The sequence below is a fragment of the Micrococcus sp. CS26 genome (genome assembly GCF_055522295.1).
The window spans coordinates 1-55,156 of sequence record NZ_JBVFVY010000009.1; the positions used below are offsets into that span (position 1 = coordinate 1).

Below are 55,156 nucleotides of genomic sequence, written 5' to 3' on the forward strand. Positions count from 1 at the left end.
GCCGAGGGACGCCGTCGCCCGGAGGGCCCCGGGCGGTCCGGCGCGACGCCGGCCTTCGAGGAGCGGCACGGGCTGACCTCATGGAGCATCGGCACGGTGCCGAAGACCGTCTCCACCGCGGCCGGGGCGCGCGGCCCCGCCATCACGGGCTACCCGAGCCTGGTGCCCGAGACCACGCCCGACGGCGGCCCCGCGGCCGGCCTGACCGTGGCCCGGTCCGCGGAGGACCAGGCGGCCTGGCACCGGGCCGGGGTGATCCGGCTGCTGCTGGCCACCCTGCCCAGCCCCCAGCGCTACGTGCTGGACCACCTGGACAACAGGGAGAAGCTCACCTTCACCCAGAATCCGCACGGCTCGGTGGACTCCCTCGTCGCGGACTGCACGCAGGCCGCCGTCGACCGTCTCGTCGGGGACGAGCTGCCGTTCGACGAGGCCGCGTTCCGCGCCCTGTTCGACCGGGTGCGGGCCGACCTGATCGACACGGTCTTCGCCGTCACGTCCCTGGTGGAGCAGGTGCTCTCCCGGGCCGCGCAGGTGCGACGCCGGCTCAAGGGCTCGGTCTCGCTCGCCCTCGCGCCGGCGCTGTCGGACGTGAAGGCACACCTCGAGCAGCTCGTGTTCCCCGGCTTCGTGGCCACCACGGGCTGGGAGCGGCTGCAGCACCTGCCGCGCTACCTGCAGGGCATGCTGACGCGCCTGGACCGGTTGGACGCCGGCGGCCACCTGCAGCGCGACGGGCAGCACATGGCGGTGGTGCAGGGGCTCGAGGACGAGTTCGACGCCGCCGTCGCGGCCCACCGCGCCCGGTTCGCGGGCACGCCCGTGCCCGCGGAGCTGGAGCGGGTGCGCTGGCTCATCGAGGAGCTGCGCGTCTCGTTCTTCGCCCAGGAGCTGGGCACGGCGGTCTCGGTCTCCGAGAAGCGGGTGCGTCAGGCGCTCGCCCGGGCCACGCGCGCCTGAGTCGGGCCCGGGCGGCGCGGGCCGTCAGTCCTGCGGGACGACCTCGCCGTGGCCCAGGTCCCGCAGGGCCGCGCGGAGGCGGGCGGCGGCGTCGTCCAGGTCCGCCGGATCGGGGGCGTTGTCCACGCGAGCCAGGTCGAAGTCGGCGAGCGAGGTGGAGGGCCACACATGCACGTGCAGGTGCGGGATCTCATAGCCGGCGATCATGAGCCCGGCCCGGCGGGCGGAGAACGCCGCCACCTGCGCCTTGCCGATCTGCTGGGCGACCGTCGTCAGGTGCGTGACCAGCGCCGGGTCGACCTCCACCCATTCGTCCACCTCCTCACGGGGCACCACGAGCGTGTGCCCCGGCTGGAGCGGCGCGGCGGACAGGAACGCGACGCACGTCGGGTCCTGCCACACGAAGCGGGCGGGCAGCTCGCCGGCGATGATCCTGCTGAAGACGGTGGCCATGGGGGGTCCTCCTGGGGGTCGGCGGGGCGGGGCCCCGGGGCTCGTCAGTCCCGGCCGGACGCGCCGTAGGGCTCGGGGCCGACCGCGACGGCGTTGGACGGGTCCTGGACCCATGCTGACCACGAACCCGGGTAGAGCGCCACTCCGGGTCGCCCCGCGACGGCCAGGGTGAGCACGGCGTGCGCCGCGGTGATGCCCGAGCCGCAGTACACGGCCACGGGAGTGGCGTCGTCCACGCCGACGGCGTCGAACCGCTCCGCCAGCTCTGCGGCGGGCCGCAGGCGGCCGTCCTCGGCGATGCTCTCCGCCGTGGGCACGTTCCGCGCCCCGGGGATGTGCCCGGCCACGGGGTCGAAGGGCTCGACCTCCCCGCGGTAGCGTTCGGCCGCCCGCGCGTCGAGGAGCAGACCGCCGGAGGCCATCGCCTCGGCGCCGGCCGTGTCCACGACGGGCATGCGGCCCCACGACGGCCGGGCGGTGCCGGGCACCGGGATGACCTCACCGGGCTGCAGGGGCAGGCCCGCGGCGCGCCACGCCTCGAGGCCGCCGTCCAGGAGCACGGAGTCCCGCAGCCCCGCGTGGCGCAGCAGCCACCAGGCGCGCGCGGCGGACAGGCCGTGGTCGTCGTCGTAGACCACGATGGTGTCCCCCTCGTCGATCCCCCACATCCGCACGGTCTCCGCGAACTGGCGCGCGTCCGGCAGGGGGTGGCGCCCCGCCGCCGGACCGGCGTGGCCGGCGAGCTGGCTGGGCAGGGAGACGTAGACGGCGCCGGGCAGATGGCCCTGGAGATAGGCGGCGTGGTCCGGCCCGCCCCCCGTGGCCCGGAACCGGACGTCGAGCAGGATCACCCGGTTCGGGCGGCATCGGCCCGGCTGGGCGTAGGCCGGGCCCCCGGGCACCGGCGGCAGGTCCTCGACGGGGGCCAGGCCGAGCCAGCCGGCCAGCACGTCCACCGTCACCAGGGTGGGCGGCTCGGCGGCCTCAGGGTCGACGCCGTCGATGTCCGCGTCCGGGTCGCCGCCGGCGTCATGGGACGAGGACGGGGCCGCCGTGGGCGCCGGGACCACGCGGCCCTGCCCCTCGTCGACGACGATCAGCGGGTCGGGTCGATCGGGGGCGGCGCCGTCGCGGTCCGGGACAGGGGATGGGTCCGGGCTCTCGCTGTGCACCCGGACACCCTACTCCACGCCCCATTCGGCGCCGCTGATAACCTGGAGGATGGCCCGCGCGGACCTGTTCCGGACCGCGCGGAGGAGGCGGCAGCCGCCGCAGAAGGAGTCGTGAGCACCGTGAGCGCCCCCCAGCCCAGCCCCCGGGCCGCCCGTCCCCGGGCGACCCGGCAGAAGGCCGCCGTCGACCGAGCCCTGGACCGCATCCCGGACTTCGTGAGCGCGCAGGAGCTCCATGCCCGCCTCCAGGACCAGGGCGAACGCGTCTCGCTGGCCACCGTGTACCGGACCCTGCAGCAGCAGCTCGACGACGGCCTCGTGGACATGCTCCGCCGCGACGACGGCGAGACCGTGTACCGCCGGTGCGAGGACGAGGGCCACCATCACCACCTGGTGTGCCGGATCTGCTGGACCACCGTCGAGGTCACCGCCCCCCACGTCGAGGCGTGGGCCACCGCCGTCGCCGCGGAGCACGGCTTCACGGACGCGGACCACACGGTGGAGATCACCGGCGTCTGTGCCCGCTGCCGGGCCGAGGGGCGCACCCGCGCGGCCTGACCCCGGGGCCGGGCCCCGGTCAGTGGCGGATGCCGCCCGCGGGGTCGTCCAGGAAGTCCGCCGGGTCCTCGACTGCCTTGGAGGGCCCGTGCAGGGCGCCCCGGCCGTAGGCGATGTCCAGGTTCTCGACCGTGAGCACGTTCCGCGGCGGGCCGGAGGCCACGACACGCCCGCCCATCAGGACCACATGGTCCGCCTCCGCAGCCTCGTCGAGATCGTGGGTCGTGTAGACCACGGACACCCCGCGCGTCGGCTCCTCGTGGAGGAGGTCGTCGATCGTGCGGGCGGAGACGATGTCGAGGCCCGTCATCGGCTCGTCGAGCAGCAGCACGTCGTGGTCCTGGGCGAGGCCCTGGGCCACGTAGGCGCGCTGGCGCTGGCCGCCGGAGAGCTGGTCGAGGTGCCGCCGCGCCAGGTCCGCGACCTGCATGCGCTCCATGGCGGCCCGCACGATGTCCCGGTCCTGCTTCCGGAACGGGCGGAACCACCCGAGCGTGGGGTACCGGCCCATCCCGACGACGTCGCGCACCGTCACCGGCACTCCCTGGGGCACGCCGATGGACTGCATCACGAAGGAGGTGCGCTGCGAGCGCCGCCGCGGGTTCTCGCCGAGCACCTCCAGCGCACCGGAGGCCGGGTCGCTCAGGCCCGCCAGGGCGGTCAGCAGCGTGGACTTGCCGGAGCCGTTGGGCCCGATCACCGCGATCAGCCGCCGGGCCGGCAGGGTGAAGTCGGAGGGCCGGACGGCCACGTGCGAGCCGTGGCGCAGTTCGAGCGCCCGGGCGACCGCGAGGGGAGGCGTGGCCGCCGCGGCGCCCGCGGGGAAGGACGCGTTCATCGGGCGACCTCCGCTCCGGGCAGGGCCACGACCGGCGTCTCCTGCTCACGCTGCGCGCGCGAGCGCACGTGCCGGCCCAGGAGCGCCAGCACGGCGGCGCGGACGGCGAGCACGACGAAGAACAGCAGGATCGGCATGAGCGCCATGGTGGCCGAACCCGCCGTGCCCAGCCGGTAGCTGAGGGTGAGCCCGGTGACGACGCACGCCGCGCCGATCACGACGGAGACGAGCATCATCTGGGGGACGCTGCGCGTCAGCAGCGCCGCCGTCGCGGGCGGTCCCACGAGGAGGCCGAACACGAGCACCGTGCCCACCGCCTGGAACGAACCGATCACGGCCGCGCCGATCATCACCAGCAGCAGCGTGTGCGTCAGCCCCGGTCGCATGCCCAGCGAGCGCGCCTTGACCTCGGAGAAGCTCAGTGCCAGCAGGGGCCGGTAGAGCAGCAGGGCCAGGGCGATCACCACGACGGCGATGACCGCCTGGGTCACGATGCCGTCCACGCTGACCCCCAGCACATCGCCGAACAGGATCGACGTGAGCGATCCCGTGTAGGAGTCCGACTTGGAGATGATCACCACGCCCAGGGCCATCATCCCCACGAAGAGCAGGCCGATGGCGGTGTCCTCCTTGAGGGTGGTGGCCCGGTGCACCAGCGAGATGCCCGCCATCATGACGACGGCGGCCACCGCCGCACCGAGGTGGGGGCTGCCACCGGTGACGACCGCCAGGGCGATGCCCGGCAGGACACCGTGCACGAACGCGTCCCCGAAGAAGCTCATCCCGCGCAGCACCAGCCACGTGCCCACGACCGAGCACATCACCACGGCGATGAGTCCGCCGACGAGGGCGCGCTGCTGGAATCCCATCTGGAAGGACTCGAGCAGCCAGTCCATCCTCAGCCCTCCAGCGCGTCGGCGAGGGTGCGGGCGTTGAGGAGCATGGCCTCGGCGTAGTCCGCCTCCGGGGTGTCCTTCGGGCCGACGCCGCCCTCGTAGACCTCGATGACCGGCAGGTCGCCGGCCTCCTCGGCCACGGTGTCCACGAGGCTGTTGCGCGCGCCCACGGACGTGATCACGGCGTCTGCGCCGCCGTCGCGGATGGACCGGGCGAGCTCGGCGATCTCCTGGGAGGAGGGCTCGCCGTCGGTGGAGCCGCCCGGGACGACGACGCCGGACACGGTGAAGTCGTAGGCCTCGCTGAAGTAGCCGTAGGCGTCGTGGTCCGTGACCAGCGTGCGGCGGTCCTCCGGGACCCCGGCGAGGATCTCCCGGACCTGCGTGTCCGTCTGCTCGAGCTCCCCGCGCACGGTCGCGCCGCACTCGGCGAACCTCTCGTCACCCCGCTCCTGGGCGAGCGTGTCGCCCATCAGCTCGGCGGCCCTCGCCATGCGGGCGACGTCCATCCAGACGTGCGGGTCCTCGGACCCGTGGTCATGGCCCTCGTGGCCCGCCCCCTCCTCGGCGTGGTCATGGCCGCCGAAGGGCAGCGGATCCAGCTGGGGCGCCACCTCGACGACGGTCGCGCCGTCCGCCTCGGCGTTGGCGAGGGCGGACTCCATGCCGCCCTCGAGGCCGAGGCCGTTGGAGAACACGAGGCCGGAGGAGACCATGTCCTTCACCTGCGCGGACGAGGCGGAGAAGTCGTGCGGATCATCCCCCGGGCCCATCACCGTGACGCTGCGGGCGTCGGCGCACGCGACCACGCGGTCGAGCACGGAGCCGAGCTGCGTCGTCGTGGCGACGGCCACGGGCGCGCCCGCGGCCGAGCCGGACCCGGCGGCAGCAGAGGCGCCCGCGGCCTGCTCGCCCGCGGAGTCGCCGCTGGTCCCGCCGCACGCGGCGAGGCTCAGGGTGAGCGCGGTGAGGGCCCCGGTCAGGGCGGGCAGACGACGGCGGCGGAGCATGGGGCGACCTCGTTCGTGTCGGGAGGATGTGTGAAATCGGTTCTCAACAGTAGCACCGCGCCGCCCGCGCGACGCTCACGCGGGCCGGAACCGACGTGGCGACTGCGTCACGTCGTTGATCTCCCCGACGAGCTCCTCGAGCACGTCCTCGAGGAAGAGGATGCCCGCGGTCTCGCCCTCGGGCGTGATGACCCGGGCGAGGTGGGAGCCCGTGCGCTGCATGAGCGCGAGTGCGTCCTCGACCTCGTCCTCGAGCCGCACGTTGGCCAGCGAGCGCACGCGCGTGAGCGGGATCGGCTCGTCGTGTCCCGACGGGCCCACGGTGAGGACGTCCTTCAGGTGCAGGTAGCCGGTGTAGCCGCCGTCGGGGTCCTCGACCACGAACCGGGAGAAGCCCACGCGGCCCACGGTCCACTCGAAGTCGTGCGGCGTGATCCCCTCGGGGACGGTGACGACCCGCTCGAGCGGCACCATCACGTCCCCGGCCCGGTGGTCCGAGAACTCGAGGGCCGAGTGCAGCACGCCGGACTCGTCCTCCAGGGTGCCCGAGCGGGTGGACTCGGCCACGATCGACTGCACCTCCTCGAGCGTGTAGGAGGAGGCCACCTCGTCCTTCGGCTCGATGCGCAGGGCGTGCAGCACGAGGTTGGCCGTCCAGTTCAGCGCGGCCACGACGGGATGCAGCAGCTTCGAGAGCCACACGAGCGGCTGGGCCAGCAGCATCACGGCGCGGTCCGCGAACGAGACGGCGGCGTTCTTGGGCACCATCTCGCCCAGGGTCACGTGCAGGAAGGTGACCACCAGCAGCGCGAGCACGAAGGCGGTCACGTCCGCCGCCGCGGACGGGACCCCGAGGGCGGCCATCGGGACGACGAGCAGGTGGTGCAGCGCCGGCTCGGACACGTTGAGGATGAGCAGGGAGCACACCGTGATGCCGAGCTGGCAGACGGCCAGCATCTGGGAGACGTGCTCCATCGCGTAGAGCGCCACCTGGGCCTGGCGGGAGCCGGCCTCGGCCCGCGGCTCGATCTGCGCCCGGCGGGCGCCCATGACGGCGAACTCGCCCGCCACGAAGAAGGCGTTGGCGGCCAACAGGACCACCAGCCACAGCAGTCCGACGACGTCCCCGTTCATGCGCGCGTCTCCTCGTCCTCAGCGGCCGGGTCGAAGCGCACGCGCTCGATGCGGCGGCCGTCCATCCGCTCGACCGTCAGGGTGCCGCCGTCCACGTCCACCACGTCCCCGACCTCCGCCAGGCGCCCCAGTCGGGCCAGGATGTACCCGCCGACGGTCTCGTAGGCCCCGTCCTCCGGCACCACGAGGGCCGGGATCTGGGTCCGCACCTCGTCGGGCCGCAGCTCCGCCGGGAAGTACCAGCGGCCGGAGGCCGTCTGGAGGACCCCCGGGGTGACGCGGTCGTGCTCGTCCGCGACCTCGCCGACGATCTCCTCCACCACGTCCTCGAGCGTGACCACCCCTGCGGTGCCCCCGTACTCGTCCACGACGACGGCCATCTGCAGGTTCGCGTCGCGCAGCTCGGCCAGCAGCTGGTCCAGGTGCACGGTCTCCGGCACGCGGATGACCTCCGTCATCAGTGCACCGGCCTCGAGGTCGGCGCGGCGCTCCCGCGGCACGGCCACGACCTTCTTCACGTGCACCACGCCGCGGATGTCGTCCGAGGAGTCGCCGATCACGGGGAACCGCGAGTAGCCGGTGCTGCGGGCCAGGTCCAGGACCTCGGGCAGAGCCTGGTCCTCCCTCACCGTCTCCACGCGGATGCGCGGGGTCATCACGTCCGCGGCGGTGCGGTCCGCGAAGCGCAGCGTCCGGTCCAGGAACGTGGCGGTCTGCGCGTCGAGCGTGCCCAGCTGGGCCGAGCGGCGGACCAGCGAGGAGAGCTCCTCGGGGCTGCGGGCGCCGGAGATCTCCTCCTTGGCCTCGATGCCCACGCGGGCCAGCACGCCGTTGGAGAACCCGTTCAGGACCAGGATCGCCGGCTTGAACACGGTGCTGAACACGAGCTGGGGCCGGGCGAGTGCGCGGCCGATCGCCATGGGCTCGGCGATGGACATGTTCTTGGGGATCAGCTCGCCGAGGAGCATCGAGAGCAGGGTCGCCACGACCATCGCGACGACGAGCGAGACGGTGCCCACCACGCCGGCCGGCAGCCCCACCTGGAGCAGCAGCGGGTCGATGAGCCGGCTGATCGCCGGGTCCATCACGTAGCCGGTGAGCAGTGTGGTCAGAGTGATGCCCAGCTGGCACGCGGAGAGCTGGGTCGAGAGTGACTTGAGACAGCGCAGCAGGGGCTCGGCGCCGCGGTCACCCGCGTCCACCATGCGCTGCACGGTGGGCACGTCGATCGCGATCATGGCGAACTCGACGGCCACGAAGAACCCGGTGCCCACGATCAGGGCCAGGCCGAGGATCAGCAGGAGCCACTCCACCCGACCTCACCCCCTCGACGGCGGGCCGGGCGGCGGTGCGGGGCACCGGGACTGGAAGGCTCCGATCCGGCCGCGTCCGCGTGGGCGGACGAGCGGTCTGGCACACAGGTGTCAGGGTGATCCATAGTCCGCCCAGTATAGGGGCGTCAGGCCCCGGCGGAACGAGCAGGGGCATGCGGCCGCCTCACCACGACGAGGCGACCGGCCGGCCCTCCTCGTAGCCCGCCGCGGACTGCAGGCCGACGACGGCGCGCTCACGGAACTCCGCCAGGTCGTGGGCGCCGGCGTAGGTCAGCGACGAGCGCACACCGGACGTGATGGTGTCCAGCAGGTCCTCCACCGAGGGGCGGCGCGGGTCCACGTACATGCGCGAGGAGGAGATGCCCTCCTCGAACATCGCCTTGCGGGCCTTGGTGAAGGCGTCCTCGTGGCGGGTGCGGTGCTGGACCGCGCGGGCCGAGGCCATGCCGAAGCTCTCCTTGTACCGCCGACCGTCCGGACCGTGCACGAGGTCGCCCGGAGACTCGAGCGTCCCCGCGAACCACGAGCCGATCATCACCGAGCTGGCTCCGGCGGCCAGCGCGAGCGCCACGTCCCGCGGGTGCTTCACCCCGCCGTCCGCCCACACGCGTGCCCCGAGCTCGCGGGCCGCGGCGGCGCACTCCAGGACCGCCGAGAACTGGGGCCGGCCCACCGCGGTCTGCATGCGCGTGGTGCACATCGCGCCCGGTCCCACGCCCACCTTGACGATGTCCGCGCCGGCCGCGACCAGGTCCCGGACGCCGTCGCCGGAGACGACGTTGCCGGCCACCACGGGCACGCCGGGGTCGAGGGCCCGCACGGCGGCGAGCGCGTCCAGCATGGTCCGCTGATGACCGTGCGCGGTGTCCACGACGAGCACGTCGACGCCGGCCTCGACCAGGACGGCGGCCTTCTCCCCCACCGCCCCGTTGATGCCGACGGCGGCGCCGACGCGGAGCCGTCCGTCGTCGTCGAGACCGGGCGTGAACAAGGACGAGCGCAGCAGGCCCGCCGCGGTGACGACCCCGCGCAGCACGGGGGCGGCGGTGCCCACCGCCGGGTCCACGACGGGGGCCATCTCCTGGTGCGCGGCGTGCAGGCGCTCGAAGGCCGCCCGCAGCGCGTCCTTGCTCGGGGCCCCGTCCGTGCCGCCGAGCTCGGCGAGCGTGAGGGTCACCACCGGAGGGTGCATGACGGAGGCGGCCGAGGTGAAGCGGTCCACGTCCTCGCAGTCCTGGGGGCGGACCACGCCGAGCAGCCCGCCGTGCGCGTCCACCACGCAGACGGCCCCGTGGTTGCGGCGGTCCACGAGGTGGAGCAGGTCCAGCACCGTGTCCTGCGGGCCGACGGTCAGGGCGGTGTCCGCCACGGGGTGGGCCGCCTTCACCCGACGCACGACGTCCCGGATCACGTCCGCCGGGATGTCCTGCGGCAGGATCCCGAGACCGCCGCGCCGGGCCATGGTCTCGACCATCCGGCGCCCGGTGACGGCGGTCATGTTGGCGGAGACCAGGGGGATGGTGGCGCCCGTGCCGTCATCCGGGGCGATGTCCACGTCCATGCGACTGGCGACGTCCGAGTGTGAGGGCACGAGGAAGACGTCGTTGTACGTCAGGTCGACGGCCGGGTCGGTGAGGAAGCGCATGGCGTCAGTCTCCCAGACGAGGCGGACGCCGTGAGGCCCCCGCGCGTCCGCCGGGAGCGGAGTCGAGCCGAGGCCGCGGCATTCCGACCGGGGGCGTCGAAGAACTATGATGTCTCGAGGCGTTCCCGGCCCCACGCGCGCCGCGCGGGTGGCCCGGCGCAGCACATCGCATCCCAAGGCTCAGGAAGAGGCGTTACACAGTGCCAGAACTCACGTCGGACCGGCTCGCACAGGAGTTCCCGGGGAACGAACGGCTGGTGGCCGAGATCTACCGGAAGTACCGCGAGGACTCCGGTTCCGTGGACCGGCAGTGGGCACAGATCTTCGCCCGTCTCGAGGCCAGCGCCCCCGCCGCCGAGGCCGAGCCGAAGGCCGCCGCCAAGACCGAGCCGAAGACCGCCGCCAAGGCCGAGCCGAAGGCCACCGCCAAGGTGACCGAGCCGAAGGCGGCGACCGCCCCGGCCCGGGGTGCGCAGCCCAAGGAGACCTCGGTCAGCACCGGCCCCAAGCCCAAGAAGACCCCGGCGGCCCAGGCCGTGCCCTCCGAGCCCGCCGACACCGCCACCACCACCGCGGACGAGAAGCAGGAGAAGGCCACCGTCCTCAAGGGCATGGCCAAGGCCGTGGCCACGAACATGGACGCCTCCCTATCCGTGCCCACCGCCACCACCGTGCGCGACCTGCCGGCCAAGGTGCTGATCGACAACCGCGTGGTCATCAACAGCCACCTGGCCCGCACCCGCGGCGGCAAGGTCTCCTTCACCCACCTCATCGGCTACGCCGTGGTCCGCGCGCTCGCGGCCATGCCCTCGATGAACGTGACCTACGAGGAGCGCGACGGCAAGCCCACCATGGTGGAGCCGGCCCACGTGAACTTCGGCCTGGCCATCGACCTGCCCCGCCCGGACGGCACCCGCGCGCTCGTGGTCCCCAACGTCAAGGCCGCCGAGACCCTCGACTTCCGCGGCTTCTGGAAGGCGTACGACGACCTCGTCCAGCGCGCCCGCAAGAACAAGCTGACGATGGACGACTACGCCGGCACCACGGTCTCCCTGACCAACCCGGGCGGTATCGGCACCGTGCACTCGGTGCCCCGCCTGTCCCAGGGCCAGGCCGCCATCATCGGCGTCGGCGCGCTGACCTATCCGGCCGCCTTCCAGGGCGCCGCCGAGTCCACGCTGCACGACCTGGCGATCTCCAAGACGATCACGCTGACCTCCACGTACGACCACCGCGTGATCCAGGGCGCCGGCTCCGGCGAGTTCCTGAAGATCGTGCACGGCCTCCTGCTGGGCGAGGACGGCTTCTACGACGAGGTCTTCCACTCCCTGCGCATCCCCTACGAGCCCGTCCGCTGGGCCCAGGACGTGCAGGTGAACCCGGAGGAGCAGATCGGCAAGGTCGCCCGCATCCAGCAGCTCATCCACGCGTACCGGGACCGCGGCCACCTGCTGGCCAACGTGGACCCGCTCGAGTACTCGATGGCCTACCACCCGGACCTCGACATCCGCGAGCACGGGCTCACCCTGTGGGACCTGGACCGCGAGTGGCCCACCGGCGGCTTCGGCGGGGCGGGCAGCCTGACGCTGCGCAAGATCCTCGGCGTGCTGCGTGACGCGTACTGCCGCACCATCGGCGTCGAGTACATGCACATCCAGGACCCGGCCGAGCGCGCCTGGTTCCAGGAGAAGCTCGAGCAGCCGTACGCCAAGCCCACCCGCGAGGAGCAGCTGCGCATCCTGGGCCGCCTCAACGCCGCGGAGGCGTTCGAGACGTTCCTGCAGACCAAGTACATCGGCCAGAAGCGCTTCTCCCTGGAGGGCGGCGAGTCCCTCATCCCGCTGCTGGACGGCATCCTCGGCGACGCCGCCGACGCCGGGCTGGACGAGGTCGCCATCGGCATGGCGCACCGCGGTCGCCTGAACGTGCTGACCAACATCGCCGGCAAGACCTACAGCCAGGTCTTCCGCGAGTTCGAGGGGGCCACCCCGGGCGGCGCCTCGGGCTCGGGCGACGTGAAGTACCACATGGGCACCGAGGGCACCTTCGTGTCCGACGCCGGCAACAGCACCCGCGTGTACCTCGCCGCCAACCCCTCGCACCTGGAGGCCGTGAACCCGGTCCTCGAGGGCGTCGTGCGTGCCAAGCAGGACCGCCTCGATCTGGGCGGCCAGCGCCCGGACTCCTTCTCCGTTCTGCCGATCCTGGTGCACGGCGACGCGGCCTTCGCCGGCCAGGGCGTCGTGACCGAGGTCCTGCAGCTCTCGCAGCTGCCCGGCTACCGCACCGGCGGCACGATCCACGTGATCGTGAACAACCAGGTGGGCTTCACCACGCCGCCGACCCAGGCGCGCTCCGCGGTGTACTCCACCGACGTGGCCAAGACCATCCAGGCCCCGATCTTCCACGTCAACGGCGACGAGCCGGAGTCCGTGGTGCACGTGGCCCAGCTCGCCTTCGAGTACCGCCAGCGGTTCAACAAGGACGTCGTCATCGACCTCGTCTGCTACCGCCGCCGCGGCCACAACGAGGGCGACGACCCGTCGATGACGCAGCCGCGCATGTACAACCTCATCGAGCAGAAGCGCTCCACCCGCAAGCTGTACGTCGAGTCCCTCGTGGGCCGCGGCGACATCACGCAGGAGGAGGCGGACAGCGCCCTGAAGGACTACCAGCAGCAGCTGGAGCGGGTCTTCGCGGAGACCCACGAGGACGCGCCCGCCTCCGGCGGGGAGGGCCTCCGCCCGGCCGAGGACCGGGACGCGGCCCCGGAGGCGCCGGCGTCCACGGCCATCTCGGCCGAGACGCTGCGGGCCATCGGGCAGGCGCACATCGACGTGCCCGAGGGCTTCACGGTCCACCCCAAGCTCGCGGCCCTGCTCGAGCGCCGCGCCAAGATGGCCGTCGACGGCGGCATCGACTGGGGCTTCGCCGAGCTGGCGGCCTTCGGCTCGCTGCTCATGGAGGGCGTGCCGGTCCGCCTGGCGGGCCAGGACTCCCAGCGCGGCACCTTCACGCAGCGCCACTCGGTGTTCCACGACCGGATCACCGGCGACACGTGGGCGCCGCTGAGGCACCTCTCCGAGGACCAGGCGAAGTTCTGGGTCTACAACTCGCTGCTGTCCGAGTACGCCGCCCTCGGCTTCGAGTACGGCTACTCCGTGGAGCGCTCCGACGCCCTCGTGCTGTGGGAGGCCCAGTTCGGCGACTTCGTGAACGGCGCGCAGACGATCATCGACGAGTTCATCTCCTCGGCCGATCAGAAGTGGTCGCAGACCTCGTCCGTGGTCCTGCTCCTCCCCCACGGCTACGAGGGACAGGGGCCGGACCACTCCTCCGCCCGCATCGAGCGCTTCCTGCAGATGTGCGCCGAGGACAACATGCGCGTGGTCAACCCCTCCACGGGCGCGAACCACTTCCACCTGCTGCGCGAGCACGCCTACGCCCGCCCGCGTCGGCCCCTCATCGTGTTCACCCCGAAGCAGCTGCTGCGCCTCAAGGCCGCCGCGAACTCGGTGGAGGACTTCACCGAGGGCGGCTTCCAGCCGGTCATCCCGGACGCCGGGGTGGACGCCAAGGACGTCACGCGCGTGGTGCTGGTCTCCGGCCGGCTGTACTACGACCTGCTCGCCCGCCGCGAGAAGTCCGGTGACACGTCCACCGCGATCGTGCGGGTGGAGCAGCTCTACCCGCTGCCGCTCGACGAGATCCGCAAGGCGCTCCGCGCCTACCCGGTCGCCGACGTCACCTGGGTGCAGGACGAGCCCGCGAACCAGGGCCCGTGGCCGTTCATGGCACTGAACCTCGTGCCGCAGCTCGACGGCCCCGTGACCCTCGTGTCCCGCCCGGCCTCGGCCGCGACCTCCGCGGGCACCAAGGGCCGCCACGACCAGGAGCTCAGCACGCTGCTGGACGCCGCCTTCGGCCGCTGACCCGGACCGACCCTGCGCCGCCGCCGCACCCTCCGGTGCGGCGGCGGCGCCGGATCGGCCGACGAAAGGACACACTGTGCACAACCGCCGGATCCGGATCGCCGCCGTCGGCGACCAGCTGCTGGCCGGTGCGGGCGACGCCCGCGCCATCGGCTGGTGGGGCCGCGTGCTCGCCCGCACCCAGGCCCCCGACGTGGAGCTGGAGAACTACGTGCTGGCCGTGCCGCACGAGACCACCGAGGACCTCAACGAGCGCTGGTGGGGCGAGGCCTCGCGGCGCTTCTCCGAGGAGACGGAGAACCGCCTCGTCGTGGCCCTGTCCGACGCGGACCTGGACCTGGAGGCCACCTCGACCGCCCGTTCGCGGCTGAACCTGGCCAACGTCCTGGACACCGCCTCGCAGCGGAACATCCCGGTGCTCGTGGTGGGCCCCACGCCCACCCTGGACGAGCAGCGCAATGCCCGGCTCGCCGAGCTCAACGCCGCCTACCTGGATGTGGCCGACCGGCGCAACCACGTGTACGTGGACACGTTCACCCCGCTGGTGGGCCACGAGCAGTGGCGCTCGGACCTCGCCTCCGGCCAGGGCCGCCCGGGGCAGGCGGGCCACGGGCTCATCGCGTGGCTCGTGCTGCACCGGGGCTGGTACCAGTGGCTCGGTCTGCCTGAGCCCACGGCCTGATGTGACAGAATGGACCACCGACCGACTCGTTGAAGGGAGACGTCATGAGCAAGCGTGCACGCAAGCGTCGCGACCGCCGCAGGAACGGCGCCAACCACGGCAAGCGTCCCAACGCCTGATCCGCTGATCGGCGTCGCGGACCGGCCGGGTGCCACCCGGCGACCGCAGACCACGAAGGGCCGTCCCCTCAGGGGACGGCCCTTCGTCATCGTCGGGGCGCCCGATCGGGTGCCCACGGGTCCGCATGTCGCGGTGTCAGCCCCAGGTGACGGTCGTCGTCGAGATCTGGGTGATGCGGGTCATGATGGTGGCCCGCAGCTGCGCGGGCGCCTTCTCCTGGCAGCACCGACGCACCGCCGAGCGGATGAGCTCTTCGAGCTCCTTCTGGTGCCGGCAGTCCGGACACTCCGCCACGTGGGCGCGCACCTGCTCGATGTCCTCGGGCGTCAGGGCGCCGTCCAGGTACTGGTACAGCCGCTCCAGGGAGGCGTCCTGGGCGTCGCGGCACTCATGGCCGTGCTGGTCCGCGGTCATCGCGTGGCCTCCTTCGTGCTCGTCTCGGTCTGCTTCGTGCCGCCGCGCCCGGTCTTCTTCTTCGGCTGGGCCTTGATGCCGCGCGCGGCCGCGTAGTCCGCGAGGCGCTCGCGCAGCTGCTTGCGGCCGCGGTGCAGCCGCGACATGACGGTGCCGATCGGCACGTCGAGGATCTCGGCGATCTCCTTGTAGGCGAAGCCCTCCACGTCCGCGAAGTAGACGGCGAGCCGGAACTCCTCCGGGATCGCCTGCAGGGCGTCCTTCACCTGGGAGTCGGGCAGCCGGTCGAGGGCCTCCGTCTCGGCCGAGCGCAGGCCACCGGAGGTGTGCTCGGCGGCCCGGGCCATCTGCCAGTCCTCCACCTCAGGGTTGTCCGCCTCGAGGGGCTGGCGCTGCCGCTTGCGGTAGAGGTTGATGTACGTGTTCGTGAGGATCCGGTAGAGCCAGGCCTTGAGGTTGGTGCCGGGCCGGTACTGGTGGAACGAGGAGTAGGCCTTCGTGTACGCCTCCTGGACCAGGTCCTCGGCGTCCTGCGGGTTGCGCGTCATGCGCAGCGCAGCGGAGTACAACTGGTCCACGAACTCGAGGGCGTCACGCTCGAACCGGGCACGGCGCTGCTGTTCGGACTCGGCGGCGACGTCGATGTCGGCGCGGTCGTGCTCGGGGGCGTCCTCGGGCCGGGCGAATTCCGGCCGGCTGTTGTCAGTGCTCATCGCGGGCCAGTCTACGGTCCGGGAGGGATGCGTCAGCAGGGCGGCGCTCATGCGGGGCTCCTCTCCGGCTGCGGTCCGCGGCGAGCGGGACCGGTGCGCCGACACGGGTACGGGGTCGTCCAGTGGAGCGCCAGGAGCGTTCCAGGTATTCCCCCGCGACAGGCCGACCCCGGCCGACAGCCGCCGGATAGGCTGGTCCGGTGACCCGCCCCACGCGTGCCGCCGCGCACTCCCCCGCCCCCCGTCCCGACGCCGCCGAGACCTGGCCCGCGCCCGTGGCGCGCGGCCCGGTGCGCGGAGAGGTGCGGCTGCCGGGATCGAAGTCGCTGACGAACCGGCATCTCGTGCTCGCCGCGCTCGCCGACGGTCCGTGCGTCCTGCACGGCGTCCTCGAGTCGCGGGACACGGCATTGATGCGCACGGCGCTCACAGCGCTCGGGGCCCGGTTCGAGCCCCTGTCCGACGGCGGACTGCGGGTGCATCCGATGCCGGTCGGCGAGCCGCTGGCCGGGGATGTCGCCGTGGACTGCGGACTGGCGGGGACGGTCATGCGCTTCGTCCCGTTCGTCGCCGCGCTGCGGCCCGGCCGGGTCCGCTTCGACGGCGACGCCGGCGCGCGCCTGCGCCCGATGGCCCCGGTCCTGGACGCGCTGCGCCAGCTCGGGGTGGCCGTCAACGAGGAGGGCGAGCCCGGTCGCCTGCCCTTCACGATGACGACCCGCGCGGACGCGGCCACGGTGGCCCCCGACGGCGACGTGCCGGAGGTCGCGGTCGACGCCTCCGGCTCCTCCCAGTTCCTGTCCGCCGCGCTGCTGGCGGCCGCGGGGATGCCGCGCGGCCTCCGGCTGCGGCACACCGGGCAGACCGTGCCGAGTCCGGAGCACGTCGCGATGACCGTCGGGGTGCTGCGCGCGCTCGAGGTGGACGTCGCCGAGACGGGTCCCGGGGCGTGGACCGTGGCCCCGGGGCGCATCCCGGCACACGAGGCGACCGTCGAGCCGGACCTGTCCAACGCAGGCCCCTTCCTGGCCGCCGCCGTGGCCACGGGCGGCTCCGTGACGGTGCCGGACTGGCCCACCCGCACGACGCAGATCGGCGACCGCTGGCGGCGGATCCTGCCGCAGTTCGGGGCGAGCGTGGCCCTCACGGTCGACCGCACGGACCGCTCCCGCGGCCGGCTCACGGTGACGGGGGCGGTCCACGACGACGGCGCGCCCCGCATCACCGGCGCCGGTGAGATCGCGGACACGGCCGAGCTCGCCCCCACCGCGGCCGCGCTCGCCCTGCTGGCCTCCGGGCCCACCCGCCTGACGGGGATCGGCCATCTGCGGGGCCATGAGACGGACCGGCTCGCCGCGCTCACCGCCGAGGCCGCCCGCCTGGGGATCACCGTGGACGAGGACGAGACGTCGCTCGGCTTCCCGGGGACGGACGCGTCGGGGCCGCTGTCGCCCGCCGCCCTCGAGACCTACCACGACCACCGGATGGCGACCTTCGCCGCCGTCGTCGGCCTGCGCGTGCCGGGGACCGGCATCGTGGACGTGGCGACCACCGCGAAGACGATGCCGGACTTCCCCGCACTGTGGACCGCGCTCGTGGCACCCGGCGATGCGGCCGAGGAGGCCCGCTGATGGCCCGGCGCCTCGATCCCTCCGCGTGGGACGAGTCCGATGTCCGGGTGCGCCCGTCCAAACGCGGCACCCGCCCGCGCACCAAGGAGCGGCCCAAGCACGAGGATGCGCAGGTCGGCATGGTCACCACGGTGGACCGCGGCCGGTACGCCGTGGTGCTGCCGGATCGCCTGGACGAGCGGATCACGGCGATGCGCGCCCGCGAGCTGCGCCGCACGCCGATCGCCACGGGCGACCGGGTGGCCGTCGTCGGGGACCTCTCCGGGGACGAGGGCACGCTCGCACGCATCGTCCGTGTCGAGGAGCGCAGCACGGTCCTGCGCCGGTCGGCGGACGACTCGGACGAGGTCGAGCGGGTGGTGGTGGCCAACGCCGACCTGCTGGTGATCATGGTGGCCGCGGCCAATCCGGAGCCCCGGACCGGCTTCATCGACCGCGCCCTCGTCGCCTGCTACGACGCGGGCATCCACCCGGTGCTCCTCATCACGAAGACCGACCTGCGTGATCCGGCCGAGCTGGTGGCGCACTACGAGGCCCTGGACCTGGAGGTGATGACCTCCGGTGCGGCGACCTTCGAGGCCGAGACCGGGGACACCGCCCTGGACGCCTCGCTCGTGGCCCGGGTGGCCGAGCGGCTGATCGGGCACACCAGCGCGTTCGTGGGGCCCTCCGGCGTCGGCAAGTCCACGCTCCTGAACGCGCTCACCGGCGCGGAACGGGCCACCGGCCACGTCAACGCCGTCACCGGCCGGGGCCGGCACACCTCCTCGTCCGCGCTCGCACTGCCGCTGACGGGCGACGACGGCGCCCCCCTGCCGGACACCTGGGTGGTGGACACCCCCGGCATCCGGTCCTTCGGGCTGGGCTGGGTCGAGCCGGACCGCGTGGTGGAGGCGTTCGACGACCTCGCCGGCGGGCTGGCGGACTGCCCGCGCGGCTGCACCCACACCGCCGACTCCCCCGGCTGCGGCCTGGACGCATGGGTGGCCGCGGGCCACGCCGGCCCCTCGGGAGCGGCACGCCTGGCCTCGCTGCGGCGTCTGCTCGGCAACCGGCTGGCCCCCTCGGGGGCGGAGGACGCGGCGTCGTCCGAGGACTGAGGCGGCCCGCGCGGTATAGCGTGGGCGGCATGGAGCGACCTGAGAACCCTGCGACCCGCGGCCGCGACCTCACGGAGGACCTGCGGCTGGCCCACATGCTGGCGGACAACGTGGACTCGATCACGATGTCCCGGTTCAAGGCCCAGGACCTCGAGGTCAGCACCAAGCCGGATCTCACCCCTGTCACGGATGCGGACCGCGCCGCCGAGGAGTCCATCCGCTCGACCCTGTCCCGTGCCCGGGCGCGCGACGGCATCGTGGGTGAGGAGTTCGGCGGATCTCTGAGCCGCTCCGGCCGGCAGTGGGTGGTCGACCCCATCGACGGCACCAAGAACTTCGTGCGCGGCGTGCCCGTGTGGGCCACCCTCATCGCGCTGCTGATCGACGGCGAGCCCGTCGTCGGCGTCGTCTCCGCCCCCGCCCTGCACCGTCGCTGGTGGGCCGCGGCCGGCCAGGGCGCCTTCGCGGGCACCTCGCTCACGCGTGCTCAGCGGATCACCGTGTCCGGCGTGGACCGGGTCGAGGACGCGTCGCTGTCCTTCTCCTCGATCGAGGGCTGGCGCGAACGCGGCTCGATCCGCGCGTTCCTGCAGCTCACCTCGGACGTGTGGCGCGTGCGCGGCTTCGGCGACTTCTGGTCCTACATGCTCGTCGCCGAGGGCGCCGTGGACATCGCGGCCGAGCCCGAGCTCGAGCTGCATGACATGGCCGCTCTGGTGCCGATCGTGCGCGAGGCCGGCGGCCGCTTCACCTCGCTGGACGGCGAGGACGGCCCGTTCGGCGGGCACGCGCTGGCCACGAACGGCCTGCTCCACGACGACGTCCTCGCCCGCCTCCGCGCGGGTGACGAGACCGAGGGCGGCGCCTGATAGCAGTGCGGGGGGAGACGACGGCCGACCGGAGGGGCGGGCGCGGGACAGATCGCCGGCCCGGCACTGCGGGTGCGGTGGCCCTCGGCGGTGCCGCGGGCGTGCTGTGCGGTGCGGGGGTGATGAACGCGGTGACCGCGCTGGCCGGGGCGCCCAACTTCCGCGGCACGTTCGGCGCCGCGTTCGGGGCGGTCGACGTGCTGGTCCAGGCCCTGCCGCTGTTCGTGGTGAACGTGCTCGGCTCGTTCCTGCTCGGCCTGCTGTGGGCGGCCTCGCGACGCCGCGGGCCGGACTGGCGTCCACGCCTGGTGGCGGGGCTGGGAACCGGCTTCCTCGGTGCGTTCACCACCATCTCCAGCGCCGTCGCCCTGGTGCTGTGGCCGGTGCGGCTGGGCGCCGCGGCGTCCGGGGCGGGTGGCGTCCTCGCCGCGGCGGTAGCGGTGCTGCTGGTGCTCGCGCTGATGGCTGCACTCTCGACGGCGGCGGCCGTGCTCGGCCTGCGCGCCGGTGGCGCCCCGGGGTCGCGCGCGGTCGGGACGGATCGTTCGGCGGAGGACGCATGAGCGGCGCGGGATACGAGGTCTTCGCTCTCCTCCAGGTGGCCCTCCTGGCCTGCCTCGCGGCGGGCGGGGCGCTCGGCGCCCTGGTGCGCCGGCGCCTGACCGACCGGCTCGGCCCCCGGGGTCTGCTCACCGCCAACACGACGGCGGCCCTGCTCCTCGGCGTCACCGTCGGCCTGGCCGTGCCGGAGCTGGTGTACGCCTCCGAGAGCTGGGGCGACGGGCAGGGGCTCGTGCTCGTCGCGGCGGTGTCCGCCGTGGTGTCCGGGTTCTGCCTCGCCCTGGGGACGTGGTCCACCGTGGCCGCTGAGGCGGCTGACGCCGCGCTCGCCCGTCGATGGGGCACAGCCGCCCGCCTGTGGACCGCGCATCTGGGGCTGGGGCTGGTGGCCGTCGTCGTCGGCTGGGGCGCCGGCCTGGGCCTGCACGCCGTCCTGGCCGGCTGAGGGGCGGGCCGCCGCACACCGGCATGGACACGACGAAGGCCCCGGAATCGGGGGGATTCCGGGGCCTTCCCGTGGTGGTGAGTGGAGCCGGCGGGAATTGAACCCGCGTCCGATGAGGTGTTGCCAGGTCTTCTCCGGGCGCAGTCTGCTGTGGGTGTTGCTCGGTCCTGGCCGTCCCGCAGACGGGCGGCCAACCCGGACCCAGCCGGATTGATGTCGGCGTCACGACCCCCGGCGAGGGTGACGCCCAGTGGCTATCTAGCTGACGCCACGATCCGAGGCGACAGCGACCTCGGGGTGACGGACTCGATCACTGATCAGGCAGCGAGAGCGAAGTCAGTGCGCTTGGATTCGGCACTTATTGGTTTGCAGAGAGCGTTTGACGAGATGACTCTGCATCCTCGGCCCGCTTCTCCCGACGCGACACACACCGTCGAAACCGATCGGCCCCATGGGGGCGACTCCTCTATGAGGTTGTCAATCACCACTGCAGGCGGAGGGCGCGAGGCCCGCCGGTCCTGAAACCGGCCCTGCGAGAGATACAACGTAGCACGCCCCCGAGGCATTCCCAAGGGGTCCACCGCGCTCAGGCCACGCCGGCGCGCCGGTTGCGCATCCGCATGGCCCGCTGGGCCTCGCGGTTGTCCTGCTGCTCGCGCAGCTTGTGCCGCTTGTCGTATTCGCGGTTGCCGCGCGCGACGCCGATCTCCACCTTCACGCGCCCGTTCAGGAAGTACAGGGACAGCGGCACGATGGTCAGGCCCGGATCCTGGATCTGGCGGGAGATCTTCGTCAGCTCGGCGCGGTGCAGCAGCAGCTTGCGGCGGCGGCGGGCGGCGTGGTTGGTCCACGAGCCGTTGAGGTACTCCGGGATGTAGACCTGCTCGAGCCACAGCTCGTCCCGGTAGAAGACCGCGAAGCCGTCCACGAGCGAGGCCTTGCCCTCGCGCAGCGACTTCACCTCGGTGCCGGTGAGCACCATGCCGGCCTCGTACGTGTCGAGGATGGTGTAGTCGTGGCGCGCCTTCTTGTTGTTGGCGATCACCTGGCGCTCGCCGGGGGCCGGCTGCTTGGCGGCCTTGCCCTTGCTGTTCTTGCCCATGGCCTCACGTCCTTCCAGCGTCCACGGCGACGGCCGCGCCCCGATCAGGGCGCGGCCGTCCAGTCTATCCCGTGCCGGCCCGATGCCCGCCGAGGCGGTGCGCCGGGGCCGCGGGGCGGCGTCGTCGGCTCAGTCCAGCGGCGCGCCGGTGAGCGCGCGGACCTGCTCCTCGGTGATGGCGGGCGCGGTCTCCACGAGCGCCAGGCGGGGCTGTTCCGGGGTGCCGACGACGTCGATCACGGCCAGGTCCGTGATGATGCGGTCGACGACGGCGCGGCCGGTCAGCGGCAGGGTGCACTGGTCGACGATCTTGGGGGTGCCGTCCTTGGACACGTGGTCCATCATGACGATCACGCGGCCGGCGCCGTGGACGAGGTCCATCGCACCGCCCATGCCCTTGACCATCTTGCCGGGCACCATCCAGTTGGCCAGGTCGCCCGCGGCGGAGACCTCCATGCCGCCCAGGACGGCGACGTCGATCTTGCCGCCGCGGATCATGCCGAAGCTCAGCGCGGAGTCGAAGAAGGACGCCCCCGGGTTCACGGTGACGGTCTCCTTGCCCGCGTTGATCAGGTCCGGGTCCACGGCGTCCTCCGTGGGGTACGGGCCCGTGCCGAGGATGCCGTTCTCGGACTGCAGCACCACGGACCGCCCGGCGGGGATGTGGTTGGGGATCAGCGTGGGCATGCCGATGCCGAGGTTGACGTAGGCGCCGTCCGGCAGCTCCTGCGCGGCGCGGGCCGCCATCTGGTCGCGGCTCAGGCCCCGGGGGCGCCCGGTGGTCTGCTCGCTCATGCCTGCTCCTCCCCCGACGCGCGCACGGTGCGCTTCTCGATCCGCTTCTCGATGTCCGTGCCGACCTCCACGATCCGGTGCACGAAGACGCCGGGCAGGTGCACGTCATCCGGGTCGATCTCGCCGGGCTCGACGAGCTCCTCCACCTGGGCGATGCACACACGGCCGGCCATGGCCGCGGGCGGGCCGAACTGGCGGGTGGCCTTGCGGAACACGAGGTTGCCGTGGCGGTCGCCCTTCCACGCGTGCACGAGGGAGAAGTCGGTGACGATGGAGCGTTCGAGCACATAGGTCTCGGGCTCGTCCGGGGCCTGGCTGAGGTAGCCCTCGCCGAGCACGAACGTGTCCGTGGGCTTGGCCTGCGAGGACTTCACCACGGTGCCGTCCGCGTCGTAGCGCATGGGCAGGCCGCCTTCGGCCACCTGGGTGCCGACGCCGGAGCGGGTGTAGAACGCCGGGATGCCGGCGCCGCCGGCGCGGAGCTTCTCCGCGAGGGTGCCCTGCGGGACGAGCTCCACCTCGAGCTCGCCCTCGAGGTACTGGCGGGCGAACTCCTTGTTCTCCCCCACATAGGAGGAGGTCATCTTCCGCAGCCGGCGCGCGCCGAGCAGGATGCCCAGGCCCCAGCCGTCCACGCCGCAGTTGTTGGAGACGACGGACAGGTCCGTGGCGCCCTGCTCGAGCAGGGCCTCGATGAGCTGCACGGGGTTGCCGGAGAGCCCGAAGCCGCCGACGGCCAGGGACGCGCCGTCCGGCACGTCCGCCACCGCCTCGGCGGGCGTGGCCACGGTCTTGTCGAGAGCCATGTCCGGGGTCCTTTCTGTCAGGGGCGGTCCGTCAGCGGAAGAGGATCAGGGCCTCGCCCTGGCCGCCGCCGCCGCAGAGCGAGACGGCCGCGCGGCCGCCGTCGCGCCGGTCGAGCTCGAGGGCGGCGTGCAGGGCCAGCCGGGCGCCGGAGGCGCCGATCGGGTGGCCCAGGGCGATGGCGCCGCCGTGGATGTTGGTCTTCTCGTGCGGGTAGCCGAGGTCGCGCAGGGACTGCACGGCCACCGCGCCGAACGCCTCGTTGATCTCGATGAAGTCAAGGTCGGCCACGTCCCAGCCCTGCTTCCGCACCGCCGCGGCGATCGCGTCCGAAGGCTGCGAGTGCAGCTGCGAGCTGTCCGGGCCGGCGGTCTGGCCGGGTGCGCCCACCGTGGCGAGGATCGTCAGGCCCTTCTCCTCGGCGAAGGCCCGCGAGGTCACCACGAGGGCGGCGGCGCCGTCGGACAGGGGCGAGGAGTTGCCGGCCGTGATGGTGCCGTCCTTCGCGAACGCCGGGCGCAGGGCGCCCAGCGACTCGGCGGTCGTGTCCGGGCGGACCCCTTCGTCCTGGGAGACGACCAGCGGGTCGCCCTTGCGCTGCGGGATCTCCACCGGGGCGATCTCGCCCTCGAAGACGCCCTCGGACTGGGCCCGGGCGGCCCGCTGGTGCGAGGCCGCGGCGACCTCGTCCTGCTCGGCGCGGGCGATGTTCCGCTCGCCGTTGCCGGACTCGGTCAGCTCGCCCATGGCCTCGTGGCTCAGGGAGTCGGTGAGGCCGTCCCACGCGACGGCGTCGAGCATGGTGGCCGGGCCGTACTTGAAGCCCTTGCGCGCGCCGGGCAGCAGGTGCGGGGCGTTGGTCATGGACTCCTGACCGCCGGCCACCACCACGTCCGCCTCGCCGAGGCGGATGAGACGGGCGGCGTCGATCACGGCGGTGAGGCCGGACAGGCACACCTTGTTGATCGTCATGGCCGGGACGTTCAACGGGATGCCCGCGGCGAGCGCGGACTGGCGGGCCGGGTTCTGGCCCGCGCCGGCCTGCACGACCTGGCCCATGTAGACCATGTCCACGTCCTCGGGGGCCACGCCGGCGCGCTCGAGCGCGTGCGTGATCGCGTGGGCGCCCAGGTCCACGGCGCGCAGGTCGGCCTGCTGCGAGAGCAGCCGGGTGAAGGGCGTGCGGGCACCGCCCACGATCACGGCATCGGTGGGCTGAGGCTGGGGCAGCTCGGCGGTCATGCGGTCCTCCTGGGACGTTCAACTCGGTTCATCACGATTCACTCAAATGCAGTCTATGACCCCGGTCACAGGCGCGCCAGGGAGCGACGCGTCTGTGACGGCGCGCCGCGGCACAGGGACCACGACGGCCCGCACCCGCAGCGCGCGGGTGCGGGCCGTCGTCGGGACGTCCGGGGATCGGGCCGGAGCCTCAGAGGCCCTGGCCGGTGGGCGAGACGAGGATCTTCACGGCCGTCTCGTTGTGGTGGATGAGGGTCTCGAAGCCCTGGTCGACCAGGTCGTCGAGGCCGATCTTGCCGGTGATGAACGGCGCGAGGTCCACGGCGCCGTCCTCGACCATGCGGATGGTGTCCGCGTGGTCGTTCGCGTACGCGATGGTGCCGCGCAGGTCGATCTCCTTCATCACCAGCTTGTGCAGGGCCACGGCGGGCTCGTGGCCCCAGATGGACTCGTTGACGATCACCCCGCCGGGACGCACCGCGTCCAGCAGCATGTCCAGCACCACGTCCACCGAGGTGCACTCGAAGCCCACGTCCGCGCCCTGGCCGTCGTGCAGCTCGCGGATCTTCGCGGGCACGTCCACCTCGCGGGGGTCGAATGCCTCGTCTACCACGCCGGCCTCGAGCACCTTCTGGCGGCGCAGCTCCGAGAGCTCGGAGACGTACACCGTCAGGCCCTTGCCCTTGAGCACGGCCGCCGTGAGCGCGCCGATGGGGCCGGCGCCACCGATCACTGCCACGCCCGACGTCGGAGAGCCGGCCCGCACCCACGCGTGGTGGGCCACGGAGAGCGGCTCGATGAGCGCGGCCTGGTCGAGAGGCACGGAGTCGGCCACCGGGTGGACCCAGCGGCGCTGCACCGCGATCTGCTCGGCCAGTCCGCCGCCGTCGCCGCCCAGGCCGATGAAGTTCATGTCCGGCGCGAGGTTGTAGTCCGGTCGGTCCCGGTCCTCCTCGCGCACGATGTACGGCTCCACGACGACCTTCTGGCCGACCTCGAGGTCCGTGACGCCCTCGCCCAGGGCGGCGACGGTGCCGGACATCTCGTGGCCGAGCGTGACGGGGGCGGCGTCGCCGGAGATCGGGTGCGGGTGCCCGGCCGGCGGGATGAAGATCGGGCCCTCGAGGTACTCGTGCAGGTCCGTGCCGCAGATGCCGCACCACGCGACGTCCACGAGGACCTGCCCCGGACCGGCCGTGGGCGAGTCGATCTCCTCGATGCGGATGTCCTTCTTGCCGTGCCAACGGGCGGCGCGCATGGTCATGCTGGTCGACCTCCTGGGTGGGAATGGAGTCTGGTGCCGGACCGGCGCGCGGGGGCGCCTGCCCGGTGCTTCGAGCATCCCACCGGGCCGGTCTCCCGGGCCAGGCCCGAGGCCCCTGCGGGGGCTTGAACGGCGACGCCGGCCGGCGCCTCACTGCGGAGGTGCGGGCCGGCGTCGTGGTGGCCTGGGCGGCGGGGCCGCGCCGTGGGGCTCAGTCCTCCTGGGCGGCCTTGACCTGCTCGGCGCGCCAGCGGATCCCGGCGTCCACGAAATCGTCGATGTGGCCGTCGAACACGGAGGAGGGGTTGCCCTCCTCGTGGCCCGTGCGCAGGTCCTTGACCATCTGGTACGGGTTCAGCACGTAGGAGCGCATCTGGTCGCCCCAGGACGCCTTGACGTCGCCGGCCATCTCCTTCTTCTTCGCGTCCTCCTCGGCCTTGCGCAGCAGCAGCAGACGGGACTGGAGCACGCGCAGGGCGGCGGCACGGTTCTGGATCTGCGACTTCTCGTTCTGCATGGACACGACGATGCCGGTGGGCAGGTGCGTCATGCGGACGGCGGAGTCCGTGGTGTTCACGGACTGGCCGCCGGGGCCCGAGGAGCGGAACACGTCCACCTTGATCTCGGACTCGGGGATCTCGATGGAGTCGTCCGACTCGATCAGCGGCACCACCTCGACCGCCGCGAAGGACGTCTGGCGGCGGCCCTGGTTGTCGAAGGGGCTGATGCGCACGAGGCGGTGCGTGCCGGCCTCCACGGAGAGGGTGCCGAACGCGTAGGGCGCGTTGACCTCGAAGGTGACGGACTTCAGGCCGGCCTCCTCCGCGTAGGAGGTGTCCATGACCTTGGTGGACCAGCCGCGCTGCTCGGCCCAGCGCAGGTACATGCGCATGAGGGTCTCGGCGAAGTCGGCCGCGTCCACGCCGCCGGCGCCCGCGCGGATGGTCACGACGGCGTCGCGCTGGTCGTACTCGCCGCTGAGCAGCGTGACGACCTCGAGTTCCTCCAGGGCCTTGCGGATGGAGGTCAGCTCCTGGTTCGCGTCGTCGAGGAGGGAGGGCTCGTCCTCCTCCGCGGCGAGCTCGACCATGGTCTCCAGGTCCTCGATGCGGCTCTCCAGGGAGGTGATGCGCTTGAGGTCCGTCTGACGGTGGGAGAGCTTGGAGGTGACCTTCTGGGCCTCCTCCGGGTCGTCCCAGAGGTCCGGTGCGGAGGCCTGCTGCTCCAGTTCGGCGATGTCCGCCTTGATGCGGTCGAGGTCCGAGACCTGCTCGATAGAGGCCAGGGTGTGGCGCAGGGAGTCGATCTCCGCAGAGAAGTCAGTATCAGCCATGATTCGGCCAGCCTACCGCGTGGGGTGGACGCCGGTCGTGTGCCAGCGGCGGATCGCCGCCGCGACGGCCTCGGGCTCCGTGACGTGCGGCCAGTGGCCCGTGCTGACATCGACGACGGTGGCGTGCTGCGTGACCGCGTCCAGGTCCCGTTGGTGGACGTCCCGGGTGCTGCGCACGTATAGCGTCGGGACGGTGATGCCGGCCCAGAGGGCACGGGTGTCCGCGGCGAGGACGGCGGCCCAGAGCTCGCGCATCGGATGGTCCGGCGTGGCGTCCAGGTCGGTCAGGATCCGCTCGCGCCACGGCTCCGGGACGAGGAGGTCCCGCGCGAGCGAGGCGCGGAGCACGCTCCGCCAGTCCGGGCGGGCGGCGAGGCGGGCCTTGGCCGCCCGGGCGGCCAGGGCGGTGTCCGTCACCGGGACGTTCGAGTCGATGACCACGAGGGCGCGGGGCCGCACCAGCCCGTCGGCGACGGCGCGCAGCGCGATGACCCCGCCCGTGCTGTGGCCGATCAGCAGCCCCGGCACGGGGCCGGCCTGCGCCGCCCAGGTGCGGGCGGCGTCGAGGACGGGGTCCGCCTCGATCGCCGGCCGTGCGGCCCGGGGGCGGCCCTGACCGCCGGCGTCCGTGCCCGGGTGGCCGGGCAGGGCGGGCGAGGCGGCGAGGTCGGCCACGGCGCCGAGGGCGTCAGTAAGGGGCTCGAAGTGGGCGGGCCGGCCACCGATGCCGTGGAGGAAGCGGATCACCGGGCCAGGCTAGTGCGACTGCTGCCCGTCGCCTCGAGGGGGACCGACAGGGGCAGTGTCCCCGCGAACGGGCCGGTCATGGCGAACAGATCGGCCCGGGCGTCGAGGGTGACGACGACGGTGGTGCCGTCGTCGGCCACGCGGGCGTTCATCCCGCCGAGCCCGGGCACGGCCTCCTGGGCACCGACGGCCGCGAGGTGTGCGCTGGCGGAGGCGGCGACGTCGTCGTCGGAGAGCACGACGCCCGGGTCCTCCCCCAGCCGGAAGCCGAGCTCCTCTGCCCCGGCGATGGCGGCCGAGTCCGCGAGCGACTGCAGGCGGCGGTGCTGCAACTGCACGGTGGTGACCGCGAGCATGACCAGCATGAGGGCCACGAGCACGGCGCACAGGCCGACGGTGAGGACGGTGGTCTGCCCGTCGTCGTGACCCAGGCGAGCGGTGAGGCGGCGGCGCATCAGAACCTCGGCACAGTCTGCCGGGCGTCGGAACCCACCGTCACGGGGGTCAGCGACCACGCTGCCGGCGTGAGAGGGACGGGCACCCCCACGTCCACCCGCACGGCGACGACCTCGCCCGGTTCGAGCGTGCCACAGCCGCCCTGGTCGCAGCCGATGGTCAGGTCGTACTGGCCGGCGCCCACGCCGTAGTCGGCGAGCGTGAGCTCGACGGTGGCGTGGGCGGCGCCTGCGCTGGGGTGATCGGCCTCGGCGACCAGGGCCTTGACGGCCTGGTCAGCGGCGGCGACCGAGGCGAACGCCGCGGCCTGGACCTGGGAGACGTAGATCATCAGGTACACCACGGGGATCAGCAGGACGAGGGTGAGGCCCAGGAATTCGACCGTGGCCGCTCCCCGCTCGTCGCGGACGTCATTGACGGAACGCATGACCGCTCACCTCCACGGGGATCGGGCCCGGCAGGAACCCCAGGCCGGGCAGCGAGCTCGAGACCGTGACGCGCAGGACCGGGACCCCGTCCTGGCTGGTGAGCTCCGCGGCGACGTCGGCCCCGGACTGGCCGGGCACGCCGGCCGAGAGCAGCTCCCGAGCCCGCTGGACGCCGTCCTCGGGGCTCCGGTCCGCGAGCGCCCCGTACCGGGCGCCGGCGGAGGCGGCGTCGATCATCACGTTGCGCGTGTGGATCACGACGCCGGCCTGGAGCAGCGCCGCGAAGAGCAGGACGACCAGGGTCATCACCATGGTGGACTCGGCCACCGCGGCGCCCCGGTCGTCCCGCCAGCGGACACCCGTGTGGCCGCCACGGGGCGCCTGCGCGCCGTGGGCAGCACCCCGGGGCATGCTCAGCCGCCCTGGGACACCTGGGAGATGGCCTGGTTGAACAGTCCCTGGAGCGCCGGCAGGGCGAGGGCCAGCAGGCCGGCCACGAGCACGGCGGACATGAGGGTGATCATCACCCAGCCGGGGACGTCGCCGCGCTCGTCGCGGACGTCGTCGTGGATGAGGGCGCGCAGGGCGGCCAGGACGGTGATGGCGTGGTGGTGGAGCATGGTCCCCTCCTCGGGTGGCCGGCCGCCCGTGCGGCCGGAGTGGATGGTGATCGTGGGTGGATGGATGGACTATTCAGTTGTGGGTCTTCAGAACCCCAGGCGCATCAGGGAGATGCCGGGGAAGACGGCGAAGATCACCGTCAGCGGGAGGATGCCGAACACGAGGGGCACCATCATCTGTATCTCCTTCCGGCCGGCGGCCTCCATGAGCTCGCGGCGACCCATCTCACGCACGTCCTGGGCCTGCGCGCGCAGGACGTCGGCGAGGGGCGTGCCGCGGTCGAGCGCGATGAGCACGCCCCCGATGAACCGTTCGACGGGGGCCAGCTGCACGCGCCGTCCCATGGCCTTGAGCGCCGCGGACAGCGACGCCCCGGCACGCATGTCGGCGAGCGTGGTGCGGAACTCGCCGGCCAGCTCCCCGCGCGCCGTCCCCGCGATGCGTTCGAGCGCTCCGGCGGCGCTCTCCCCCGCGCCCACCGAGAGCGCGAACAGCTCGGCCACGGACGGGAACTCGGAGAGGATGGCCTCGCGCCGCCGTCGCACCCGCAGGGAGAGCAGCTGCTCCCGGAGCAGGAACCCGGCCATGCCGCCGGCGACCACGAGGGCGACCCCCGTGATCACCGGCACGCGGCCCGTGACGGTGAGGCTGAGCGCGAGGACGGCCGCCACGGCGGCCCCCGCGGCTCCGCTCAGGACCTGCTGGGCACGGAAGTCCGTCGACGTGACCGCGAGCCCCGCGGCGGCCAGCTTGCGGTCGAGCGCCACCCCGCCCGGGGAGATGCGCTGGACCCAGCCGACTCCGGCCTGCACCACGGGATCGAGGATGCGTCCCCACGCTCCCCAGGGTGAGGCGCCCGCACGTTCCTCCTCGAGGAGGCGGGAGGCCGGGATGTGGTGGCGCAGCTGCGGTTCGACCCGTTGCTCGAGGCTGGGGCGCCAGCCCACCGGCTGGGTGACCAGGATGAGGAGCAGTCCCGCCCCGAGGGTGAGGCCCAGGAGCGCGGCCCAGATCAGCGCGGACGTCATGCGAACACCCGCTTCTCCCGGGGCAGCGCGCCGATGCGGAGCATGACGCGGTAGCAGACGACGGAGGCCACCATGCCGGCGAGGAGCACGGCCCCGCCGGCGGCGGACCGGTAGGCCGCGACCGCGGCGGGCTGGGTCCCCAGCAGCAGGAGCACGAGCCACGGGGCGCACACCGCCAACCGGGCCGCGTTCACGGTCCACGACTGCCGGGCCTCGAGCTCGGCGCGGATGCGGGCGTCCTGCCGGAGGAACTCGGAGAGGGTCTGCAGCAGACGGCCGATGTCGGCGCCGCCGACCTCGCGGGTCAGGCGCAGCGAGACCACCAGGCGGTCCGCGACGGGGTCGGCCATCCGGGCCTTGAGCCGGTCCAGTGCGTCCACGAAGCGGGCTCCGGCCCGGTAGTCCCGGGCGAACTGCTGGAACGGCTCGCGCAGCCCCTCCGGCCCGGTCTCCCCGAGCTGGATGAGCGCCTCCGGGAGAGTCAGGCCCGCGCGGATGGCCGACCGGGCGTGGTCGATCGCGTCCGGCCACAGCTCGCGCAGTGCCGTGGACCGCCGGCGGGCCTGCCAGGACAACAGCAGCCAGGGCACGGCCGCGCCGAAGACGGCGAAGCACGCGGCGATGGTCCACGTACTGGTCAGCGACAGGACGAGCAGCCCGACCACGAGACCGCCGACGGCCATGGCGGACACGACGCCGGCCGGGCTGAGACGCTGGATGCCGGACTGGGCGATCAGCACACGCAGGCGCGAGTCGGGGCGGGCGGCCCCGGGTTTCTCCGTGGGAGGGGACCAGAGGGACCACCACAGCAGGAACAGGCCGCAGCCGAGCGCGAGCCCCAGCAGCGCGGCCATCAGCGCAGCCCCACCAGCTCGTGGACGTCCACGCCGCGACGGGCGAGCGCCTCGAACTCCAGGTTCGCACCCTCGTTGAGGCGCAGGTCGCCCTCGGCGTCACGCTGGAAGAGCGCCGACGTCTCGATGACCCCGCCCTCCACCCGTGAGCCGACGGTGAGGATCTCCCGCACCCGCCGGCGGCCCTGACGGTCGCGCTCGCAGTGCACGACGACGTCGATGCACGTGGCGACCGTCGGGACGACGAAGTCCCGGGAGATGTTCTCCCCGGCCAGCAGCGGCAGCGTGCAGAGCTTCGTGAGCGCGTCCGCGGCCGAGTTCGCGTGGATCGTGCACATGCCGGCCAGGCCGGAGTTCAGAGCGACGAGCATGTCCAGCGCCTCGGCCTCGCGCACCTCGCCGACGATCAGGCGGTCCGGGCGCATCCGCAGCGCCTCCTTGACGAGGCGACGCAGCGGGATCTCGCCGTGGCCCTCCAGGTTCGGCTGGCGGCACTGCAGCCCGACGACGTCGCGCACCGGGATCTGCAGCTCGAAGATCTCCTCCACGGTGATCACCCGCTCCCGCGGGCCGATGGCCGAAGCCAGGCAGTTGAGCAGGGTGGTCTTGCCCGCCTGGGTGGCCCCGCTGACGAGGATGTTCATGCCCGCGTCCACGGCCGCGTCCAGGAAGCGGGCCGCCGTCGGAGTGAGGGAACCGCCCCGGACGAGGTCGTCCAGCCGGCGCGCCCGGGCGATGAACTTCCGGATGTTCACGGCCCAGTGCCGCCGCGTGATGTCGGGGATGGCCACGTGCAGGCGCGAACCGTCTGGCAGGGCCGCGTCGACGAACGGCATCGACAGGTCCAGCCGCCGGCCCGAGGACTTCAACATGACTTCGACGAGGTCCTGCACCTCCTCCTCGGTCAGGACGATGCCCGTCAGCTCGGAGCGGCCGGACCGCGCGCAGTAGATGGCGTCCGGCGCGTTCAGCCAGATCTCCTCCACGGAGGGATCGTCCATGAGCCGCTGGAGCGGCCCGAGGCCCGCGATGCGGTCGAACAGGTCCTGCCGCGCCGCCACGGGATCGTCCAGGTCCGGCAGCGAGCTGACCATCGCGCGGGACTCGTAGTCCGCGGCCGCGTCCTGGATGAGCGTCAGGACCCGGGCGTGCTCACGCTGCGGGTCGATGCCCTGCCGCCGGACGATCTCCCGGATCTCGTCCTCGAGAATGCGCACCGCATCCATGTGTCCCTCCTGTGCCCGATTCGGCGCCATCCCCAGCGCCGCACATGTCTCGATCAGGAAGATACCCCGTTCCGTCGATGCGTGTGGTCCAGGACACCATGACTGTGGACAACGTGGCGGCGGTCCCGTTCGACGGGGAGTTGTCCACAGGCCGCCCGAACCGCCATCCGGCCGTGGCAGGGTCGTCCCCAGGCGGCCGGACGGGCCGGTCGCCGTTCTCGGGAGGGAGGGGCGGGGATGGCCTGGAGCGTGCGGATCCTGGGCGGGGCCGCTCCCGAGACATGGCGGGTGGAGCACTTCCCCGCCGACGCGGGCGAGCAGGACCGGGCGGTGCGGGAACGTTTTCCCGCCCGGTCGCTGCGCCGGTGCGCTGCCGGGCCGCGCAGCGTGACGTACGCGGAACGGGTCGGGAGTGCACCGGCCCGGGGGCCGGAGCTCGCGGTGGTCACCGAGCACGGACCCGACGCCGGCCGCCTCGTCCCTCTGGGGAAGGGCGGGTTGAGCGTGGGACGCGGTGGGGCGCGGCTGCTGCTGGACGACCCCTCTGCCCCGTCGCGGCCGATGCGTCTGCGGCTCGCGCCCACCGGGCTGCACGTCCACGACGGTCCTCGGGACACCGGACGCCTGTGGGACGGCCGCAGCCCGCTCCCTGTGGGCCGGACCGCCCTGGGCCTGGTCCGCGGGCCCGGGGCCGCCCTGCCGCGGCCGGTCACGCCGGAGCCGCCCGCCGTCGACCTCGGATCCCCACCGGCCCGGCAGTCCGTCGTGATCCCGCTGGTGGCGGCCCTGGGCCCGCTGGTGCTCGGGGTCGCCCTGGTCCTGATGATGGGCAACCCGGTGTTCCTGCTGTTCGGTGTGCTGTCCGTGACGGTGGCGCTGGTCATGCTGGCGATGCAGCGCCGTACCCGGCTGCGGCATGCGCGGCTGCTCGCCGCCCGCGCGGACGCGGTCGTGCGCCGGCGGGCTCAGGCGGCACTGAGCCCCGGTGCGGTGGCCCGCGCCGTCCGCTCCGGCGCGACGGACCGCTTCGGGCTGACGTCGGGGGCCGACGAGGCCGTGGCGGTCTCGTGGGGTTCCGGCGTCGGGGCGCTGTCCCTGTCGCGGGACGACCCGGACGAGGCATGGGTGGAGGCCGTCACGTCGCGGCGCACCGTGATGACGACGTCACCGCCGGAGTCGCGCGTCGTCGTGCTCGGGCCGCCGCGCGATGTGGCCGGGGCCTGCCGGTGGGCGGTGTTCCAGCTCCTGCGGCACGCGGTGGCCGCCGACGGCGCGTTCGTGGTGGAGGCCGGTGGAGTCCGCCGCACCTGGTGGTCGGGCGGGTCCGGCCCGCGGCTGCTGGTGTCGGCTCCTGAGGACGCGGCACTGGATCCGGCGTGGCGAGCGTGGCGGGCCGCCATCGGCGGCGACGCGGGGACGACGCCCACGGCCCGGGCGGATCTGCCCTGGACGCGGTACGACTTCACCGGGCCGTCGCCTGCGCCGGGGGACGCCGTCGTCGACCTGCGCGGGCGCACCGTCGTGGTCCCGGCCGAACAACAGCGCTTCGAGGACGTGACCGCCGACGGCCTCGCCGACGGCACCCTGGTCGCCTGGCTGACCGAGCTGGCCGACGACGTCGTGGACCTCGGCCTGCTGCCCACCGACGACGGCGACGGCACGCTCACACCACCGGGGCAGGTGGGCGCCCGCGATGCCGTCGACGGGCTCACCGTGACCCTCGCCCGTAGCGGCGACGAGACGGGCGTCGTCGAGATGGACCTGGCCGCCGACGGGCCGCACCTGCTCATCGCGGGCACCACGGGATCCGGGAAGTCGGATCTCCTGCTGTCCCTCCTGCTGGGGGCTGCGGCGCACCACCCGCCGGCCGAGGTCGCGTTCCTGCTGCTGGACTTCAAGGGCGGCGCGTCGTTCGGTCCGCTGGGCGCGCTCCCCCACACGATGAGCCTGGAGACCAACCACGTGGGAACGGCCTCGTTGCGGGCGCTGAGCGCCATCCGGGCGGAGCTGCATCGCCGCGAGGCCCTCTTCGCAGAGGCCGGGGTCAGCGACTATCCCGGTTTCCGTCGCCGCCATCCGGACGCGGCGCTGCCTCGGCTCGTCGTGGCGATCGACGAACTGCGCGTGCTCGTGGACGACCACCCGGACGCGGCCGCCGTCCTGCAGCGTCTGGCCGCCACGGGCCGTTCCCTCGGCTTCCATCTCATCCTGGCCACGCAGCGGGCCACGGGTGCGGTGGGCTCGGACCTACGCTCGAACCTGGGCAGCACGATCGCCCTGCGCACCGCGACGGAGCAGGAGTCGTGGGACCTGGTGGGCACGGCTGCCGCGGCCCGGCTCGACCCGCGCCGCCCCGGCTCCGCGATCCTCTCGACGGCGGGGCGCCCGACGGTCCCGTTCCGCGCGTCCCAGTGGACGGTCGACGGCGGCACGCCCGTGTGGCGACGGCTGGGCGAGGCCGCGGCCGCCCCGGCCGTCGCCCCCTGGGAGGCCGTCGTCTCGGTCCTGGTGGAGAAGTACGCGGCGGGTGACTGGCCGACACCCCCGCCCGTGGTCACCCCCGCCCTGCCGGAGCGCTGGGTGCCGGACCGCGCTCGCCGGGCGGAGGCCACGGCCCTGGCCCTGCTCGACGACGCGGCCCACGGCCGGCACCGTCCCTGGCGGTGGCCGACCGGCGCGGAGGGACGCACCGCATGGATCGTCGAGGCCGCGGGCGGTCGCGCGGAGACGCTGGCCGCCGTCGTCGAAGTGGCGCTGCGCAGCGGCCGGCCGGTGGCCGTGCTGGACGGCACCGGGGAGGCCGCGGCGGCCGCGCGGTCCGGGCTGCCGGTGCTGACCCCGGACTCCGAGGGGGCCGGGGAGGCCGCCCTGGCCCGCCTGCGCGAGCTCGCGGCCGCCGGCGGCACGGCGGTGATCACGGGCTGGAACGCGTGGTCCGGCCTGCGCGTCGGGGACACCTACCGCACGGTCGAGGAGGACGTCCACGACTGGCTCGGCCGTCCGACCGCCGCCGGCCTGCGGTTGGCGGTGTTCGGCGGCCGAGAGCTGGCGACGGGCCGGCTGCTGCTGCACCTGCCCCACCGCTTCTTCGTGCCGGCCGGGACGAACGCCGAGCACCGGCTCATCTGGCCACGGCTGACCGAGGTCGAGCCCCTGCCGGGGCGGGCCGTGCACATCAGTCCCGCCGTCCCCGAACCCGGCATGCCCTGCCAGCTCGCGTCTCCCGCCCCGGCGTGACCGCACTGACGGCGATTCCCGTGTGACCGCAGCGGAACGGTGGACTCAGCTCCGACGTCCACCCGGCGAGACGTTCTCCCGTCCTCCGTCGAACGTGGATGCCGTGGTCGAGGTCGCCAGGAGCAGTCGGACAGGGCGCCCCTTCGTCGCCGTCCGTCCAAAGGGGACGCCGCATCGTCCGGCGAAGACGTCCCGAAGGTCGCAAGACGGATGAAGCGAGGAGGCTGCTGTCCGGTCCTGCCTCGAGTAGCCCCGTGACCGTTCGCACGAGTGCCTCGGCACTCATGCAGAAGATTCCTCGCCGCTCGCTCGCGCAGTCTCCGGTGGGCAGGAGCCTCCTTTCCGCATCCGCACCGACAGCATGCGTCCCCGAGTCTCGCCCCCACCCAGCAGAGCACGCCCGGGGAGGAGCGCTGCAACGAGAACCCAGAGCACCGGTCGGAGAAACACTGCGCTTGCCCTCCACGCAATGAGCGGCAACTCACCCGTGGCGACAGACGCGAGCCACCTCACTTCTTCGCCCCGATCACCCACCCGCACTCTGGGGCAGCCGCTCACCGCGGTCTACGCTCTGACCCATGGCGCAGATCGTCCTCTTCCACCACGCCCTCGGTCTCACAGACGGCGTGCGCGCGCTCGCCGAACAGATCGCCAGCGGCGGTCACACCGTCCACACCCCTGACCTCTACGACGGCCGCACCTTCGCCACCGTGGACGAGGGTGTCGCCCACGCCCAACAGATCGGCTTCGAGGAGATCGGCCGGCGCGGGATGAGGGCGTGTGCCGAGCACCACGAGGCCTCCGTCGTCGCGGGCATCAGCATGGGCGTGATGCCCGCCTGGCGTGCCGCCCAGGTGGTCCCCGGCTTCCGCGCGTGCATCGCCATGGCCGGCGTCCTGGCCCTCGACGCCTACGCCCCGCTCTGGCAGCCCCACACCGCCCTGCAGATCCACCTCGGCACCCGCGACCCCTGGGCCCTCGAGGGCGACCTCGAGACCGCCCGCTCCTACGCGGCCACCGCCGAGCACCCGGACCGCCCCGCCGACCTCTTCGAGTACGACACGGACCGGCACCTGTTCATGGACTCCTCCACCGCGGACTTCGACGCGGACCTCACCGCCGTGCTGGTCCGCCGCATCCACGAGCTCCTGGCCTGACGCGCGGAGCGGGTCCGGCTCAGGCGGGACGCCGCCCGCGCATCACCGTCGCCAGGGCGGCCAGCAGCACGAGCACGAAGCCCGCGGCCGCCGCGAACACGTAGCCCGCGGACGGGGCGACGCCGTCGATGAACACGCCGGCCAGCGGGGCGCCCATGGCGGCGCCGGCGGTCATGGCCGAGCCGTAGAAGCCCATCGCCTCGCCGCGCCGCTCCTCCACCACGAGGTGCGAGAGCCGGGACGAGGCCGAGGCCAGGGTCGGCGCCGTCAGCAGACCCGAGGGGATCGAGGCCAGCGCGAGCGCCCACACCCCGTCCACGAGCGCGAGCGGCACCGTCGCCACGGCGAACAGCGCCATCAGCAGGTACGGGTGCACCTGGCGGCCCCAGGCCCCATAGAAGAGCCCGCCCACGGCGGAGGCGCCGCACCAGAACGCGTACACCAGACCCACCGACGCCGCGGCGCCCTGCGACTCCAGCTCGGCCACCATCGAGACCTCGGTGCCGACCATGACGATCCCGGCCGCCATCGACACCACGAGCACACCGAGCACCTCCGGCCCGACCCAGGAGAAGTGGGTCCGCCGCCACTGCCGCAGCCGCTCGGCCCGGGCCCGGCGCGGCGCCGTCGTCGGCCCGGAGCCGTCCGCGGCGATGACGGGCAGCGACCCGGTGACCAGGGGGATGGCCTCCGTGATGGCCGGCAGCGCACCGGTCGCCAGGCTGGGGGCGGCCATCTCCACGTGCATGGGCGCGGCGGTCACCGCCTGGGCGATCGCCTCCTGACGGTCCTGCTCCTCGGTGTAGGGATCCTCGGTCGCCGGTCCGACGACGGCCAGCTGACTCGACCGTGTCGGCGGGTTGAACCACATCAGCAGGATGCCGCCCAGCGCGCTGGAGAGGCCGACGATGGTCAGGCCGAGGGCACTCGACCACGTGGCCGCGACGACGGCGCCCAGCGCCGGGCCCATCATGAAGATCGTCTCCGTGACGATGGAGTCCAGGGCAAACGCCGTCTGCCGGTCCTTGCCGTGGGTGAGCACGCCGAGTCCCTGCCGGACGACGGAGAAGATCGGCAGTGAGAACACGCCGCCCAGGAACACGGCCAGGAGCATCGGCCAGAACGGCAGCCACGGGACGATCGGCCAGATCACGGCCTCCGCGATCACGGAGGGCAGCAGTGCACGGCGCAGCCCCTTCGCGTCCACCACGCGGCCCCGCCACGGCGAGCCCACCGCGATGCCCAGCGTCATCGCCGCCCCAGCCAGGCCGGCCTGGCCGTAGCCCAGGCCCAGCGTGAGCGCCACGTGCAGGGTGAGGATCACCCCGGCCGCGGTGTGCGGGAAGCGGGCGATGAACCCCACCGCCAGCAGATGGCGGATCCGAGGGTCCTGCAACAGCCGTCCGTACGCTCCGAAGTCCACCGTCGAATCCTACGGGAGGGGTCAAGGCACGCCCCGGAGGCGCCGTCGAGACGGCCGCGCGCTCGGCGGACTCAGCCGTTGCTGCGCCGGTCCTTGGCCCGGATCAGGTCGAGGGCGATGGCCGTGCCGAGCACGGCGCAGCGCACCACGGGCGGCATGCCGGGGTCCAGGCGCATCTCGTACCGCGAGCGCCCGGCCAGGGCGTTCATGACGCCTCCGAACCGCGCGGTCACGCGGGCGATCGGCTGCTGGCCCACGGTCATGGCGTAGTCGTGGTCCCACAGGTCGCCGGTCACCGCGAAGCACGTGCCGTCCACGACCTCGACGTTCACGGACGTCCGCAGGAACGCGATCTGGCGGACGAGGTTGGCGAAGGGCAGCCCGTCGGCGTCCAGGATCGCGAAGCGGTCGCGGCCGAACGTGGCCGGGTCGGCGAGGCGGAAGAGCACGCGGCCGTCGTCACCGTCGACCACGTCGAAGCTGCGGTTCCCCATCAGCATTCGGCCCAGGCCCCCGCCCGTAGTGACCACCGAGACGACGGTGCGCCCGTCCGGGTCCGTCACCTGGATGTCGTTGGACAGGAAGCTCGTCACCTGCTGCAGGATGAGGACGTCCGTGTGGGCGAGGCGACCGGCGTCGAAGGCGGGGCTCATGGGACCAGTCTGCCGTGTCGGGCCCTGCGGAATATTCAGGACGGGGCGGCTCGTTGTGCGGTATAGTTCATTTTTGAAGAACACGGCGACGGCGCGGCCGGCACCGTGAGACCCGCCCCCGGGCACACTGAGGAGCACACCATGCAGTTCGGCGTCTTCACGATCGGCGACATCACCGCCGATCCGACGAACGGGACCGCCCCCACCGAGCATCAGCGGATCAAGGACACCGTCAAGATCGCCCGCCACGCCGAGCAGGCGGGCTTCGAGGTGTTCGCGACCGGCCAGCACCACAACCCGCCCTTCGTGGCCCCGGGCAACCCGCCCACGCTGCTGGCCTACCTGGCCGCGCAGACCGAGACCCTCCAGCTCTCCACGGCGACGACCCTGATCACCACCATGGACCCGGTGCGTCTGGCCGAGGACTACGCGTACCTGCAGCACCTCGCCGACGGTCGCGTGGACCTGACGATGGGCCGCGGCAACACCGGCCCCGTGTACCCGTGGTTCGGCAAGGACATCCGCCAGGGCATCCAACTCGCCGTGGAGAACTACAACCTCCTCTACCGCCTGTGGCATGAGGAGACCGTGGACTGGAGCGGCAACCACCGCACCCCGCTGCAGGACTTCACCCTCACCCCGCAGCCCCTGGACGGCGTCGCCCCCTTCGTGTGGCACGGCTCCATCCGCTCCCCCGAGATCGCCGAGCAGGCCGCCTACTACGGCGACGGCTACTTCCACAACAACATCTTCTGGAACAAGGAGCACGTCATCCAGATGGTGCGCCTGTACCGCCAGCGCTACGAGTACTACGGCCACGGCAAGGCCCATCAGGCGTACGTGGCCCTGGGCGGCCAGGCCTACATGGCGAAGAACTCGCAGGACGCCGTGGCGGAGTTCCGCCCCTACTTCGACAACGCGCCGGTCTACGGCCACGGCCCGTCCCTCGAGGACTTCTCGAGGATGACGCCCCTGACGGTCGGCTCGCCGCAGCAGGTCATCGAGCGCACGCTCACGTTCCGCGACTGGGTGGGCGACTACCAGCGTCAGATGTTCCTCATCGACCACGCCGGCCTGCCCACGGACACCGTCCTGCGGCAGATCGACCTCTTCGGCGAGGAGGTCCTGCCCGTGCTGCGCAAGGAGTTCGACGCTCTGAAGCCGGACGACGTCCCGGCGGCCCCGACCCACGAGTTCCTCGTGGCACGCGCCCGCCGCGGCGAGGCTCCCGTGCCCGGCGGCAAGGAGGGATCGCAGGCCCAGCTCGACCGCGCGGCGGCCGCCGAGCAGCGCGCCACCGCCGATGCCGCGAAGGGCGGTGCCGCGCAGTGACCACCCCCGGCGCCCCCGATGCCTCCGCCCCGTTCACGCCGCAGGCCCGGCACCTCGCCGTGGTCTCCGGCGGGTCCGGGGACCCGTCCCAGACCCGCATGCTCGCCGAACGCATGGCGGAGTCCGCCTCGGCGGCGCTCTCCGAGCACGGCGTGGTCCCGCAGATCCACCTGATCACGCTGCGGGAGCTCGCCGTGGACATCGCGCAGGCCCTGGTGACCTTCGCCATCTCCCCGGCCCTGCGCGCCGCCCTGGACGAGGTCGCCCAGGCCGACGCCGTCATCGCGGTCTCGCCCACGTACAAGGCCTCCTACTCGGGCCTGTTCAAGTCCTTCTGGGACCTCGCGGAGCCCACGTCCGTCGTCGGGGTGCCCGTGCTCCTCGGCGCCACCGGCGGCACCGCCCGCCACTCGCTCATGATCGACACCGCCATGCGGCCGCTGTTCGCCTACCTCAAGGCCCGCATCGTGCCGACCGCGGTCTTCGCGGCCTCGGATGACTGGGGTGAGGCGGCCGGCGTGCAGGCCTCGATGCGGACCGACCCGCTGCAGTCCCGCATCCGGGCCGCCGGACGCGACCTGGCCGAGATCACCCTGAGCCGCCCCCCGCGGGCACGCGCCGCCGCGCCCGCGGACATCGACCTGGAGGTGACCCCCTTTGAGCAGCTCCTCAACCCCGGCCCCTGAGCCCGCCGCGCAGGACGCGGCGCCGGCGGAGCCCGACGGCGGCTGGTTCGGCTCCGCATCGGAGGCGCACCGCCCGGTGGACCCGCCCAAGCGCGCCTGGCGCGCCTACTTCGAGGCCACCCAGATGCTCACGGAGGTGGTGGAGCGCCGCCTGAAGCAGGACTGCGGCATGTCGCTGGCCGACTACAACCTGCTGCTGCTCCTCTACGAGTCCCCCGAGGGCCGGCTCCGGCTGGGAGAGCTGGCGTCCCGGATGGTCTTCTCCCCGTCGCGCATCACCTACCAGGTGAAGACGCTCGTGGCCCGCGGCCTGATCGACCGCCGCCCGGTGGCCTGTGACCGGCGGGGCTTCGAGGCCGTCCTCACCGACGAGGGCCGGTCCGCCTTCCGGCGCGCCGCGATCGAGCACGCCCGGCAGGTGGACGAGCTCTTCCTCGGCGACCTGGCGCCGGGCGAGGCGGAGTCCCTCACCCGGATCTTCTCCCGCCTGGGGCGGCGGCTCGAGGGGCTGTGCTGACCGCGTCCCCACCTGGCCGGGGCCGCCCCGGGACGTGACGAGGCCCGGTGATCCGTGCGGGATCACCGGGCCCCGTCGTGTCGTTCGGGGCGGAATCGATCAGCCGACCAGCTGACCGCCCAGGGTCACGGTGGCGTCCGTGGCGGCGCCGGCGGCGTCGACCACGGTGACCACCACGGAGCCGCCCGCGGGCACCTCGGCCGGCACGGGCAGCCAGGCGCGGTACTCGCCGGTGAGGTCCAGGCCGTCCTGGCCGAGGACCGTGCCGTCGGCGTCGTAGGCCGTGACGGTGACGGAGGCGAAGCCGCCCTGATCCGTCTGCGCGACCACCTGGGTGCCGTAGGCGACACCCTCGGCGGGCGCGGCCACGACGTCGGTCACGCCCGGCGCAGCGGCCTCGGCGACCGGGGCCTCAGCAGCGGGGGCCGCCTCGGCGGCCTCCTCCTCCGCGGCGGCCTCGGCGCGGGCCTTGAGCTCGGCCGCGATGGCCTCCTCCTCAGCCGGCGTGAACTCGGTCAGCTCGGACTCGTCCACGGCGGGCTCGCCGCCGGTGGGCAGGTCCTCGTCGGCCACGGGGCCCGCGACGTCGGCGATCGCCGGGGCGGTCTCGGCGGCCGGAGCGGTCTCCGCGGCCGCGGCGGTCTCGGCGGCGGGCGCCGCGGAGGCGTCCAGCGCGTCGAGGGACTCGACCGGGACCATGATCGAGGACATCGCCTGGGCGTCGCAGCCCACCACGTTGCCCTCGGCGTCGAAGGTCACCGGGGCGATGCCCGAGATGACCCCGACCACCCGCTGCTGGGCGTCATAGACGGCCCCGCCCGAGTCGCCGGCGTAGGTCGAGGCGGTGTCGAGGGCAACCTGATCCGCGTACGCGTCGTCGCAGACCGTGGCGGCCTCGAAGGTCTGCGTGTGGGACACGGTGTTCGGCGCGCCCAGCGGCACGGACGAGCCGTGGGTGTAGACGGTCTCGCCCACACCGATGGACGAGGCCGGCCGCGTGGACCAGTCGCCCACGACGTCGACGTCGTCGGCCAGGGCCACGCGGACCGCGTCCACGCCCGAATCGCCGGGCAGTGCCGAGACGGTGCCGATCGCGGTGCCGTCGACGTCGCGGACGGTCGAGCCGATCTGCCATTGGCCCGCACCACAGTGGGCCGCGGTGTAGGCGGTGGCGTCGTCGACGATGGTCAGACTGCACGCCCCGGCCGGCGCAGTGATCGCCGAGCCCTGGGTGAGCGTGGTCTGCGCGAGGGCGGGGCCGGCACCGGCCACCACCACCGCGCCCAGCGCCGCGGTGGCGACGCCGGTCAAGGTTCTGGTTCTCATGGGTACTCCTCGGAGGATGGGAGGCATGGGGCCGGCGCGCGGCGCACGGCCTCCAGGATGGGGTGGGGCCACCACGGGCCCTCCCCTCCCCCTCAACGGTACCGGACAGGCCGGGCGACCGATCAGGGTCGGCGGACCGTGATCTCCACGGAGTCGGCCCGCTCGGCCAGCAGCGGCAGGTCTGCCAGGAGGGTCTTGAGCGTGGCCGTCATCAGGCGCACCCCGGCCGCGTCGGCGTCCCGGGTGGGCATCGCGACGATCTGCAGCTCGGGCCCGGCCCCGCCTCCGTTCATCACCGCGCCGGAGCCCGTGTGCGTGGCCACCCCCGACCCGGGTGCGAGGCCCAGGTTGAGCAGGTTCGGGACCAGGTCGGCGACCTCGGCGATCTCGTCCGCGATCTCCTGGTCCCGATAGGCGGGGGTCCACTCCCTCTGCTGGGCGAGCGACCACACGGCCGGGCGTCGCACCACGTACGTGTGCTCGGCGCCGGCGTCGATGACGACGAGCTCACAGCCCTCGTCCACGGCGGACAGGCAGGCACGCGGCAGCCACACGGCCACGGGTCGGGCGACCGGGTTCCATGCCGTCAGCGCGGGCACGTTCGTGAACACCGGCAGCGCCTGCCGGCCGTCCGGCGCGCGCATGGTCACGAGGGCCACGTCCGCGGCCTTGTCCCCGTGCGCCGCGACGTCGTGCTCGTGACCGGTGTGGTCGGCGTGGTCGTGGACGTCGTCCTCGTCCACGGCAAGGGTGGGCACGACGGCGGCGAACACGCGGATGCGCGCGAGCACCTCCGTCACCTCCCGCTCACCGGCGGAGCCGTCCGTCAGGGCCGACATGACGGCGGTCCACTCGGCCGGGCTGGTGCCGTCGTCCTCGTCGAACACGTGCAACGGGTTCGCGGAGCCGTCCACGCCGGGGCCGGAGAGGTCACGGCCCTGCCACGGGACGCCCGCGGTGTCCGCGGTGTTCTCGCCCGCGGTCTTCTCCCGCATGCGGTCGAGTGCGGCCCGGATGTGCCCCGGCAGCTCCCGGGCCGCCGGATGCGGCACCGCGACCGTCTCGTCGATCGGACCGAGCCCGTCGTCGCGGGCCAGGCCGCCGTCGTCGTGCGAGCCCGTCACGGGGCGACCGGGCCGGGCTGCTCGGAGCGCGCCTGCTCCACCGTGGCGCCGCCGGCGACGGCCAGCGCCTGCTCCAGGCTGAAGCGGCCGGCGTACAGCGCCTTGCCCATGATCGCGCCCTCGACGCCCTGGCCGGTCATGGCCGCGAGCGCGGCAACGTCCTCGAGGGAGGAGATGCCGCCCGAGGCGACGACCGGCTTCGCGGTCTTCGCGCAGACCTGGGCGAGCAGCTCCGTGTTCGGCCCCTTGAGCGTGCCGTCCTTCGTGACGTCGGTGACCACGTAGCGGGCGCAGCCGGCATCCTCGAGGCGGGCGAGCACCTCCCAGAGGTCGCCGCCCTCCTTGGTCCAGCCGCGGGCGGCGAGCGTGGTGCCGCGCACGTCGAGGCCCACGGCCACCCGGTCGCCGAAGCGCTCGATGACGCGCGCGGTCCAGTCCGGGTCCTCGAGGGCGGCGGTGCCCAGGTTCACGCGCGCCGCACCCATCTCGAGGGCGTTCTCGAGCGAGGCGTCGTCGCGGATGCCGCCGGACAGCTCGATCTTCACGCCGATCTCCTCCACCACACGGCGCATGACCTCGCGGTTGTCACCGCGACCGAAGGCCGCGTCCAGGTCCACGAGGTGGATCCACTCCGCGCCGGCGCGCTGCCAGTCCAGGGCGGCGGTGACCGGGTCGCCGTACGAGGTGGCGCTGCCGGCCTCGCCCTGGACGAGGCGGACGGCCTGGCCGTCCTGGACGTCGACGGCGGGCAGCAGCTCGAGGGCGGGGGCGTTCGGGGTCATGGGGTTCCTCTCGGGTGGGGCGGCCGGCGCGGTCAGGCGCCGACGGTCAGGAAGGAGGCGGCGATGGCCATGCCGGCCAGCACGAGGACGATCACGATGGCCCACAGCGGCGCCTTCTGCGTGCGCATGGACCAGGCGGCGCCGAGCAGCAGCCCGCCGAGGGCGAGGTAGAGGACGGACCAGTAGGGCATCAGAGGGTCTCCAGCCAGTTGCGCAGCAGCTGCAGCCCGGCGTCCCCGGACTTCTCGGGGTGGAACTGCGTGGCCGACAGGGGGCCGTTCTCCACGGCGGCGATGAAGTCCGCGCCGTGGTGCGCCCAGGTGACCTGGGGCGGACGCATGGCGGAGATCGTCTGGTCGAACTCCCATTCGAGCACGCCGTAGGAGTGGACGAAGTAGAACCGCTCGTCCTCGATGCCCGCGAAGAGGGCGCTGCCCTCGGGCGGCCGGACGGTGTTCCAGCCCATGTGGGGCAGGACCTCGGCGGGCAGCTCGGCGACGACACCCGGCCACTCCCCCATGCCTGCGGTGCGCTCGCCGTGCTCGACGCCGGCGTCGAAGAGGATCTGGTGGCCCACGCAGATGCCGAGGACGGGTCGGCCCCCGGCCACGCGGCGGCCGATCCAGCGGGTGCCGCCGACCTCGGTCAGTGCCCGCATCACGGACGCGTACGCCCCGACGCCGGGCACGAGCAGCCCGTCGGCCTCCTGCACGGCCTGCGGATCGCGCGTGAGCTCGACCTCCGCGCCGGCCCGCTCCACGGCACGCAGCGCCGAGTGCACGTTGCCCGAGCCGTAGTCCAGGACGGCGACGCGCGGCCGCACGCCGGGGACGGTGGTGGGGCGGGCCATCAGAGGGCGCCCTTGGTGGAGGGCACGCCGGTCATGCGGGGGTCGTCCTCGACGGCGGCGCGCAGGGCGCGGGCGAAGGCCTTGAACTGCGCCTCGACGATGTGGTGCGGATCCCGGCCTCGCACGACGTCCATGTGGAGGCAGATCGCCGCGTGGTACGTGATCGACTCGAACACATGGCGGGTCATGGAACCGGTGAAGTGCCCGCCGATGAGGTGGTACTGCTGGCCCTCGGGCTCGCCCTCGTGCACGAGGTACGGCCGGCCGGAGACGTCGACGACGGCGCGCGCCAGCGCCTCGTCCAGCGGCACGGACGCCTCGCCGAAGCGGCGGATGCCGGACTTGTCCCCGAGCGCGGTCTTGAGCACCTCGCCCAGGGTGATGGCGACGTCCTCGACCGTGTGGTGCACGTCGATGTGCGTGTCCCCGGTGGCACGGACCGTCAGGTCGATCTGGGAGTGCCGGGACAGCGCGGTGAGCATGTGGTCGTAGAACGGCACGGTGGTGGAGATCTCAGCGCGGCCGGTGCCGTCCAGATCCATCTCGACGTACACGTCCGACTCGCTCGTGGTGCGCGTCATGCGCGCACGGCGTCCGGAGATCAACTCGGCTGCCACGGGTCCTCCTCGGGCTGGGTCCGCACCGGTCCGGGACGGGTGCGGGGGGATGCGGGTGCGCGCGGCCGGTGCCGGCGGGCCGGGGCGCCGCGCGCGCTGTCCCCATCCTAGGGAGCCGGGCGGACGCCGAGACTCCGGTGACGCCTCAGGACCGGTCCCCGGTCTCGCCGAGGACCTCCGCGAGAGCGGTGAGGAACGCCGTCGTCTCCGCCTCGGTGCCGGCGGTGACGCGCAGGTGGTGCGGGATGCCGACGTCCCGCACGAGGACGCCGCGGTCGAGCAGGCGGCGCCACACGTCGGACGCGTCCTCGAGGTGACCGAAGAAGACGAAGTTCGAGTCGGACACCGAGGGCCTCAGTCCCAGGCCGCGCAGGGTGGAGACGATGCGGTCGCGCTGGGCCTTGATGTCCTCCACGGTGCGCAGCAGCGCGTCCACGTGATCGAGGGCGGCCTCCGCCGTGGCCTGCGTGACCGCGGAGAGGTGGTACGGCAGGCGCACCAGGCGCAGGGCGTCGGCGACGGCGGGGTCCGCGGCCAGGTAGCCCAGGCGCGCGCCGGCCAGGGCGAACGCCTTGGACATGGTGCGCGTGACGATCAGCCGCTCACGGCCGGGCAGGAGGGTGAGGGCGGAGCGGGTGCCGGCGAGGGCGAACTCCGCGTAGGCCTCGTCCACGACGACCATGGCGCCGGGCCCGCCGGCGGCCTCGTTCTGCGCCTGCGCGGCGTACACGGCCTCGATGGTCGCCAGGTCCAGGGCGGTGCCCGTCGGGTTGTTGGGCGAGGCCAGGAAGACGACGTGCGGACGGTGCTCCCGCACCATGGCCGCCGCGTGCTCGGCGCTGAGGGTGTGGTCTTCGGCACGGCCGCCGTCCACGAACACGGTGTCCGTGCCGCCGGCCAGCAGCGGGTACATGGAGTACGAGGGCAGGAAGCTCAGCAGTGTCCGCCCGGGGCCGCCGAAGGCCTGGAGGATCTGCTGCAGGATCTCGTTGGAGCCGTTGCCGGCCCACACGTGGTCCGCCGTGAGGCCGTGGCCGAGGTAGCCGGCGAGCGCACGTCGCAGCCCCGTGAACTCGCGGTCCGGGTAGCGGTTCAGCCCCCCGGCGACGGCCGCGACCCGCTCGGCGATGGCGGTGGCGACCTCCTCCGGCACCGGATGCGTGTTCTCGTTGGTGTTGAGCATGTACGGCACGTCCAGCTGGGGGGCGCCGTAGGGGCTCAGGCCGCGGAGGTTCTCACGCAGGGGCAGAGAGCTGAGGTCGGTCATGGCCGCCAGTCTAGGAAGCGTGGAGGGCGAGGCCCGCCGTGCGTCACCGCGTGGCCGGGACGAACAGCTCCTCGCCCGGCGCGGGGGCCCGGCCCTCGAGCCCGTTGAGCTCGTCGATCGTGGCGATCACCTCGTAGACGTCCGCCTCCGGAGCCACCGTGGTGGCGATGGTCCACAGGCTGTCCCCGGGCATGACCGTGACGGACTGGGTGGCGGGCCCCGCGGTGTCCGCGGACACCGCGGCGGGCGACAGCAGCACACCCAGGAAGAAGGCGGCCGCCAGCGTGGCGGCCACGGCCGCGGCGATCACGGGGATCCCCCGCAGCACGAGGCGGCCGCGGCGGGTCAGACGGATGGTGGCCGGACGCGGCCGCGCCGTCGCGGGCGAGCCGGCGAACTGGGCGGTGGTGAGCGTCATGGTGTCCTCCTCCGGGGCGGATGCCCTCCAGGTGATCGAACATGTGTTCGAATCCGTTCGAATGCCTTTCTAGCACAGGTGTTCGAGACATGCCACGACGAGATCGAACATATCTTTGAAGGAGAGGCGGCTCTCCTCTAGGCTCGAGGCCATGCACGGACGCCCCGGAACGCCCCGGGACCGCCAAGACACAGGCAACCAGCGGGGGCGGACACGGTAAGCGTCCGGACGGCAGCCGGACGCCGGAACACGAGTCCGGCCACCATCACCCCGGGAGAACGGACGGCAGCCATGAGCACCACCGACGATCAGCCGGCGGCGCGCGCGCCGCTCACCGACCGCCAGCGGCGGATCGTGCAGACCATCCGGGACGCGATCGCCGACCACGGCTACCCGCCCTCCATGCGCGAGATCGGCGACGCCGCGGGCCTGGCCTCGCTCTCCTCCGTCACGCACCAGCTCGGCCGTCTCGAGCGACACGGCTACATTCGGCGCGACCCGGGCCGCCCGCGTGCCCTCGAGGTGCTGCGCGACGTGGACGGCACCCCGCTGGGTGAGGCCGCCTCCCCCGCCGCTGCGCCGTCGTCGCAGGTCTCCGCGATCCCCGCGTGGCACACCGGCGCGGACGGGGCGGACAGCGTGCCGGTCCCCTGGGTCGGCCGCATCGCGGCGGGCGGCCCCGTCCTGGCCGAGCAGCAGGTCGAGGACGTCATGGCGATCCCGCGCCGCCTCACGGGCGAGGGCGAGCTGTTCATGCTGCGCGTCACGGGCGACTCGATGGTGGACGCCGCGATCTGCGACGGCGACTGGGTGGTGGTGCGCCGGCAGGAGACGGCGGAGAACGGCGACATCGTCGCGGCCCTGCTCGACGACGAGGCCACGGTGAAGACCTTCCGCCGCCGTGACGGGCACACGTGGCTCCTGCCCCAGAACACGGCCTACGAGCCCATCCTCGGCGATCACGCCACCGTGATGGGGCGCGTCGTCACGGTCCTGCGCTCGCTCTGACCCGCTCCCTCCGACCGGGCCGGGCCGACGGTCCGAGGCCGAGCGAGGTCAATCGCCCGAGGCGAGCCGTGCCAGCACCCCGCGGACGACGTCGCCGTCCGTGGTGCGCCAGAAGTCCGGCAGGGCGCTCGTGATGTAGCCGCCGTACCGCTCGGTGGCCAGGCGGGGGTCCAGCACGGCCACGACGCCGCGGTCCGTCACGGAGCGCACGAGGCGCCCGGCGCCCTGGGCCATGCGCACGGCCGCGTGCGTGGCGGAGATCCGCATGAACCCGTTGCCGCCGTGCCGGGCGACGTCCCGGGTGCGGGCCTGGGAGAGCGGGTCGTCCGGCCGCGGGAACGGGATGCGGTCGATCACCACGAGCCGCAGCGAGTTCCCCGGCACGTCCACGCCCTGCCACAGGCTCATGGTGCCGAACAGGGACGTGTCCGGCTCTTCGGCGAACTGGCGTACGAGGGCGGAGAGGGTCGCGTCCCCCTGGCACAGGATCGTGGTCTTCGGCCCGAGCCGACGGCGCATCTCGGCGGCGGCGTCCTCGGCCGCCCGGCGCGAGGAGAACAGGCCGAGGGCCCCGCCCTGCGACGCCCTCAGGAGCGCCTCGAGCTCATCGAGGGACTCGGGCGAGGCCGTCCGGCCGGGCCGGGGCAGGTGCCGGGCCACGTAGAGCACGCCCTGACGCGGGTAGTCGAAGGGGCTGCCGACGTCGAGGGCCTCGAACTTCGGGGCGTCCGGGCCGGCCAGGCCCACGTCGCCGGCCACCGAGTCGAACCGGCGCTCCCCCGAGCCCACGGTGAGCGTGGCGGAGGTGAGCACCGTCGTCGCCTTGCCGAACAGGCCCTCCCGCAGCTTGCCTGCCACCGAGAGCGGGGCCACGTAGAGCTGGGGCGGGTCTGTCTCGTCCCCCGGCTGCCAGCCCACGCCGGGCTCGAAGTGGCCGGGGCGGGTGGCCCACAGCACCTCGGGGAAGTCGGCCTCGGGCCGGGCCGCGAGCATGCGCTCCACCACCTCGAGGACCTCGAGGATCCGCGAGCGCGCCATCTGCCGTCCGCCGTCGGCGTCGGCCTCCTTGTCCTTGTCCTGGCCGAGGTCGGACAGGCACTGGCGCGCGGCCGTGAGGACGCCGGTGAGGGCCTGCTCCTGCACCTCGTCCGGGCCTGCGGCGATCAGGCCGGACGGGGTGTCCGTGAACGCGCGGTCCAGGGCCGCCCCGGCCTCGATCAGGTCCTCCACGGCCACGGTGGTGTGGCGGCGCAGCGAGGTGGCCGCGCCGTGCACGATCGACCCGGACAGCTGCCCGGTGACCGCACCGGTCACCCGGTCCTGGAGCTCGTGGGCCTCGTCCACCACGACGGCCGAGTACGCCGGCAGCACCGCGAGCCCCTCGAAGGCGCTGATGGCGAGCATCGCGTGGTTGGTGACCACGACGTCCGCGTCCGCCGCGTCCGCGCGGGCACGCTCAGAGAAGCACTCCTCGGCCTGGGGGCAGCGGGACGCGCCGAGGCAGTCGACCGCGGACACGGAGACCTGCCGCCACGCGCGGTCGGTGACGGGGACCTCGAGGTCGTCGCGGTCCCCGGTCTCGGTCTGGTCCGCCCACGCCCGCAGGTACATGACCTCCTTGCCCAACAGGGAGGAGGGCCCGGCGGCGCCGTCCGTGGCGGAGCCGATCATCCCGCCGTCGTCGGCGACCGTGAAGAGGGCCTCCTCGCCCTCGTCCCCGGGGTAGCCGCCGTCCACCTTGTGGCGACACAGGTAGTTGGAGCGGCCCTTGACCAGGGCGACGACGGGCTCGCGGGGCAGCTCGTCCTTGAGCGCCTCGACCAGCCGTGGGGCGTCCCGCTTCATGATCTGGGCCTGCAGCGCGAGCGTGGCCGTGGCGACGACGACGGGGTCCTCCTGCGTCATCGCGTGCTGGAGGGCGGGGATCAGGTAGGCCAGGGACTTGCCGGTGCCGGTGCCGGCCTGCACGAGCAGGTGACGGCGCGACTCGAGGGCGCGCGCCACCTGCAGCACCATCTCCCGCTGGCCCGCGCGGTGCTGGCCGCCGGTGGCCTGCACCGCGACATCCAGCAGGCGCAGCGCCTCGCGCTCGTGCTCCGTGCGTGGCTGCGCGCCGACCGCCCCGGCTTCCTTCACCCCGTCGCTCACGACGCGTCCGCCTCCACGACGAACTCGGCGAAGTCCGGCGCGATGTCCTCACGGACCAGCACGGACAGGCGGGTGCCGCCCTCCTCGTAGCCCTCGGCGAGGATCTCCGCGTCCGCCGAGTGCAGGCGGGAGACCAGCTCACCCCGGGTGAACGGGACCAGCAGTTCGAGCCGCACGTCCGGCCGCGGGATGGTGGCCGCGATGGCGCGCTCGAGCTCGTCGATGCCCTCGCCGGTGCGCGCGGAGACCACCACGGCGTGGGGCTCCTTGGACCGGATCCGGGCGACGACGGCCGGGTCCGCTGCGTCTGCCTTGTTCAGCACGATGATCTCGGGGATCCGGTGCGCGTCCACCTCCGCGAACACGGAGCGCACCGCGGCGATCTGGCCCTCCGGGTCCGGGTGCGAGCCGTCCACGACGTGCAGGATGACGTCCGCGTCCGCGACCTCCTCGAGAGTGGAGCGGAACGCCTCGACCAGCTGCGTGGGCAGGTTCCGCACGAAGCCGACCGTGTCCGAGAGGGTGTAGCCGATGCCGTCCGGCGTCATGGCCTTGCACACGGTGGGGTCCAGCGTGGCGAACAGGGCGTTCTCCACGAGCACCCCGGCGTGGGTGAGGCGGTTGAGCAGGGACGACTTGCCGGCGTTGGTGTAGCCGGCGATCGCCACGGACGGCACCCGGTTGCGACGACGGTTGGCGCGCTTGGCCTCGCGTGCCGGCTTCATCCCGGCGATGTCCCGGCGCAGCTTCGCCATGCGGGTGCGGATGCGGCGGCGGTCCAGCTCGATCTTGGTCTCGCCGGGGCCGCGAGAGCCGATGCCCTCGCCGGCGGCGGCACGGCCGCCGGCCTGCCGGGACATGGACTCGCCCCAGCCGCGCAGGCGCGGCAGCAGGTACTCGAGCTGCGCGAGCTCGACCTGGGCGCGGCCCTCACGCGAGCTCGCGTGCTGGGCGAAGATGTCCAGGATCAGCGCGGTCCGGTCGATGACCTTCACCCGCACCACGTCCTCCAGCGCGCGGCGCTGGGACGGGGCGAGCTCGGAGTCCACCACCACGGTGTCCGCGCCGGAGAGCGCCACGATCTCGGCGAGCTCCTGCGCCTTGCCCTTGCCGAGGAACGTGGCCGGGTCCGGGGTGGCGCGACGCTGGATGACGCCGTCGAGCACCTCCGAGCCCGCGGTCTCGGCGAGCGCGGCGAGCTCCCCCAGGGAGTTCTCCGCGTCCTCCGCGGAGCCCTCGGTCCAGACCCCCGCCAGCACCACGCGCTCCAGGCGCAGCTGGCGGTACTCGACCTCGGTCATGTCCTCGAGCTCGGTGGACAGGCCCTGCACGCGCTTGAGGGAGTGGCGCGCGGCGAGCTCGTCCTGGTCGCCGTCGGCGTCCGTGTGCCCGTCCTCGCCCTCGTCCAGGGCGAGTGCGCGGCCCGCGAGCGCGGCGGAGCGATCCGGGGTGCCGGCGTCGAGGGCGCCCTCGTGGTCCGCGGCCACGCTGTCCGCGGAGCCGCGCCCGGTCGCCTCGCGGTCGGAGGCGCGGCGAGCGTCATCGGCGGCCAGGATGCGGTCGATCACGGCCTGGATCTCGTCCTCGGAGCCGTGGGCGCCCTGGGGGCCGGGGGTGTGCTGGTTCTTCTCAGTCATGGTCTCCTCTGGGCCGCCGCGGTCGGGCGGCCCGATGTCAGTTCAGGGTAGTGGGTGGGGCGGACGCGATACCGGCGTCCGGAGATCAGGAGTCAGGCGACAGGAACGTCACGGACGGCCGCAGGGGCGGCCACGCAAGCCGTGCAGGCGCGGCCACGCAAGCCGTGCAGGGGCGGACGATGTAGTCCATGGGGGGTGTCCTGTTCGCGTCGGCGGGATCCGGGCGCACGGGGGTGCGGACCGGAGCGGGATGCGGAGCGATCGATGGCGGCCGGAGCGGTGGCTCGACGGGCGGCGGCGATCAGGCGAACAGCAGGAACATGCCGACCATTCTAGCGGCCGCCCGCCGCCGGCGACACCCCTCCCCCGTGGGCGAACACGCGCCGGCCGTGCCTACGCTGGGCCGCATGACCCCGCACCCGGACCGGCACGTCACCGTCCTCGTGGTCGGCGCCGGCCAGGCCGGGCTCTCCGCCGCCCACCACCTGCGCCGCCGCGGCTTCCAGCCCGTCGGCCCCGGTGAGGCCCCGAGACCGGCCCCCGAGGGGTCGCCGGGCACGTTCGCCGTCCTCGACGCCGAGGACCGCCCCGGCGGGGCGTGGCTGCACCGCTGGGACACCCTCACGATGGGCTCGGTCAACCACATCCACGAGCTGCCCGGCCACCTGGTGCCGCCGGCGGACCCGGCCGCGGGGGCCAACGCGGTGCTGCCCGCCTACTTCGCCGAGTACGAGGAGCGCTTCGACCTGCGCGTGCACCGCCCCGTGCGCGTGTCGCGGGTGGAGCGGATCGGCGAGCCCGGGGCCGCCGAGGGGTTCCGGGTGCACACCGACGCGGGCACGTGGACGTGCGGGTTCCTGGTCAACGCCACCGGGACGTGGACCTCACCGCACTGGCCGGCGGTGCCGGGCCGGCGGGAGTTCCGCGGCCGGCAGCTGCACACCCACGACTACCGCGACCCGGAGGAGTTCGCCCGGCGGCGCGTGGTGGTCGTGGGCATGGGCGTCTCCGCGACCCAGCACCTGGCCGAGGTCTCGCGCGTGGCGGACACGCTCTGGGTGACCCGCCGCGAGCCGCAGTGGATCGACGACCCGGACCCGGGCCACCTCGCCGAGTCGGTGGAGGGCGTCGACGAGCGCACCCGCCTCGGCCTGGCCCCGCGCTCGGTGGTGAGCGCGACCGGCATGTTCCGCTCCGACTGGGTGCGCGAGGCGCAGGCCCGCGGGGTGCTCGAGCGCCACCCCATGTTCGAGCGGATCGAGCCGGACGGGGTGCGCATGCCCGACGGCTCCCTCGAGCGCGCCGACGTCATCCTGTGGGCCACCGGCTTCCGCCCCGCCGTCCGCCACCTCGCCCCGCTGCGCCTCCGCACGCCCGACGGCGGCATCCGGGCGGCGCACGGCCGCGCCCTCGACGAGCCGCGCCTGTTCCTCATCGGCTACGGGCCGTCCCAGTCCACCGTGGGCGCCAACCGCGCCGGCCGGGACGCCGTGCGGGCGATCCTGGCGGACCTGCGGGCCGCCGGCGCCGCCTGACTACGATGGTCGCCGTGACCTCGCCTGCGCACTACTTCTCCCCCGACCCCGGCACCCCCGAGCGGCGCCGCAGCGTCGACGTCGAGCTCGCCGGGCGGCGCGTCACCCTGCAGACCGCCAACGGCGTGTTCTCCCCGGACGGCATCGACAAGGGCACCGCGGCCCTGCTCTCGGCCGTCCCCGCGCCCCCGGCGCGCGGCGCGTTCCTCGACGTCGGCGCCGGCTGGGGCCCGCTCGCCCTCACGCTGGCCCTGGCCTCCCCCGAGGCCGAGGTGACCGGCGTCGAGGTGAACGAGCGCTCCCTGGCCCTGGCGCGCGACAACGCGGCCGCCGTCGGGGCGTCGAACGCGCGCTTTCTCACCCCCGAGCAGGTCCCGGACGACGCCCGGTTCGACCTGGTCTGGTCCAACCCGCCGATCCGCATCGGCAAGGCCGCCCTGCACGATCTGCTGGCGCAGTGGCTGCCGCGCCTGGCCCCCGGCGGCGAGGCCTGGCTCGTGGTGCAGAAGAACCTCGGGGCGGACTCGCTGCTGCCGTGGATCGCGGGGATGCTCCAGGAGCAGGCGCCCGGGGAGTTCACGGCGACGCGGGCGGCCACGGTCAAGGGCTTCCGGATCCTGCGGATCTCGCGGGCGGCCGGATCGTCCTCCTGAACGGACCGTCCTGAAAAGTGTCGAAGGCATGAGCAGCCTGAACACCGTGAAGGACACCGCGACCGCCGCCGGCACCGCCGAGCTCGAGACCGACATCCTGGTGATCGGCTGGGGCAAGGGCGGCAAGACCCTCGCCAGGACCCTCGGCTCCCAGGGCCGCAAGGTCACCCTCGTGGAGCGCGACGCCGGCATGGTCGGCGGCACATGCGTCAACGTGGCGTGCGTGCCCACCAAGGCCCTCGTCCACCGCGCCGACGCCGTCCGCCCCGGGGACGACCCGCACGCCGCCGTCGCCTCCGCCTGGGACTTCCGCGACGCCCTCACCTCGAAGCTCCGCGACGCGAACCGCGCCATGCTAGAGGACCTGGACGCCGTCACCCTCGTCCAGGGCGAGGCCCGCTCCACCGGCGAGCGCACCG

54 protein-coding genes, 1 other RNA gene and 1 pseudogene (1 of these 56 cut by a window edge) are annotated in these 55,156 nt (G+C 73.5%); 19 read left to right on the plus strand and 37 right to left on the minus strand.

What is annotated here, in order from left to right; all coding sequences use genetic code 11:
* Positions 1–960 (plus strand): DUF3418 domain-containing protein (locus ACZ1IK_RS05650; RefSeq protein ID WP_465098385.1); only part of this gene is annotated, 960 nt, incomplete at its 5' end.
* A 24-nt stretch (positions 961–984) separates the two neighbouring features.
* Here the strand turns inward: ACZ1IK_RS05650 and ACZ1IK_RS05655 are convergent.
* Positions 985–1,413 (minus strand): HIT family protein, encoded by a 429-nt coding sequence (locus ACZ1IK_RS05655; RefSeq protein ID WP_044659226.1) that lies wholly within the window; start codon positions 1,411–1,413, stop codon positions 985–987.
* Positions 1,414–1,457: 44 nt separating this feature from the next.
* Complete coding sequence (locus ACZ1IK_RS05660) at positions 1,458–2,585, minus strand: sulfurtransferase (protein WP_044659227.1); 1,128 nt, start codon at positions 2,583–2,585, stop codon at positions 1,458–1,460.
* Positions 2,586–2,696: 111 nt separating this feature from the next.
* Between ACZ1IK_RS05660 and ACZ1IK_RS05665 the strand changes: the two genes are divergently transcribed.
* Positions 2,697–3,143, plus strand: coding sequence for a Fur family transcriptional regulator (locus ACZ1IK_RS05665; protein WP_036337773.1), 447 nt, complete (start codon positions 2,697–2,699; stop codon positions 3,141–3,143).
* A gap of 19 nt (positions 3,144–3,162) precedes the next feature.
* On the opposite strand, the gene ACZ1IK_RS05670 is transcribed toward ACZ1IK_RS05665, so the two are convergent.
* From ACZ1IK_RS05670 to guaB1, 6 genes are all read right to left on the minus strand, one after another.
* Positions 3,163–3,981, minus strand: coding sequence for a metal ABC transporter ATP-binding protein (locus ACZ1IK_RS05670; RefSeq protein ID WP_044659228.1), 819 nt, complete (start codon positions 3,979–3,981; stop codon positions 3,163–3,165).
* Positions 3,978–4,877: a metal ABC transporter permease gene (locus ACZ1IK_RS05675; protein WP_044659229.1), complete on the minus strand. Its 900-nt coding sequence runs from the start codon at positions 4,875–4,877 to the stop codon at positions 3,978–3,980. The genes ACZ1IK_RS05670 and ACZ1IK_RS05675 overlap by 4 nt, the downstream gene beginning before the upstream one ends.
* Positions 4,878–4,879: 2 nt before the next feature.
* Positions 4,880–5,887, minus strand: coding sequence for a metal ABC transporter substrate-binding protein (locus tag ACZ1IK_RS05680; protein WP_041104319.1), 1,008 nt, complete (start codon positions 5,885–5,887; stop codon positions 4,880–4,882).
* A gap of 75 nt (positions 5,888–5,962) precedes the next feature.
* On the minus strand, positions 5,963–7,021 hold the full coding sequence (locus ACZ1IK_RS05685) for a hemolysin family protein (RefSeq protein ID WP_041104317.1): 1,059 nt from the start codon (positions 7,019–7,021) through the stop codon (positions 5,963–5,965).
* The gene (locus tag ACZ1IK_RS05690; protein ID WP_041104315.1) at positions 7,018–8,334 is read right to left on the minus strand and encodes a hemolysin family protein; all 1,317 of its coding nucleotides are present in this window, start codon (positions 8,332–8,334) and stop codon (positions 7,018–7,020) included. Before ACZ1IK_RS05690 ends, ACZ1IK_RS05685 begins: the two co-directional genes overlap by 4 nt.
* Before the next feature lie 184 nt (positions 8,335–8,518).
* Positions 8,519–10,000 (minus strand): GMP reductase, encoded by a 1,482-nt coding sequence (gene guaB1 / locus ACZ1IK_RS05695; RefSeq protein ID WP_044659231.1) that lies wholly within the window; start codon positions 9,998–10,000, stop codon positions 8,519–8,521.
* A 200-nt stretch (positions 10,001–10,200) separates the two neighbouring features.
* Here guaB1 and ACZ1IK_RS05700 point away from each other — a divergent pair, with 200 nt between their 5' ends.
* The 3 genes from ACZ1IK_RS05700 (at position 10,201) to ACZ1IK_RS05710 (ending at position 14,733) form a co-directional block, all read left to right on the plus strand.
* Positions 10,201–13,932, plus strand: coding sequence for a multifunctional oxoglutarate decarboxylase/oxoglutarate dehydrogenase thiamine pyrophosphate-binding subunit/dihydrolipoyllysine-residue succinyltransferase subunit (locus tag ACZ1IK_RS05700; RefSeq protein WP_216880174.1), 3,732 nt, complete (start codon positions 10,201–10,203; stop codon positions 13,930–13,932).
* Between the two features lie 76 nt (positions 13,933–14,008).
* Entirely contained in the window at positions 14,009–14,614 is a 606-nt protein-coding gene (locus ACZ1IK_RS05705) for a GDSL-type esterase/lipase family protein (protein ID WP_004167659.1), read from the plus strand.
* Positions 14,615–14,658: 44 nt separating this feature from the next.
* On the plus strand, positions 14,659–14,733 hold the full coding sequence (locus ACZ1IK_RS05710; protein WP_095346645.1) for a 50S ribosomal protein bL37: 75 nt from the start codon (positions 14,659–14,661) through the stop codon (positions 14,731–14,733).
* Between the two features lie 136 nt (positions 14,734–14,869).
* On the opposite strand, the gene rsrA is transcribed toward ACZ1IK_RS05710, so the two are convergent.
* Both rsrA and ACZ1IK_RS05720 read right to left on the minus strand, forming a co-directional pair.
* Positions 14,870–15,148 carry a mycothiol system anti-sigma-R factor gene (rsrA, locus tag ACZ1IK_RS05715; protein ID WP_036381745.1) on the minus strand — a complete coding sequence of 93 codons (279 nt, stop codon included), beginning with the start codon at positions 15,146–15,148 and terminating at the stop codon, positions 14,870–14,872.
* Entirely contained in the window at positions 15,145–15,861 is a 717-nt protein-coding gene (locus ACZ1IK_RS05720; protein WP_036314006.1) for a sigma-70 family RNA polymerase sigma factor, read from the minus strand. The genes rsrA and ACZ1IK_RS05720 overlap by 4 nt, the downstream gene beginning before the upstream one ends.
* Before the next feature lie 200 nt (positions 15,862–16,061).
* Here ACZ1IK_RS05720 and aroA point away from each other — a divergent pair, with 200 nt between their 5' ends.
* From aroA to ACZ1IK_RS05745, 5 genes are all read left to right on the plus strand, one after another.
* A complete protein-coding gene (gene aroA / locus ACZ1IK_RS05725; protein WP_044659233.1) occupies positions 16,062–17,492 on the plus strand; it encodes a 3-phosphoshikimate 1-carboxyvinyltransferase in 1,431 nt (476 codons plus the stop codon).
* Positions 17,492–18,592 carry a ribosome small subunit-dependent GTPase A gene (gene rsgA / locus ACZ1IK_RS05730; protein ID WP_101965581.1) on the plus strand — a complete coding sequence of 367 codons (1,101 nt, stop codon included), beginning with the start codon at positions 17,492–17,494 and terminating at the stop codon, positions 18,590–18,592. The genes aroA and rsgA overlap by 1 nt, the downstream gene beginning before the upstream one ends.
* A 29-nt stretch (positions 18,593–18,621) precedes the next feature.
* Positions 18,622–19,461, plus strand: a complete 840-nt coding sequence (gene hisN / locus ACZ1IK_RS05735) for a histidinol-phosphatase (protein ID WP_041104303.1) — start codon at positions 18,622–18,624, stop codon at positions 19,459–19,461.
* Positions 19,462–19,538: 77 nt separating this feature from the next.
* On the plus strand, positions 19,539–20,024 hold the full coding sequence (locus ACZ1IK_RS05740) for a FluC/FEX family fluoride channel (RefSeq protein ID WP_041104301.1): 486 nt from the start codon (positions 19,539–19,541) through the stop codon (positions 20,022–20,024).
* Positions 20,021–20,467: a CrcB family protein gene (locus ACZ1IK_RS05745; RefSeq protein ID WP_041104299.1), complete on the plus strand. Its 447-nt coding sequence runs from the start codon at positions 20,021–20,023 to the stop codon at positions 20,465–20,467. Before ACZ1IK_RS05740 ends, ACZ1IK_RS05745 begins: the two co-directional genes overlap by 4 nt.
* A gap of 79 nt (positions 20,468–20,546) precedes the next feature.
* On the opposite strand, the gene ssrA is transcribed toward ACZ1IK_RS05745, so the two are convergent.
* The 15 genes from ssrA to ACZ1IK_RS05820 all read right to left on the minus strand — a co-directional run bounded on the left by ssrA (position 20,547) and on the right by ACZ1IK_RS05820 (position 32,367).
* Positions 20,547–20,918, minus strand: a transfer-messenger RNA (tmRNA) gene (gene ssrA, locus ACZ1IK_RS05750).
* Positions 20,919–21,053: 135 nt separating this feature from the next.
* On the minus strand, positions 21,054–21,569 hold the full coding sequence (smpB, locus tag ACZ1IK_RS05755; RefSeq protein WP_044659238.1) for an SsrA-binding protein SmpB: 516 nt from the start codon (positions 21,567–21,569) through the stop codon (positions 21,054–21,056).
* A gap of 129 nt (positions 21,570–21,698) precedes the next feature.
* Positions 21,699–22,364, minus strand: coding sequence for a CoA transferase subunit B (locus tag ACZ1IK_RS05760; RefSeq protein ID WP_145015447.1), 666 nt, complete (start codon positions 22,362–22,364; stop codon positions 21,699–21,701).
* The gene (locus ACZ1IK_RS05765) at positions 22,361–23,170 is read right to left on the minus strand and encodes a CoA transferase subunit A (RefSeq protein WP_210079297.1); all 810 of its coding nucleotides are present in this window, start codon (positions 23,168–23,170) and stop codon (positions 22,361–22,363) included. The genes ACZ1IK_RS05760 and ACZ1IK_RS05765 overlap by 4 nt, the downstream gene beginning before the upstream one ends.
* 31 nt (positions 23,171–23,201) lie before the next feature.
* Entirely contained in the window at positions 23,202–24,410 is a 1,209-nt protein-coding gene (locus ACZ1IK_RS05770; RefSeq protein WP_041104293.1) for an acetyl-CoA C-acetyltransferase, read from the minus strand.
* Between the two features lie 190 nt (positions 24,411–24,600).
* Positions 24,601–25,668, minus strand: coding sequence for a 2,3-butanediol dehydrogenase (locus ACZ1IK_RS05775; protein WP_041104337.1), 1,068 nt, complete (start codon positions 25,666–25,668; stop codon positions 24,601–24,603).
* 217 nt (positions 25,669–25,885) lie between these two features.
* A complete protein-coding gene (gene prfB / locus ACZ1IK_RS05780) occupies positions 25,886–27,007 on the minus strand; it encodes a peptide chain release factor 2 (RefSeq protein ID WP_049147200.1) in 1,122 nt (373 codons plus the stop codon).
* A gap of 12 nt (positions 27,008–27,019) precedes the next feature.
* Positions 27,020–27,754: an alpha/beta fold hydrolase gene (locus tag ACZ1IK_RS05785; RefSeq protein ID WP_095353822.1), complete on the minus strand. Its 735-nt coding sequence runs from the start codon at positions 27,752–27,754 to the stop codon at positions 27,020–27,022.
* Positions 27,751–28,209, minus strand: a complete 459-nt coding sequence (locus tag ACZ1IK_RS05790; RefSeq protein WP_036381775.1) for a Tad domain-containing protein — start codon at positions 28,207–28,209, stop codon at positions 27,751–27,753. The genes ACZ1IK_RS05785 and ACZ1IK_RS05790 overlap by 4 nt, the downstream gene beginning before the upstream one ends.
* Complete coding sequence (locus tag ACZ1IK_RS05795) at positions 28,209–28,637, minus strand: hypothetical protein (protein WP_087113597.1); 429 nt, start codon at positions 28,635–28,637, stop codon at positions 28,209–28,211. Before ACZ1IK_RS05795 ends, ACZ1IK_RS05790 begins: the two co-directional genes overlap by 1 nt.
* Complete coding sequence (locus ACZ1IK_RS05800) at positions 28,621–29,049, minus strand: TadE/TadG family type IV pilus assembly protein (RefSeq protein ID WP_036381779.1); 429 nt, start codon at positions 29,047–29,049, stop codon at positions 28,621–28,623. The genes ACZ1IK_RS05795 and ACZ1IK_RS05800 overlap by 17 nt, the downstream gene beginning before the upstream one ends.
* A gap of 2 nt (positions 29,050–29,051) precedes the next feature.
* On the minus strand, positions 29,052–29,258 hold the full coding sequence (locus ACZ1IK_RS05805; RefSeq protein WP_010079078.1) for a hypothetical protein: 207 nt from the start codon (positions 29,256–29,258) through the stop codon (positions 29,052–29,054).
* Positions 29,259–29,345: 87 nt separating this feature from the next.
* Positions 29,346–30,287, minus strand: a complete 942-nt coding sequence (locus tag ACZ1IK_RS05810) for a type II secretion system F family protein (RefSeq protein WP_100058073.1) — start codon at positions 30,285–30,287, stop codon at positions 29,346–29,348.
* Entirely contained in the window at positions 30,284–31,141 is an 858-nt protein-coding gene (locus tag ACZ1IK_RS05815) for a type II secretion system F family protein (protein WP_010079080.1), read from the minus strand. Before ACZ1IK_RS05815 ends, ACZ1IK_RS05810 begins: the two co-directional genes overlap by 4 nt.
* Entirely contained in the window at positions 31,141–32,367 is a 1,227-nt protein-coding gene (locus ACZ1IK_RS05820; protein WP_159228035.1) for a CpaF family protein, read from the minus strand. Before ACZ1IK_RS05820 ends, ACZ1IK_RS05815 begins: the two co-directional genes overlap by 1 nt.
* 237 nt (positions 32,368–32,604) lie before the next feature.
* Between ACZ1IK_RS05820 and ACZ1IK_RS05825 the strand changes: the two genes are divergently transcribed.
* Positions 32,605–35,604: an FtsK/SpoIIIE domain-containing protein gene (locus ACZ1IK_RS05825; RefSeq protein ID WP_159228034.1), complete on the plus strand. Its 3,000-nt coding sequence runs from the start codon at positions 32,605–32,607 to the stop codon at positions 35,602–35,604.
* Positions 35,605–36,182: 578 nt separating this feature from the next.
* On the plus strand, positions 36,183–36,761 hold the full coding sequence (locus ACZ1IK_RS05830; protein WP_159228033.1) for a dienelactone hydrolase family protein: 579 nt from the start codon (positions 36,183–36,185) through the stop codon (positions 36,759–36,761).
* A gap of 19 nt (positions 36,762–36,780) precedes the next feature.
* Here ACZ1IK_RS05830 and ACZ1IK_RS05835 read toward each other — a convergent pair whose 3' ends face one another.
* Complete coding sequence (locus tag ACZ1IK_RS05835) at positions 36,781–38,184, minus strand: MFS transporter (RefSeq protein ID WP_036339096.1); 1,404 nt, start codon at positions 38,182–38,184, stop codon at positions 36,781–36,783.
* A 71-nt stretch (positions 38,185–38,255) separates the two neighbouring features.
* On the minus strand, positions 38,256–38,837 hold the full coding sequence (locus ACZ1IK_RS05840; protein ID WP_036339093.1) for an LURP-one-related/scramblase family protein: 582 nt from the start codon (positions 38,835–38,837) through the stop codon (positions 38,256–38,258).
* A gap of 141 nt (positions 38,838–38,978) precedes the next feature.
* On the opposite strand from ACZ1IK_RS05840, the gene ACZ1IK_RS05845 reads away from it, so the two are divergent.
* Genes ACZ1IK_RS05845 through ACZ1IK_RS05855 form a run of 3 tightly spaced genes read left to right on the plus strand, consistent with a single transcriptional unit; the run spans position 38,979 to position 41,372 of the window.
* Positions 38,979–40,169, plus strand: a complete 1,191-nt coding sequence (locus ACZ1IK_RS05845; protein WP_036313995.1) for an LLM class flavin-dependent oxidoreductase — start codon at positions 38,979–38,981, stop codon at positions 40,167–40,169.
* Entirely contained in the window at positions 40,166–40,855 is a 690-nt protein-coding gene (locus ACZ1IK_RS05850; protein WP_020628145.1) for an FMN reductase, read from the plus strand. Before ACZ1IK_RS05845 ends, ACZ1IK_RS05850 begins: the two co-directional genes overlap by 4 nt.
* Complete coding sequence (locus ACZ1IK_RS05855) at positions 40,827–41,372, plus strand: MarR family winged helix-turn-helix transcriptional regulator (protein ID WP_020628146.1); 546 nt, start codon at positions 40,827–40,829, stop codon at positions 41,370–41,372. The genes ACZ1IK_RS05850 and ACZ1IK_RS05855 overlap by 29 nt, the downstream gene beginning before the upstream one ends.
* 99 nt (positions 41,373–41,471) lie before the next feature.
* On the opposite strand, the gene ACZ1IK_RS05860 is transcribed toward ACZ1IK_RS05855, so the two are convergent.
* The 8 genes from ACZ1IK_RS05860 to ACZ1IK_RS05895 form a co-directional block, all read right to left on the minus strand.
* Positions 41,472–42,698 carry a trypsin-like serine protease gene (locus ACZ1IK_RS05860; RefSeq protein ID WP_223247523.1) on the minus strand — a complete coding sequence of 409 codons (1,227 nt, stop codon included), beginning with the start codon at positions 42,696–42,698 and terminating at the stop codon, positions 41,472–41,474.
* 122 nt (positions 42,699–42,820) lie between these two features.
* The gene (locus ACZ1IK_RS05865) at positions 42,821–43,822 is read right to left on the minus strand and encodes an SseB family protein (protein ID WP_020628148.1); all 1,002 of its coding nucleotides are present in this window, start codon (positions 43,820–43,822) and stop codon (positions 42,821–42,823) included.
* On the minus strand, positions 43,819–44,604 hold the full coding sequence (gene priA, locus ACZ1IK_RS05870) for a bifunctional 1-(5-phosphoribosyl)-5-((5-phosphoribosylamino)methylideneamino)imidazole-4-carboxamide isomerase/phosphoribosylanthranilate isomerase PriA (RefSeq protein ID WP_020628149.1): 786 nt from the start codon (positions 44,602–44,604) through the stop codon (positions 43,819–43,821). The genes ACZ1IK_RS05865 and priA overlap by 4 nt, the downstream gene beginning before the upstream one ends.
* Positions 44,605–44,636: 32 nt before the next feature.
* Complete coding sequence (locus tag ACZ1IK_RS05875; RefSeq protein ID WP_004167696.1) at positions 44,637–44,795, minus strand: hypothetical protein; 159 nt, start codon at positions 44,793–44,795, stop codon at positions 44,637–44,639.
* Positions 44,795–45,454: an imidazole glycerol phosphate synthase subunit HisH gene (gene hisH, locus ACZ1IK_RS05880; protein ID WP_004167703.1), complete on the minus strand. Its 660-nt coding sequence runs from the start codon at positions 45,452–45,454 to the stop codon at positions 44,795–44,797. Before hisH ends, ACZ1IK_RS05875 begins: the two co-directional genes overlap by 1 nt.
* Complete coding sequence (hisB, locus tag ACZ1IK_RS05885) at positions 45,454–46,035, minus strand: imidazoleglycerol-phosphate dehydratase HisB (protein WP_152743305.1); 582 nt, start codon at positions 46,033–46,035, stop codon at positions 45,454–45,456. The genes hisH and hisB overlap by 1 nt, the downstream gene beginning before the upstream one ends.
* A 181-nt stretch (positions 46,036–46,216) precedes the next feature.
* Entirely contained in the window at positions 46,217–47,338 is a 1,122-nt protein-coding gene (locus tag ACZ1IK_RS05890; protein WP_020628150.1) for a histidinol-phosphate transaminase, read from the minus strand.
* A 43-nt stretch (positions 47,339–47,381) separates the two neighbouring features.
* Positions 47,382–47,756, minus strand: a complete 375-nt coding sequence (locus tag ACZ1IK_RS05895) for a LysM peptidoglycan-binding domain-containing protein (protein WP_020628151.1) — start codon at positions 47,754–47,756, stop codon at positions 47,382–47,384.
* Between the two features lie 291 nt (positions 47,757–48,047).
* On the opposite strand from ACZ1IK_RS05895, the gene lexA reads away from it, so the two are divergent.
* Complete coding sequence (gene lexA, locus ACZ1IK_RS05900) at positions 48,048–48,764, plus strand: transcriptional repressor LexA (RefSeq protein WP_004167707.1); 717 nt, start codon at positions 48,048–48,050, stop codon at positions 48,762–48,764.
* 48 nt (positions 48,765–48,812) lie between these two features.
* Here the strand turns inward: lexA and ACZ1IK_RS05905 are convergent, their stop codons facing one another.
* Together ACZ1IK_RS05905 and hflX are read right to left on the minus strand one after the other, a co-directional pair.
* Positions 48,813–50,912 carry an ATP-dependent DNA helicase gene (locus ACZ1IK_RS05905; RefSeq protein WP_060774623.1) on the minus strand — a complete coding sequence of 700 codons (2,100 nt, stop codon included), beginning with the start codon at positions 50,910–50,912 and terminating at the stop codon, positions 48,813–48,815.
* Positions 50,909–52,549, minus strand: a complete 1,641-nt coding sequence (hflX, locus tag ACZ1IK_RS05910) for a GTPase HflX (RefSeq protein WP_465098386.1) — start codon at positions 52,547–52,549, stop codon at positions 50,909–50,911. The genes ACZ1IK_RS05905 and hflX overlap by 4 nt, the downstream gene beginning before the upstream one ends.
* Before the next feature lie 407 nt (positions 52,550–52,956).
* On the opposite strand from hflX, the gene ACZ1IK_RS05915 reads away from it, so the two are divergent.
* The 3 genes and pseudogenes from ACZ1IK_RS05915 to ACZ1IK_RS05925 all read left to right on the plus strand — a co-directional run.
* Positions 52,957–54,084: an NAD(P)-binding domain-containing protein gene (locus ACZ1IK_RS05915; protein WP_185194681.1), complete on the plus strand. Its 1,128-nt coding sequence runs from the start codon at positions 52,957–52,959 to the stop codon at positions 54,082–54,084.
* 5 nt (positions 54,085–54,089) lie between these two features.
* Positions 54,090–54,737: a class I SAM-dependent methyltransferase gene (locus ACZ1IK_RS05920; protein ID WP_004167714.1), complete on the plus strand. Its 648-nt coding sequence runs from the start codon at positions 54,090–54,092 to the stop codon at positions 54,735–54,737.
* A 28-nt stretch (positions 54,738–54,765) separates the two neighbouring features.
* Positions 54,766–55,156: pseudogene (locus ACZ1IK_RS05925) on the plus strand (FAD-dependent oxidoreductase); its annotated part runs 83 nt beyond the window's last position; the annotation flags it as partial.

Excerpts from the sequence above, each read along its gene's own strand:
- ACZ1IK_RS05790 (WP_036381775.1), bottom strand. The coding sequence starts at position 28,209 with ATGCGCCGCCGCCTCACCGCTCGCCTGGGTCACGACGACGGGCAGACC.
- ACZ1IK_RS05915 (WP_185194681.1), top strand. The coding sequence starts at position 52,957 with ATGACCCCGCACCCGGACCGGCACGTCACCGTCCTCGTGGTCGGCGCC.
- ACZ1IK_RS05770 (WP_041104293.1), bottom strand. The coding sequence starts at position 24,410 with ATGACCGCCGAGCTGCCCCAGCCTCAGCCCACCGATGCCGTGATCGTG.
- ACZ1IK_RS05825 (WP_159228034.1), top strand. The coding sequence starts at position 32,605 with ATGGCCTGGAGCGTGCGGATCCTGGGCGGGGCCGCTCCCGAGACATGG.
- hisH (WP_004167703.1), bottom strand. The coding sequence starts at position 45,454 with ATGGCCCGCCCCACCACCGTCCCCGGCGTGCGGCCGCGCGTCGCCGTC.
- ACZ1IK_RS05720 (WP_036314006.1), bottom strand. The coding sequence starts at position 15,861 with ATGAGCACTGACAACAGCCGGCCGGAATTCGCCCGGCCCGAGGACGCC.
- ACZ1IK_RS05675 (WP_044659229.1), bottom strand. The coding sequence starts at position 4,877 with ATGGACTGGCTGCTCGAGTCCTTCCAGATGGGATTCCAGCAGCGCGCC.
- hisN (WP_041104303.1), top strand. The coding sequence starts at position 18,622 with ATGGAGCGACCTGAGAACCCTGCGACCCGCGGCCGCGACCTCACGGAG.
- ACZ1IK_RS05810 (WP_100058073.1), bottom strand. The coding sequence starts at position 30,287 with ATGACGTCCGCGCTGATCTGGGCCGCGCTCCTGGGCCTCACCCTCGGG.
- ACZ1IK_RS05800 (WP_036381779.1), bottom strand. The coding sequence starts at position 29,049 with ATGCCCCGGGGTGCTGCCCACGGCGCGCAGGCGCCCCGTGGCGGCCAC.
- ACZ1IK_RS05765 (WP_210079297.1), bottom strand. The coding sequence starts at position 23,170 with ATGGCTCTCGACAAGACCGTGGCCACGCCCGCCGAGGCGGTGGCGGAC.
- ACZ1IK_RS05815 (WP_010079080.1), bottom strand. The coding sequence starts at position 31,141 with ATGGCCGCGCTGCTGGGGCTCGCGCTCGGCTGCGGCCTGTTCCTGCTG.
- ACZ1IK_RS05685 (WP_041104317.1), bottom strand. The coding sequence starts at position 7,021 with ATGAACGGGGACGTCGTCGGACTGCTGTGGCTGGTGGTCCTGTTGGCC.
- ACZ1IK_RS05670 (WP_044659228.1), bottom strand. The coding sequence starts at position 3,981 with ATGAACGCGTCCTTCCCCGCGGGCGCCGCGGCGGCCACGCCTCCCCTC.
- ACZ1IK_RS05840 (WP_036339093.1), bottom strand. The coding sequence starts at position 38,837 with ATGAGCCCCGCCTTCGACGCCGGTCGCCTCGCCCACACGGACGTCCTC.
- hflX (WP_465098386.1), bottom strand. The coding sequence starts at position 52,549 with ATGACTGAGAAGAACCAGCACACCCCCGGCCCCCAGGGCGCCCACGGC.
- ACZ1IK_RS05890 (WP_020628150.1), bottom strand. The coding sequence starts at position 47,338 with ATGACCGACCTCAGCTCTCTGCCCCTGCGTGAGAACCTCCGCGGCCTG.
- ACZ1IK_RS05875 (WP_004167696.1), bottom strand. The coding sequence starts at position 44,795 with ATGCCCTACTGGTCCGTCCTCTACCTCGCCCTCGGCGGGCTGCTGCTC.
- rsrA (WP_036381745.1), bottom strand. The coding sequence starts at position 15,148 with ATGACCGCGGACCAGCACGGCCATGAGTGCCGCGACGCCCAGGACGCC.
- priA (WP_020628149.1), bottom strand. The coding sequence starts at position 44,604 with ATGACCCCGAACGCCCCCGCCCTCGAGCTGCTGCCCGCCGTCGACGTC.
- ACZ1IK_RS05830 (WP_159228033.1), top strand. The coding sequence starts at position 36,183 with ATGGCGCAGATCGTCCTCTTCCACCACGCCCTCGGTCTCACAGACGGC.
- lexA (WP_004167707.1), top strand. The coding sequence starts at position 48,048 with ATGAGCACCACCGACGATCAGCCGGCGGCGCGCGCGCCGCTCACCGAC.
- smpB (WP_044659238.1), bottom strand. The coding sequence starts at position 21,569 with ATGGGCAAGAACAGCAAGGGCAAGGCCGCCAAGCAGCCGGCCCCCGGC.
- prfB (WP_049147200.1), bottom strand. The coding sequence starts at position 27,007 with ATGGCTGATACTGACTTCTCTGCGGAGATCGACTCCCTGCGCCACACC.
- hisB (WP_152743305.1), bottom strand. The coding sequence starts at position 46,035 with ATGACGCGCACCACGAGCGAGTCGGACGTGTACGTCGAGATGGATCTG.
- rsgA (WP_101965581.1), top strand. The coding sequence starts at position 17,492 with ATGGCCCGGCGCCTCGATCCCTCCGCGTGGGACGAGTCCGATGTCCGG.
- guaB1 (WP_044659231.1), bottom strand. The coding sequence starts at position 10,000 with ATGCGCTTCCTCACCGACCCGGCCGTCGACCTGACGTACAACGACGTC.
- ACZ1IK_RS05655 (WP_044659226.1), bottom strand. The coding sequence starts at position 1,413 with ATGGCCACCGTCTTCAGCAGGATCATCGCCGGCGAGCTGCCCGCCCGC.
- ACZ1IK_RS05775 (WP_041104337.1), bottom strand. The coding sequence starts at position 25,668 with ATGCGCGCCGCCCGTTGGCACGGCAAGAAGGACATCCGCATCGAGGAG.
- ACZ1IK_RS05895 (WP_020628151.1), bottom strand. The coding sequence starts at position 47,756 with ATGACGCTCACCACCGCCCAGTTCGCCGGCTCGCCCGCGACGGCGCGG.
- ACZ1IK_RS05760 (WP_145015447.1), bottom strand. The coding sequence starts at position 22,364 with ATGAGCGAGCAGACCACCGGGCGCCCCCGGGGCCTGAGCCGCGACCAG.
- ACZ1IK_RS05745 (WP_041104299.1), top strand. The coding sequence starts at position 20,021 with ATGAGCGGCGCGGGATACGAGGTCTTCGCTCTCCTCCAGGTGGCCCTC.
- ACZ1IK_RS05795 (WP_087113597.1), bottom strand. The coding sequence starts at position 28,637 with ATGCGTTCCGTCAATGACGTCCGCGACGAGCGGGGAGCGGCCACGGTC.
- ACZ1IK_RS05920 (WP_004167714.1), top strand. The coding sequence starts at position 54,090 with ATGGTCGCCGTGACCTCGCCTGCGCACTACTTCTCCCCCGACCCCGGC.
- ACZ1IK_RS05680 (WP_041104319.1), bottom strand. The coding sequence starts at position 5,887 with ATGCTCCGCCGCCGTCGTCTGCCCGCCCTGACCGGGGCCCTCACCGCG.
- ACZ1IK_RS05820 (WP_159228035.1), bottom strand. The coding sequence starts at position 32,367 with ATGGATGCGGTGCGCATTCTCGAGGACGAGATCCGGGAGATCGTCCGG.
- ACZ1IK_RS05845 (WP_036313995.1), top strand. The coding sequence starts at position 38,979 with ATGCAGTTCGGCGTCTTCACGATCGGCGACATCACCGCCGATCCGACG.
- ACZ1IK_RS05860 (WP_223247523.1), bottom strand. The coding sequence starts at position 42,698 with ATGAGAACCAGAACCTTGACCGGCGTCGCCACCGCGGCGCTGGGCGCG.
- ACZ1IK_RS05805 (WP_010079078.1), bottom strand. The coding sequence starts at position 29,258 with ATGCTCCACCACCACGCCATCACCGTCCTGGCCGCCCTGCGCGCCCTC.